46 protein-coding genes and 1 other RNA gene (1 of these 47 running past the window's edge) are annotated in these 57,671 nt (G+C 62.3%); 26 read left to right on the forward strand and 21 right to left on the reverse strand.

Features of this window, described 5'->3' with window-relative positions:
- Positions 1-161 precede the first annotated feature (161 nt).
- The 4 genes from dusB to BWR02_RS08380 all read left to right on the forward strand — a co-directional run bounded on the left by dusB (position 162) and on the right by BWR02_RS08380 (position 4,541).
- A complete protein-coding gene (dusB, locus tag BWR02_RS08365; RefSeq protein WP_139557307.1) occupies positions 162-1,145 on the forward strand; it encodes a tRNA dihydrouridine synthase DusB in 984 nt (327 codons plus the stop codon).
- Complete coding sequence (locus BWR02_RS08370; protein WP_139557308.1) at positions 1,142-1,429, forward strand: helix-turn-helix domain-containing protein; 288 nt, start codon at positions 1,142-1,144, stop codon at positions 1,427-1,429. Before dusB ends, BWR02_RS08370 begins: the two co-directional genes overlap by 4 nt.
- Before the next feature lie 39 nt (positions 1,430-1,468).
- Positions 1,469-3,025: a bifunctional phosphoribosylaminoimidazolecarboxamide formyltransferase/IMP cyclohydrolase gene (purH, locus tag BWR02_RS08375; protein ID WP_139557309.1), complete on the forward strand. Its 1,557-nt coding sequence runs from the start codon at positions 1,469-1,471 to the stop codon at positions 3,023-3,025.
- A gap of 676 nt (positions 3,026-3,701) precedes the next feature.
- Positions 3,702-4,541, forward strand: a complete 840-nt coding sequence (locus BWR02_RS08380) for a DUF8692 domain-containing protein (protein WP_139557310.1) — start codon at positions 3,702-3,704, stop codon at positions 4,539-4,541.
- Between the two features lie 195 nt (positions 4,542-4,736).
- Here the strand turns inward: BWR02_RS08380 and speD are convergent, their stop codons facing one another.
- Complete coding sequence (speD, locus tag BWR02_RS08385; RefSeq protein WP_129883582.1) at positions 4,737-5,531, reverse strand: adenosylmethionine decarboxylase; 795 nt, start codon at positions 5,529-5,531, stop codon at positions 4,737-4,739.
- A 125-nt stretch (positions 5,532-5,656) separates the two neighbouring features.
- Positions 5,657-6,073: an OsmC family protein gene (locus BWR02_RS08390; RefSeq protein ID WP_139557311.1), complete on the reverse strand. Its 417-nt coding sequence runs from the start codon at positions 6,071-6,073 to the stop codon at positions 5,657-5,659.
- A 130-nt stretch (positions 6,074-6,203) separates the two neighbouring features.
- On the opposite strand from BWR02_RS08390, the gene BWR02_RS08395 reads away from it, so the two are divergent.
- The gene (locus tag BWR02_RS08395; RefSeq protein WP_139557312.1) at positions 6,204-6,878 is read left to right on the forward strand and encodes a cyclic nucleotide-binding domain-containing protein; all 675 of its coding nucleotides are present in this window, start codon (positions 6,204-6,206) and stop codon (positions 6,876-6,878) included.
- A 94-nt stretch (positions 6,879-6,972) separates the two neighbouring features.
- On the opposite strand, the gene prlC is transcribed toward BWR02_RS08395, so the two are convergent.
- From prlC to BWR02_RS08410, 3 genes are all read right to left on the reverse strand, one after another.
- Positions 6,973-9,027, reverse strand: coding sequence for an oligopeptidase A (prlC, locus tag BWR02_RS08400; RefSeq protein ID WP_139557313.1), 2,055 nt, complete (start codon positions 9,025-9,027; stop codon positions 6,973-6,975).
- A 133-nt stretch (positions 9,028-9,160) separates the two neighbouring features.
- Entirely contained in the window at positions 9,161-10,246 is a 1,086-nt protein-coding gene (gene gcvT / locus BWR02_RS08405) for a glycine cleavage system aminomethyltransferase GcvT (RefSeq protein WP_139557314.1), read from the reverse strand.
- Positions 10,247-10,334: 88 nt separating this feature from the next.
- On the reverse strand, positions 10,335-12,464 hold the full coding sequence (locus BWR02_RS08410; RefSeq protein WP_236102046.1) for a sodium-translocating pyrophosphatase: 2,130 nt from the start codon (positions 12,462-12,464) through the stop codon (positions 10,335-10,337).
- Positions 12,465-13,063: 599 nt separating this feature from the next.
- Here BWR02_RS08410 and BWR02_RS08415 point away from each other — a divergent pair.
- The gene (locus BWR02_RS08415; RefSeq protein WP_139557315.1) at positions 13,064-14,365 is read left to right on the forward strand and encodes a hemolysin family protein; all 1,302 of its coding nucleotides are present in this window, start codon (positions 13,064-13,066) and stop codon (positions 14,363-14,365) included.
- A 178-nt stretch (positions 14,366-14,543) separates the two neighbouring features.
- Here the strand turns inward: BWR02_RS08415 and BWR02_RS08420 are convergent, their stop codons facing one another.
- A complete protein-coding gene (locus BWR02_RS08420) occupies positions 14,544-15,167 on the reverse strand; it encodes a histidine phosphatase family protein (RefSeq protein ID WP_236102048.1) in 624 nt (207 codons plus the stop codon).
- A gap of 2 nt (positions 15,168-15,169) precedes the next feature.
- Complete coding sequence (gene argH / locus BWR02_RS08425) at positions 15,170-16,558, reverse strand: argininosuccinate lyase (protein ID WP_139557316.1); 1,389 nt, start codon at positions 16,556-16,558, stop codon at positions 15,170-15,172.
- Positions 16,559-16,727: 169 nt separating this feature from the next.
- Between argH and pgi the strand changes: the two genes are divergently transcribed.
- From pgi to BWR02_RS08440, 3 genes are all read left to right on the forward strand, one after another.
- Positions 16,728-18,374, forward strand: a complete 1,647-nt coding sequence (pgi, locus tag BWR02_RS08430; protein WP_139557317.1) for a glucose-6-phosphate isomerase — start codon at positions 16,728-16,730, stop codon at positions 18,372-18,374.
- A gap of 125 nt (positions 18,375-18,499) precedes the next feature.
- Positions 18,500-19,225, forward strand: coding sequence for a carboxy-S-adenosyl-L-methionine synthase CmoA (gene cmoA / locus BWR02_RS08435; RefSeq protein ID WP_201276202.1), 726 nt, complete (start codon positions 18,500-18,502; stop codon positions 19,223-19,225).
- Between the two features lie 90 nt (positions 19,226-19,315).
- On the forward strand, positions 19,316-20,767 hold the full coding sequence (locus BWR02_RS08440; protein ID WP_139557319.1) for a helicase HerA-like domain-containing protein: 1,452 nt from the start codon (positions 19,316-19,318) through the stop codon (positions 20,765-20,767).
- Between the two features lie 142 nt (positions 20,768-20,909).
- Here BWR02_RS08440 and BWR02_RS08445 read toward each other — a convergent pair whose 3' ends face one another.
- The 6 genes from BWR02_RS08445 to trxB form a co-directional block, all read right to left on the reverse strand.
- Positions 20,910-22,292, reverse strand: a complete 1,383-nt coding sequence (locus BWR02_RS08445) for a porin family protein (RefSeq protein WP_139557320.1) — start codon at positions 22,290-22,292, stop codon at positions 20,910-20,912.
- Positions 22,293-22,326: 34 nt separating this feature from the next.
- On the reverse strand, positions 22,327-23,769 hold the full coding sequence (epsF, locus tag BWR02_RS08450; protein WP_139557321.1) for a chain length determinant protein EpsF: 1,443 nt from the start codon (positions 23,767-23,769) through the stop codon (positions 22,327-22,329).
- Positions 23,769-24,620, reverse strand: coding sequence for a polysaccharide export protein EpsE (epsE, locus tag BWR02_RS08455; protein WP_162560078.1), 852 nt, complete (start codon positions 24,618-24,620; stop codon positions 23,769-23,771). Before epsE ends, epsF begins: the two co-directional genes overlap by 1 nt.
- A gap of 74 nt (positions 24,621-24,694) precedes the next feature.
- Positions 24,695-25,714, reverse strand: coding sequence for an EpsD family peptidyl-prolyl cis-trans isomerase (locus BWR02_RS08460; protein ID WP_139557323.1), 1,020 nt, complete (start codon positions 25,712-25,714; stop codon positions 24,695-24,697).
- 49 nt (positions 25,715-25,763) lie between these two features.
- A complete protein-coding gene (locus tag BWR02_RS08465) occupies positions 25,764-27,248 on the reverse strand; it encodes an undecaprenyl-phosphate glucose phosphotransferase (protein WP_236102050.1) in 1,485 nt (494 codons plus the stop codon).
- Positions 27,249-27,924: 676 nt separating this feature from the next.
- A complete protein-coding gene (trxB, locus tag BWR02_RS08470) occupies positions 27,925-28,881 on the reverse strand; it encodes a thioredoxin-disulfide reductase (protein ID WP_139557324.1) in 957 nt (318 codons plus the stop codon).
- A gap of 149 nt (positions 28,882-29,030) precedes the next feature.
- Here trxB and BWR02_RS08475 point away from each other — a divergent pair, with 149 nt between their 5' ends.
- Positions 29,031-31,400 carry a DNA translocase FtsK gene (locus tag BWR02_RS08475; RefSeq protein WP_407941055.1) on the forward strand — a complete coding sequence of 790 codons (2,370 nt, stop codon included), beginning with the start codon at positions 29,031-29,033 and terminating at the stop codon, positions 31,398-31,400.
- A 33-nt stretch (positions 31,401-31,433) separates the two neighbouring features.
- Here the strand turns inward: BWR02_RS08475 and metA are convergent, their stop codons facing one another.
- The 3 genes from metA to BWR02_RS08490 are packed head-to-tail and all read right to left on the reverse strand — an operon-like array spanning position 31,434 to position 33,814.
- Complete coding sequence (metA, locus tag BWR02_RS08480) at positions 31,434-32,504, reverse strand: homoserine O-succinyltransferase MetA (RefSeq protein ID WP_139557326.1); 1,071 nt, start codon at positions 32,502-32,504, stop codon at positions 31,434-31,436.
- Positions 32,505-32,542: 38 nt separating this feature from the next.
- Positions 32,543-33,382, reverse strand: coding sequence for an ATPase (locus tag BWR02_RS08485; RefSeq protein ID WP_139557327.1), 840 nt, complete (start codon positions 33,380-33,382; stop codon positions 32,543-32,545).
- A gap of 15 nt (positions 33,383-33,397) precedes the next feature.
- Positions 33,398-33,814 (reverse strand): group II truncated hemoglobin, encoded by a 417-nt coding sequence (locus BWR02_RS08490; RefSeq protein ID WP_129883649.1) that lies wholly within the window; start codon positions 33,812-33,814, stop codon positions 33,398-33,400.
- 428 nt (positions 33,815-34,242) lie between these two features.
- Between BWR02_RS08490 and mfd the strand changes: the two genes are divergently transcribed.
- The 6 genes from mfd to BWR02_RS08520 all read left to right on the forward strand — a co-directional run bounded on the left by mfd (position 34,243) and on the right by BWR02_RS08520 (position 41,026).
- Positions 34,243-37,719: a transcription-repair coupling factor gene (mfd, locus tag BWR02_RS08495; RefSeq protein WP_139557468.1), complete on the forward strand. Its 3,477-nt coding sequence runs from the start codon at positions 34,243-34,245 to the stop codon at positions 37,717-37,719.
- 111 nt (positions 37,720-37,830) lie between these two features.
- Positions 37,831-37,927: signal recognition particle sRNA small type (gene ffs / locus BWR02_RS08500), an RNA gene on the forward strand.
- Positions 37,928-37,968: 41 nt separating this feature from the next.
- Entirely contained in the window at positions 37,969-39,615 is a 1,647-nt protein-coding gene (dnaX, locus tag BWR02_RS08505; RefSeq protein ID WP_139557328.1) for a DNA polymerase III subunit gamma/tau, read from the forward strand.
- A 16-nt stretch (positions 39,616-39,631) separates the two neighbouring features.
- Complete coding sequence (locus BWR02_RS08510) at positions 39,632-39,961, forward strand: YbaB/EbfC family nucleoid-associated protein (protein WP_139557329.1); 330 nt, start codon at positions 39,632-39,634, stop codon at positions 39,959-39,961.
- A 106-nt stretch (positions 39,962-40,067) separates the two neighbouring features.
- Positions 40,068-40,664: a recombination mediator RecR gene (recR, locus tag BWR02_RS08515; protein ID WP_139557330.1), complete on the forward strand. Its 597-nt coding sequence runs from the start codon at positions 40,068-40,070 to the stop codon at positions 40,662-40,664.
- A gap of 17 nt (positions 40,665-40,681) precedes the next feature.
- Positions 40,682-41,026, forward strand: a complete 345-nt coding sequence (locus BWR02_RS08520) for a histidine triad nucleotide-binding protein (protein ID WP_139557331.1) — start codon at positions 40,682-40,684, stop codon at positions 41,024-41,026.
- A gap of 50 nt (positions 41,027-41,076) precedes the next feature.
- On the opposite strand, the gene BWR02_RS08525 is transcribed toward BWR02_RS08520, so the two are convergent.
- A complete protein-coding gene (locus tag BWR02_RS08525) occupies positions 41,077-41,502 on the reverse strand; it encodes a hypothetical protein (RefSeq protein WP_139557332.1) in 426 nt (141 codons plus the stop codon).
- Positions 41,503-41,766: 264 nt separating this feature from the next.
- Here BWR02_RS08525 and BWR02_RS08530 point away from each other — a divergent pair, with 264 nt between their 5' ends.
- Positions 41,767-42,657 carry a 5'-nucleotidase gene (locus BWR02_RS08530; protein ID WP_139557333.1) on the forward strand — a complete coding sequence of 297 codons (891 nt, stop codon included), beginning with the start codon at positions 41,767-41,769 and terminating at the stop codon, positions 42,655-42,657.
- On the opposite strand, the gene epmB is transcribed toward BWR02_RS08530, so the two are convergent.
- Positions 42,658-43,635 (reverse strand): EF-P beta-lysylation protein EpmB, encoded by a 978-nt coding sequence (gene epmB, locus BWR02_RS08535; protein ID WP_139557334.1) that lies wholly within the window; start codon positions 43,633-43,635, stop codon positions 42,658-42,660.
- An 87-nt stretch (positions 43,636-43,722) separates the two neighbouring features.
- Between epmB and efp the strand changes: the two genes are divergently transcribed.
- A complete protein-coding gene (gene efp, locus BWR02_RS08540) occupies positions 43,723-44,289 on the forward strand; it encodes an elongation factor P (protein WP_139557335.1) in 567 nt (188 codons plus the stop codon).
- Positions 44,279-45,277 carry an EF-P lysine aminoacylase EpmA gene (gene epmA / locus BWR02_RS08545; protein ID WP_139557336.1) on the forward strand — a complete coding sequence of 333 codons (999 nt, stop codon included), beginning with the start codon at positions 44,279-44,281 and terminating at the stop codon, positions 45,275-45,277. The genes efp and epmA overlap by 11 nt, the downstream gene beginning before the upstream one ends.
- Before the next feature lie 29 nt (positions 45,278-45,306).
- Here the strand turns inward: epmA and BWR02_RS08550 are convergent, their stop codons facing one another.
- Positions 45,307-46,110 carry a UDP-2,3-diacylglucosamine diphosphatase gene (locus BWR02_RS08550; protein WP_328591510.1) on the reverse strand — a complete coding sequence of 268 codons (804 nt, stop codon included), beginning with the start codon at positions 46,108-46,110 and terminating at the stop codon, positions 45,307-45,309.
- A gap of 172 nt (positions 46,111-46,282) precedes the next feature.
- Between BWR02_RS08550 and rimP the strand changes: the two genes are divergently transcribed.
- The 7 genes from rimP (at position 46,283) to pnp (ending at position 54,768) form a co-directional block, all read left to right on the forward strand.
- On the forward strand, positions 46,283-46,756 hold the full coding sequence (gene rimP, locus BWR02_RS08555; RefSeq protein ID WP_129883611.1) for a ribosome maturation factor RimP: 474 nt from the start codon (positions 46,283-46,285) through the stop codon (positions 46,754-46,756).
- 4 nt (positions 46,757-46,760) lie between these two features.
- Positions 46,761-48,266, forward strand: coding sequence for a transcription termination factor NusA (gene nusA, locus BWR02_RS08560; RefSeq protein WP_139557337.1), 1,506 nt, complete (start codon positions 46,761-46,763; stop codon positions 48,264-48,266).
- 23 nt (positions 48,267-48,289) lie between these two features.
- Complete coding sequence (gene infB, locus BWR02_RS08565) at positions 48,290-50,908, forward strand: translation initiation factor IF-2 (protein WP_139557338.1); 2,619 nt, start codon at positions 48,290-48,292, stop codon at positions 50,906-50,908.
- Positions 50,909-50,919: 11 nt separating this feature from the next.
- Positions 50,920-51,291, forward strand: a complete 372-nt coding sequence (rbfA, locus tag BWR02_RS08570) for a 30S ribosome-binding factor RbfA (protein WP_139557339.1) — start codon at positions 50,920-50,922, stop codon at positions 51,289-51,291.
- 44 nt (positions 51,292-51,335) lie between these two features.
- Positions 51,336-52,325 (forward strand): tRNA pseudouridine(55) synthase TruB, encoded by a 990-nt coding sequence (gene truB / locus BWR02_RS08575; RefSeq protein ID WP_236102052.1) that lies wholly within the window; start codon positions 51,336-51,338, stop codon positions 52,323-52,325.
- A 23-nt stretch (positions 52,326-52,348) separates the two neighbouring features.
- The gene (gene rpsO, locus BWR02_RS08580; RefSeq protein ID WP_139557341.1) at positions 52,349-52,618 is read left to right on the forward strand and encodes a 30S ribosomal protein S15; all 270 of its coding nucleotides are present in this window, start codon (positions 52,349-52,351) and stop codon (positions 52,616-52,618) included.
- Between the two features lie 62 nt (positions 52,619-52,680).
- Positions 52,681-54,768: a polyribonucleotide nucleotidyltransferase gene (gene pnp, locus BWR02_RS08585; RefSeq protein ID WP_139557342.1), complete on the forward strand. Its 2,088-nt coding sequence runs from the start codon at positions 52,681-52,683 to the stop codon at positions 54,766-54,768.
- Positions 54,769-54,902: 134 nt separating this feature from the next.
- On the opposite strand, the gene BWR02_RS08590 is transcribed toward pnp, so the two are convergent.
- Positions 54,903-55,577: a Bax inhibitor-1/YccA family protein gene (locus BWR02_RS08590; protein ID WP_139557343.1), complete on the reverse strand. Its 675-nt coding sequence runs from the start codon at positions 55,575-55,577 to the stop codon at positions 54,903-54,905.
- Between the two features lie 110 nt (positions 55,578-55,687).
- Positions 55,688-57,671, reverse strand: partial view of an Hsp70 family protein gene (locus tag BWR02_RS08595; protein ID WP_139557344.1) — the 3' portion only. It continues 821 nt past the right edge of the window; only the last 1,984 of its 2,805 coding nucleotides appear in the window; the start codon falls outside the window, past its right edge — the gene reads right to left on this strand; its stop codon occupies positions 55,688-55,690.

The following is a 57,671-nucleotide window of genomic DNA, read 5'->3' on the forward strand; positions in this document are numbered from 1 at the left end:
GGGGAATAGCAATCCAACCTGCCCTCTCCACGTCCGCCTTACGCCGCCTTAAGGCGTTCCCTGATGCGCCTGCCAGAGCGCCGTCACCCCTGTTCCAACAGCCTTTGCCAAGGTTCCGGTTTGCAGTAAACTTCGCGACCTTTCCCCGCTCGCCCCAAGTCATGCAGATCGGACCGTACCGACTGGCCAACCGTCTGATCCTCGCGCCGATGGCGGGCATTACGGACTTGCCCTACCGAAACCTCTGCCGCCGCTGGGGCGCCGGCATGGCGGTGGCGGAAATGGCAACGAGCAACCCGGCCCTGCTCGACAGTCGGAAGACCCGGCAGAAAACGGATCACCGCGGTGAAACAGAACCGCGTGTGGCACAGATCCTGGGTGCCGAGCCCATGCAGATGGCTGAGGCGGCGCGCTTCAATGTGGAGCGCGGTGCACAAATTATTGACATCAACATGGGGTGCCCGGCGAAGAAGGTCTGTAACAAAGCCGCCGGTTCCGCGCTGCTTCGCGATGAGCGACTGGTGGCGCAGATTTTGGATGCCGTGGTCCAGGCAGTCGACGTCCCCGTGACGCTGAAGATTCGGACCGGATGGGATGCTGCCGAGCGCAACGCGGTAAGCGTTGCGAAACTGGCCGCAGCGGCCGGCGTGAGCGCCCTGTCGGTGCATGGCCGGACCCGCGCCTGCGGCTTCTCCGGGTCTGCGGAATACCATACAATCGCCATGGTCAAAGCGTCTGTCAACATCCCGGTCATCGCCAACGGCGACATCGACTCTGCCGAGAAAGCGCAGCAAGTGCTGGAGGCAACGCGGGCGGACGGGATCATGATCGGTCGCGCGGCCCTGGGCCGACCCTGGATCTTCCGCCAGATCGAGCGTTTCCTCGAATCAGGGATCGACTGCCCGCCCCCCGGACCCGATGCCATTCTGGCCACTGTTCGCGAACACCTGCAGGGGCTGTATGCGCACTATGGTGAATACGCGGGCGTGCGTATCGCTCGCAAGCATGTCGGCTGGTACCTTGGTCAGGCCGCCGCAACGTCCTCCGAACTCCTGCGGCGCTTCAATCAACAGGAGACAGCGACGCAGCAGTGGGCTCTGCTGCCGGCGTTGTTCGATAGTCAACGGCAGGGAGAATCCGAATGACAGCGGAATCACGCAGCGCCTCGATGGACATCGTCATTCCCTGCGCGCCTGAAGGTCGTGACTTGCTCTGCAATCACGTCCGCATCGCAGTGGACCACTATCTTCGCGCCCTGAACGGTAGCGCCCCGAACGGCCTGTACGAGATGGTGCTGCAGGAGATCGAGCGCCCCTTGCTTGAGGTCGTGCTGGAGCACTGCGGACACAATCAGAGCAAGGCGGCTCAGGTCCTGGGTCTGAGCCGCAGCACACTACGCAAGAAGATGGCGCAGCACGGGCTGGCCTGAATTTCTTTCCTCCTACTCACTGGACCCGTCTTGACTCCCATGTCCCAGCAGAAGGTCGCGCGCGCGCTGATCAGCGTTTCAGACAAAACCGGTATCGTCGATTTCGCACGCGATCTGCACGTGCTGGGGATCGAACTGATCTCTTCGGGCGGCACTGCGCGCCTGCTGGCCGATAACGGCATTCCCGTCACCGAGGTTTCCGACTACACGGGCTTTCCGGAAATGATGGATGGCAGGGTCAAGACCCTGCACCCGAAAGTCCATGGCGGGATCCTGGGCCGGCGCGGGCTGGACGAAGCCATCATGGCAGAGCACGGCATCCCGCCGATCGACCTGGTCGTCGTTAACCTGTATCCCTTCGAGGCAACGATTGCGCGTCCCGATTGCGACCTGGACACGGCGATCGAGAACATCGACATCGGCGGTCCCGCGTTGCTCCGCGCTGCCGCCAAGAATCATGCCTCGGTCGGCGTCATCGTCGATCCCGCGGACTACCCCGCTGTCCTGGACGAGCTGCGTCGGAATGACGGAGCGCTGACCGATTCGACCCGGTTCGCGTTCGCGGCCAAGACCTTTCGGCACACGTCGTGGTACGACTCGGCGATCGCCGAATACCTCGGCGGAGAGACTGCACTGCCGGAACGCTTGTTGCTGCGCTTCACCCGGGCGCAGCCCATGCGTTACGGGGAGAATCCTCACCAGCGGGCAGCCTTCTATACCGAGACGCACCCGAAACCCGGCAGCATCGCCGGCGCCAGCCAGCTGCAGGGCAAGGAGTTGTCGTTCAACAATATCGCCGACGCTGACGCCGCGCTGGAATGCGTCAAGACCTTTGTCGATGCGCCGGCCTGCGTGATCGTCAAGCACGCCAACCCGTGCGGGGTGGCCCAGGCTGCGACGACGCTCGAAGCCTATGATCGCGCGTACGCCACCGACCCCACTTCCGCGTTCGGCGGCATCATCGCCTTCAACCGCCCGCTCGACGCGACGACGGCGAAGACCATCGTCGAGCGGCAGTTCGTTGAAGTCATCATCGCGCCCGGGATCAGCGCCGACGCGCTCACGGCACTGGCCACCAAGCCGAATGTCAGGGTGCTCGATTGCGGCAGCACCGACCCGGCGGATGACGTCGAATGGGACTACCGGCGGGTAGCGGGGGGATTGTTGGTTCAGGATCGCGACATCGTCGCGGTCGACCGGTCGCACCTCAAGATCGTGACGCGCCGGCAGCCCGATCAGCGTGAGCTGGAAGACCTGCTCTTTGCCTGGAAGGTGGTTCGTTACGTGAAATCGAACGCGATCGTCTACTGTCGCGACCTGCGCACCATCGGCGTCGGCGCCGGACAGATGAGCCGTGTCTACTCCGCTCGCATCGCCGCGATCAAGGCCGAAGACGTGGGCTTGACCGTGCAGGGCTCGGTGGTGGCATCAGACGCCTTTTTTCCATTCCGCGACGGCGTCGATGCGGCAGCCGCCGCGGGCGTGACCGCCGTGATCCAGCCCGGCGGCTCGGTTCGGGACGATGAAGTGATCGCCGCGGCAGACGAACACGGCCTGGCGATGGTTTTCACCGGCATCCGCCACTTCCGCCACTGATCTGCCGCGACCGCTGCCGCGAGGCCATGCGGCGGCAGCGGCTTACCGCGTTGCCCCTCCCACGTTTTCCGGCTGGCCAGGCGTCTCTCCACCAAGGAAGGCATGCCGCCGACCGGTTCAGCCCGACTGAGCCAGTGATCCCAGGCTGCGCCCATCCAGGTCTTGAACCCGCCACACCTTGGCATCTCCCATCACGCGCTTTTCCTAATCGATATCCGCCGGGCATGGCAGTGATGCCAGGCAGAACTTGCCGCAGTTCCGATCGACGCCAAAGAGCCCCTGCGTCAGCCTAGGCCGCAGAGACGCTAGCGCCGCCCCCTTCGCAGGCCGTGCCGCCGAACGCCCGTTAGCCTGTCGAGCAGCTCCGCCGCTGCGTTCGCCGGGACGGGCGCGATGGTCCGGCGGGCGACCCGCTTGCGGCGGCGCCGTCCTGACCATTCCCTGTCAGGCCTACGACGCCGTTTTGATCTGCCCCACCGGGCCCGGCGCCACCGTGTCCTACACTCTTCTTCGCAATGGTTCTGCGGCGAGGCAACCGGAGCTGTCAGGATTTTTTTCAATCCCGCCCGAAATACCCCGAATTACATCCCTTTTTCCTTCAAGAACAGAACATTGAGAGATTGGCATTGCTCATGCTGCGCAACAGGCGCGAAACCCCAACCATAAGGCCAAAACGATGCAAACCCACCGAGCCTATCGGCATGACAACAAAGTCAGCCACCAGTTTTCCGTACATGCCTCCTGGGCGACGTTCTGGCTGAGTATGATCGCCGGGCTGTTGGTCGTTGCCAGTGTGGCTATCCAGGCCTACAAGATCCACACAGGGCATGAGCGCCTGTTCGGTCTGACCAGCCTCTTCAATCTCGATGCCGAGCAGAGTCTGCCGATGTTTTTCAGCGTCTGCCTGCATCTCATCGCCGCGACACTCCTACTGGGCATCACGGTAGCCGAGTCGCGCAGCAGCGGTCAGGATCTGATGCGCTGGCGGCTGCTGACCGTCGGGTTCGCCTTCATGGCGATCGATGAGGCCTGTTCTCTGCACGAGTCGCTCGCGGTACCCATACGCGCGATGATGGGACCGGGTCCGCGCGGCATCTTCTTTTTTGCCTGGGTGATTCCCGCGATGGGTCTCGTTGCCGTCCTGGCGTTCTACTTCGTCGGCTTTCTAAGACGCCTGCCTGCACCGACGGCCCTTGCCTTCATCGGCGGCGGCATCTTGTTCCTGGGAGGAGCGATCGGCGTGGAGATGATCGGCGGCTGGTATTCGGAACGTCACGGGGAAAACACGCAAACGTACAATCTGATCACCGCGATCGAAGAATCGCTGGAGATGGCTGGCGTGATCGTCTTCATCCGGGCACTGATCAATCATGCCGCCTACCGTATGCAGACCGTGGGAGTGCAATTCATCGGTACCTGGACCCTCGCGATGTCACCTCGCACCAGCAGCGCGTCACTGGCTGCCGCCCGACTGGCGCATGGCCGCGGGGAAGCGATGTCTCTTCACCCGAGATAGTCGGCTCGGGCCGGGGGTCGGAAAGCGTGTCCGAGACCCCCTTTCTGTCTCCAGAATGCGGTCCGGCGGCACTTTGAGCGTCACGAGGCGGGATCAAGACGGCGCTCCGGCCGCGCCAACAGGCCAGTTCCACCGGCCACTACAAACCAGGGCTTGGGCGTCCCCGCGGCGGCCGCGCGTTGCAGAGGCTTGGCTTCAGCGCCGCAGCTTGTAGTTCCGGCCGTAGAAGATCTCGGCCATCTCCTGCTTCAACTGCTTCTGGATCGCTGTGCGCTCTTCCGGGGTCAGCGCATCCTTTGCCGTTTCGAAAAGATAGTTGTCCAGCACGAAGTCCTTGAGGATCATCTTCGTGTGGAAGATCTGTTCCTGATAGACGTTCACGTCGATCATCTGATACCGCTCCGCCATACTGTCGGAGATGTAGTTCTGGATCGAGGTGATCTCGTGATCGATGTAATGCTTCTGGCCGCTGATGTCGCGGGTGAATCCCCGGACGCGATAGTCCATGATCACGATGTCCGACTGGAAGCTGTGAATCAGGTAATTCAGCGCCTTCAACGGTGAGATGCGTCCGCAGGTCGACACGTCGATATCGGCCCGGAATGTGCTGAGTCCGCCGTAGGGATGGCTCTCCGGGTAGGTGTGGACGGTGATGTGGCTCTTGTTCAGGTGACCGACCACGGATTCGGGGACCGGTCCCGGACCCTCGATATTGGTCACGCTGTTCGGCACATGCCCCTCCGAGATCAGCATCGTGACGCTCGCGCCCTGCGGCTCGTAGTCCTGACGGGCAATGTTCAGGATCTCAGCCCCGATGATCGCATTCACATCGGTCAGAATTTGCGTCAACCGCTCGGCGCTGTAGGCCTCGTCGATGTATTCGATGTAGCGGCGCTGCTGCTGCTCCGACTTGGCGTAGCAGATGTCGTAGATGTTGAAGCTGAGCGACTTCGTGAGGTTGTTGAAACCGTGCAGTTGCAACTTATCCATGGACTTCACGCCACCCCGGTGATCTAGATTTGGAGCTGATTAGCTAGCGACTGCGAAGCGGGACTCTTCGGCGGCTGGGTTTGGAATCGGTGCTGGATTGCCCGACAAAACCGCTCGAACCCGCATCAATCCGTCAGGATTTCGAAGTCATGGGTGATGGAGGCGGTAGCCCCCAGCATGATGGAAGCGGAACAATACTTCTCGGCAGACAAGTCGACTGCACGCCGCACGGCCGCATCTGTCAAACCAACGCCCTTCAGAACGAAGTGAGCATGTATCTTGGTGAACACTTTCGGATCCGCTTCGGCCCGCTCCGCGTCGAGGAGCACTTCGCAGTTTTCGACGACGTGCCGCCCCTTGCGCAGGATATGCACCACGTCGAAGGCGGTACACCCACCCATGCCGAGCAGCAGCATTTCCATCGGCCGAACCCCGAGATTGCGCCCACCGCTATCCGGTGGCCCATCCATCACGACGGCATGTCCGCTGCCGGACTCGCCGACGAACAGGACATCTTCAACCCACTTAACCCGCGCTTTCATGACTCTCGGTGCCACCAAAATAGCGCGCTAGAATACCATAATTTTCCGGCCCAAACGCAGGACCGCACTACTAGACTTAGGTCCGCATCCGCCACGAATAGGAAACCGTGCCACGGGGGATCAAGACGTCATGGTTGAACTACACACTCCTGCCATCAGCGCGCTGCTGAAGAACTCTCATCAGCGTCGCTATGCTTCGCGCGCCTATGTCTTCAGACCAGGCGACCGAATCGATACCCTGCATTTCGTCACCGAAGGCTCGATCGCCATCGTCATGCCCGAAAAGAGCCTGCGCGCCGCGGACAGCCAGACGACACTGGCCAGCGATCAAGACGTCGTGCTGTCTTACGTTTGTCGCGGCGAATTCCTTGGCGTGGCCGGCTTCTTTCTGGGCGAGGGGGCCTACGAGGTCAATGCCATCGCACGCGAACCGGCCGTGGTGGCCTCACTGAGCTATGCTCGCCTCCGCGAGCTGCTGCGGACGACTCTGGCACCCTACGCCACCGACATCCTGATCGAATTAGGCCGGCAAGTGGCACTCCGTCTGGTCAAGAGCGACCGCCGCAGCGCGTCTTTGGCGGTGCACGACGTATCGGAACGCATCGTTCATGCGCTGCACGAACTTTGCACTCAGCCCGATGCAATGACACACCCCGACGGCATGCAGATCCGCATTACGCGGCAGGAGATCGGGCGCCTCGTCGGTTGCTCGCGCGAGATGGCCGGGCGCGTGCTGAAACAGCTGGAGCGCGAACGGCGCATCAGCGCCCATGGCAAAACCATCGTAGTATTTGGGACTCGCTAGGGAAGCTCGAAGCTACGCGGGGCTTTCCACGCGGAACGCGCCGCGGCGAACAACGGTTCGCGGTCGCGCTCACGCACGCTTGCCAACTCCATCGTCAAGCCGTCGCCGGGAGGATGCCGTTGTGACGCAACAGGGCATCGATCTGCGGCGGGCGCCCGCGGAACGCGACGAAGGAGTCCATCGCCTTGCGGCTGCCCCCTTTCTCCAGCACGTTTTGCAGGAATGACCGCCCCGTTTCCGGGTTGAACACGCCCTCCTCCTCGAAACGTGAGAAGGCGTCGCTGGACAAGACCTCAGCCCATTTGTAGCTGTAGTAGCCGGCAGCGTAACCACCCGCAAAGATGTGCGAAAAACTGTGCTGAAAGCGGTTGAAGCGCGGCGGGATGACCGCGGCAACCTGCTCTCGCACCTCATCGAGAATGGCCTGTACCCGGCCGCCGACCGCCGGGTCGTATTCGCGATGCAGACGGAAGTCGAACAGGGCGAACTCGAGCTGTCGCACCATCTGCATTCCTGACTGGAAATTCCGCGCCGCCAGCATCTTGTCGAACAAGTCCGCCGGCAGAGGGGCTCCGGTCTGATAATGGCCGGACAGCAGGCTTAAAGCCTCTTTCTCCCAGCAGTAGTTTTCCATGAACTGGCTCGGCAGCTCGACGGCATCCCATTCCACCCCATGTATGCCCGACACGCTTCGGTGATCGATCTGCGTCAGCATGTGGTGCAGGCCATGCCCGAATTCATGGAACAGCGTGACCATTTCATCGTGCCGCAGCAATGCCGGCGTGTCGCCGGCCGGCGGCGTGAAATTGCACACCAGGTAAGCGACCGGGTACTGCACGCTGCCCTCTAAACGATGGCGGGCCGCGCATTCGTCCATCCAGGCGCCGCCGCGCTTGTTCGGGCGGGCATAGAGATCGAGATAGAACGACCCGCGTCGCTCACCGCGCCCGTCCAGCACGTCATAGAAGCGGACATCCCGATGCCAGACCTCGACGCCGTCGCGGACCCGGATCTGCAGGCCATAGAGCCGCTCGACGACCGCAAAGAGGCCGTCGAGCACGCGCGGCGCCGGGAAGTAAGCCCTGACCTCCTCCTGCGAAAACGCATAGCGGTGTTGACGCAGGCGCTCGGAACAATAGGCCATGTCCCAGACTTCGAGAGTGTCCAGCCCACAGTGCTCTCGGGCGAACGCACGGAGTTCGTCGAGATCACGCCGCGCCACGGGCAGCGACCGCTCGCCCAGGTCGACCAGGAAGGCCATGACCTGATCGGCCGATTCCGCCATTTTGGTGGCCAGCGACAAGTCGGCAAAACTCGCGTAGCCGAGCAGTTGCGCCTTCTCGTGTCGCAGCGCCAGAATCTCCTCCATGAGTCCGGAGTTGTCCCATTGCCCGGCGTTCGGCCCCTGGTCTGAGGCACGCGTCGCGAAGGCCGTATACATTTCCCGCCGCAATTCGCGATCGTCGGCGTAAGTCATCACCGCGATATAGGACGGGAATTCCAGCGTCAGCAACCAGCCTTCCTGGCCACGCTGTTCGGCAGCCTGCCGCGCACCCGCCAGCGCCGACTCCGGCAGACCGGCCAAAGCCGTGATTTCGCTGATTGGCTTGGTCCAGCCCTGCGTCGCATCGAGTACGTTGTCCTGAAAACGGCTCTGCCGCTGCGACAACTCTTGTGCGATGGCCTTGAAGCGTTCCCGCTGCGCAGGCTCCAGTTCGATGCCCGAAAGCCTGAAATCGCGCAGAGCGTCCTCGACGATCTTGCGCTGCGCCGGCTCGAACGTTGCGTAGGCCGGGCTTGCGGATAAGTCTCGGTAGGCGGCGTAAAGCCCTTCGTTCTGACCCAATTCGGTCCAGTAGGCGCTCAGCAGCGGCAGACAGGTGTTGTAGGCAACCCGCAGTTCGTCGCTGTTCATCACCGCGTTCAAATGGCCGACTGGCGACCAGGCCTTGGCGAGGCGGTCGTCGAGCACCTCCAGTCTTGCCACCAGCCCGCCCCAATCGAAGGGACCCGGCTGCGCCGCAATACGGGCGACCTCGGCACGATTCTCCTCGAGGATCTGCTGAATGGCGGGCACGACGTCGGAGGGCTTGATGGCGGTGAAGGCCGGAAGTTCGCGGTTCTCGAGCAGCGGATTCACGTTGGTCATGGCAGATGGGTTGGGATAGTCTGGAAATGCGGTTGTAGGCTGCGGGTAACCCTTTAGTCAGCGGATCGCGACAAGGGTTCGCACGCTGCCCCGCAAACGGGCCGGGGGCCACCCCAGCGCGCCGGCCGGCGGCTCAGAGGGCCACCAGCGGCTGGCCGTATTTCACGAAGCGAGGCGGCACGATGCGACAGTGCTTCCAGTGGCCACGAATCTCGACCCGGCAGCGATCTTCGTTGCCGGCCGGCAGGCGGGCAAAACCGATGGAGCGCTGCAGCGTCGGCGAATGGCCGCCGCTCGTCGTCACGCCCTCGCCGCCTCCCGGCAGTTGCACGCGCAGGTGGCCGCGCAATACCCCGGGTTCTTCGAGGATCAGACCGACGAAACGGGAGCCACCTTGCGCGCGTCGAGTGAGCAGCGCGGCGCGCCCGATGAAATCGCGATCGGCCGGCTCCAGCGCCACCGTCCAGGCGAGACCGCAATCGTAGGGTGTGACTGATTCGTCCATGTCGCTGCCATAGAGCCGAAGCCCGGCTTCGAGCCGCAGCGAATCGCGCGCGCCGAGGCCACAGGGCGCGACGCCGGCGTCCCGCAGGGCTTCCCAGGTCACAACGGCCTCGCTGCTGGGAACGATCAGCTCGTAGCCGTCCTCGCCGGTATAGCCGGTCCGCGCGGCCTGCGCATCGCCAATCGTGATGAAGTGCATGACGGGCAGTCCGGGCGCCCCGGCCGACAGCCAGGGCAGGGCCTGGTGCGCCAGATCCCGCGCCCGCGGGCCCTGGACGGCGATCATCGACAGGTCGGCACGGCAGCAGACGTCGACGCCGAAAGGCTCCGCCTGGCGGGTGATCCAGTCCAGATCGCGTTCCCGCGTCGCGGCATTGACCACGAGGCGGCAACGGCCGACGTCCCCGCGGTAGGCGATGACGTCGTCCAGGATGCCGCCAGCCGGATTCAGCATGCACGAATACAGCGCGGCGCCGGCCTCGCCGGCGCGGTTGATGTCATTCGCCAACAGGTGGCGTACGAACGCGTGCGACCGCGGTCCCGACAGATCGATGACCCCCATGTGCGACACGTCGAACATGCCGGCCGCCTTGCGCACCGCCATGTGCTCGCCAATCTGGGAACCGTAGTGCAGCGGCAGTTCCCAGCCGGCGAACTCCACCAGCTTGCCACCGGACTGTCGATGGACGGCATTCAGCGCGGTCTGATTTGGCACCGAAATCTCCCCGATCGTGGTCGCGCAGCAGCGCGACGGTCCTGCGCGTCGAGTCCCCCAGGGAGACTCTGCATGGAACAGAGCCTTCCTAGGACAGCAGCGGAACGATCAGCAACGCAACGATGTTGATGATCTTGATCATCGGATTGACGGCCGGGCCGGCGGTATCCTTGTACGGATCACCAACGGTGTCGCCCGTCACCGCGGCCTTGTGGGCTTCGGAGCCCTTGCCGCCGAAGGCGCCGTCCTCGATGTATTTCTTGGCATTGTCCCACGCGCCGCCTCCGGTGGTCATCGAAATCGCGACGAACAGGCCGGTGACGATCGTGCCGATCAGCACGCCGCCGAGTGCCTCCTTGCCCAGCAGCAGGCCGACCACCAGCGGGACCGCGACGGGCAACAGCGACGGGACGATCATTTCCTTGATCGCCGCCTTCGTCAACAAATCCACCGCCTTCGAATAATCGGGCTTGGCCTTGAAATCCATGATCCCGGGGATCTCCCGAAATTGGCGACGGACCTCCGTGACGATACCTGCGGCCGCCCGTCCGACCGCTTCCATGGCCATCGCGGCGAAAAGGTAGGGCACGAGTCCGCCGATGAACAAACCGATGATGATGCGATGGTTGGACAGATCGAATGCCACCTGCCCACCCAGAGCGTGGGTATAGTCCGCGAACAGCACCAGCGCAGCCAGTCCGGCCGAGCCGATCGCATACCCTTTGGTCACCGCCTTCGTCGTGTTGCCGACGGCGTCCAGTGCATCGGTAATATGACGGACTTCCTCGGGCAGATTCGCCATCTCCGCGATGCCGCCGGCGTTGTCCGTGATGGGGCCGTAGGCATCCAGGGCGACGATCATGCCGGTCATCGACAACATGGATGTCGCCGCGATGGCGATACCATAGAGACCGGCTAGCGAGTGCGCGGCCCAAATACTGGCACAGACCGCAATGACCGGAATCGCGGTGGACTTCATGGAGACCCCGAGACCGGCGATGATGTTGGTCGCATGACCGGTCGTCGAGGCTCCGGCGATGTGTCTGACGGGCTGATACTCGGTCGCCGTGTAATACTCGGTGACCGCCACCATCACGGCGGTCAGCACCAGACCGATCAGGGCCGTGCCGTAAATGCCCATGGCAGACAGGGTGGTGTCACCGGACGGGAGGCCACCCCAGAACATGAACACGGTCACGGGCAGGAAGGCCACCGCCGAAAGGCCGCCCGACACGATCACGCCCTTGTAGAGACCGCTCATGATGCGGCGGCCCGTGGTGATTCTTACGAAGAAGGTGCCGACAATCGAGGCCAGGATCGACACGCCGCCCAGTACCAGCGGATAGATCACGGCGTTGTCGCGTCCGTCGGTGATCAGGCCGCCCAGCAGCATCGTGGCGACGATCGTCACCGCATAGGTCTCGAACAGGTCGGCCGCCATGCCGGCACAGTCACCGACGTTGTCCCCGACGTTGTCGGCGATCACCGCCGGGTTGCGTGGGTCATCTTCCGGGATGCCGGCCTCCACCTTGCCGACCAGATCGGCCCCCACATCGGCCCCTTTCGTAAAGATACCGCCGCCGAGACGAGCGAAGATGGAGATCAGCGATCCGCCGAACGCCAGTCCCACCAGCGCATGCAGGGGATCGGCAACACCCAGGCTCTTCAGGATGGTGTAGTAACCGGCCACTCCGAGCAGCCCGAGGCCCACCACCAGCAGGCCCGTGATGGCACCGCCACGGAAGGCCATGGTAAAGGCCGCGTTCATCCCGCGCGACGCGGCCTGCGCCGTGCGCGAGTTGCTGCGCACGGAGATGTGCATACCGATGTAGCCGGCGGCGCCCGACAACGCGGCGCCCACGGCGAAACCGCCCGCCACGGCCCAGCCGAGCGCGAAACCGATCACGACGAAGAGCACGCCGCCGACCGCGGCGATGGTGCTGTACTGACGATTGAGGTAGGCCTGAGCGCCTTGCTGGATCGCCGCGGCGATCTCCTGCATACGCAGATTGCCGGGGGACTGGACATTGATCCAGGCGATGGACAGGATGCCGAAGACCAGGGCGGCAATGGACGACACGAAGGCGAAGGACACCCCCCAACCAACCGAGAAGCCAATCGTGAAGAAGGCCACCAGCGCACCGTAACTGATGGTTCTCGTGCGCCGGTCCGCCAGAATCAGCTGCAACCCCTCCTGGGCGCACGCGACAATCGACATGGCCATATTGCTCCCCTTCCCTACTCGCCGTTCAATGTTGGATTTGGAACGCGCAAGAGGCGTGTCCTGGCGGCTGCCGTCGGCCACCGCAACCGACGCCTGCACCCGCACGGCGACACGATATTCCCACGCACAAAATAAATGTCTGCTAGACGTACCGCCGGCCGGTGTTCACGGATGGCGCGGCAACGCTGGAAGATGACACGAAGAACGGGCAGCGGTAGTCGGCGCTCAGCTGTCCGGACTTCCGGATGCGGTACGTTAGACGAATTGACTCTCCCGCACAAGTTGGCCCCGAGCGCACCGGCGTGGCATTCAGCGCGGGCAAGTCTGGCCGATTCTCGGCGCCGTCCCCTATAATCGGGGCCGTATCACCAGCAGCGAGTCACCTCCGATTTTGCCATCATCGTCTCCCCATCCGGCTCCGCTAACTCAGCCGGGACGGCCGCGTCGTCCGGCGATCAACGCTTATCAGCCCGCCGCTTCGACCCCGAAGCCGGCATCTCATTGGCCGGGTTCCGTCATGGCAGCCGCGGCGCACGAGCCGGATCCGATCACCGTTGGCAGCGTTCTCGCGGCGCCTAAACCCGGACCATGCCATGTGGTTTGACATCGGGTTGATACTCTTCCTGATCGTGATGAACGGGCTGTTCGCGATGTCCGAGATCGCGATCGTGTCCGCGCGTCGCGTCCGGCTGCAACATGCGGCTGAGAAGGGCAGCAAGGGGGCGGCTCGCGCGCTGGAACTGGCCGAGCAACCCGGACGCTTCCTGTCGACGATACAGGTGGGCATCACCTCGATCGGCATCCTGAGCGGTGCGCTCGGCGAGCGGGTCATCGCCGATCAGCTCCACGATTACTTCCTGACGATACCGGAGCTAAGCGCTTACGCCCATGAACTGTCCCTGACGATCATGGTCGCCACGATCACTTATATCTCGCTGATCATCGGCGAGTTGGTCCCGAAACGCCTGGCCTTGCTGCGCCCCGAGGGAATCGCCGCCTTCTTCGCTCGACCCATGCACCTGCTGTCGGTTGTTGCGCTGCCGCTGGTCAAACTGTTAAGCGTTTCCACTGATCTCGTGCTGCGGGCGCTGGGCGTCCGGCCACCCGACGAGCCGTCCGTGACGGAAGAGGAGATCAAGGTGCTGCTGGAACAGGCCACGGTAGAAGGCGTGTTCGAGCGCAGCGAACAGCAGCTGGTCGAGAATATCCTGCGTCTCGACGACCGCAAGGTCGGCGCGATCATGACGCCCCGCAAGGACATCGTTTATCTGGACATCCAGAAACCGTTCGAACGCAACCGGCAAACGATCACCGAACACCCGCACTGGATACTCCCGCTGTGCAACGATGGGCTGGACAACCTGATTGGCTTCGTGAAGACGAAGGATCTGTTGAACCGGATGCTGGCCGGCGAGAAGGCGGATCTGATGGAACTGCTGACACCGGCGCTGTTCGTGCCGAATTCGCTGTCGCTGATGCAGGTGCTCGAACAGTTCAAGAAGTCACACCTGCACACCGCAATCGTGGTCGACGAATATGGCGAGTTGGACGGGCTGGTTTCGCTGAGCGACATTCTCGAGGCAATCGTCGGAGACATTCCTTCCGATGCGAGCGACGAGGAACCGCAGGTCGTCCGGCGTGAAGATGGTTCCTGGCTGATCGACGGCATGCTCGACATCGAGCGGTTCAAGGAACTGTTCGACCTGGCCCTCCTGCCCGAGGAGCAGATGGGCAACTTTCACACGGTCGGCGGATTCGTGATGCTGCGGCTGGGGAATGTACCGCGCGTCACCGACTGCTTTGAATTCGAGGGCCTGCGCTTCGAAGTCATCGACATGGATCGCAACCGGGTCGACAAGGTGCTCGTCACGGAGGTCGCAGTTCCGGCGGTGTGACGACGTAATCGGAGCGCGGCGACGGCGGGCGCGGCGCGCGCAAGCACGGTCCGTCGGGAACCGGGGGATCGGATCCTGCCTGTCGCGGTCAGCCGGCCCGTCCATTTCCCCTGAATCGACGCGAGAACCGGCTCGCCTGGCACCACCCCGGGATGGGACTAAAGGACGCCAAGGTTGGCTAGAGCGTGCGGCCGTGAAAAATCAGATGACCGAGAAACTCGTCGCCCTGTTCCAGGCACTCGATACGCGTGATCATCGCGTTATCGACCTTGATCCGGAACAGGTTCCGCAGCGGAACCTCGAGTATGTGTGCCAAGACCATCCGGATCACACCCGCATGACATACCATCAGGACGTGCTGGCCAACATGCTTGTCGACCGTCTCCTGCAACGCAGCGACGACACGCTCCCGAAAATCGCCCAGCCCCTCGCCATCCTTGGGCCGATTCGTCATCGGGTCTCGAAAGAAGCGCTGCAGCACGCCCGGGTCATATAGCGTCGCCAGCTCTTCGTGGGTCTTGCCCTGCCAGGCGCCGAATCCCAGTTCCTTGATGCGCGGCTCGGGCTCAACCGGGATCCCGTACCGTAGCCCGAGTTCTTCCGCAAATGCCTGGCAGCGCTGCAAGGGGGACGTAATGATGATGTCCCAAGGCGGAGCTTCGCGGCCGACGGCGGCCCACATTTGCTGCCAACCCTTGTCGCTGAGCGGATCATCGACCTGACCGCGGTAACGGCTCCCGCCGACGGGCTCGCCGTGGCGCATCAGGTCGATCAGCGTCGATACGCGCTCTTCGGTAATCAACGTCAGTCCGCCGGCAAGTGGCGCCGGGCCTCCGCGACCGCTTCGCGCACACGGATGGGAGCCGTACCGCCGAAATGATCGCGCGCCGAGACCGAGCCATCGAGCGTCAGTACGGCAAAGACGTCGTCATCGATGAGTTCGCAAAAGTGCTGCAGCTCTCCGAGCGAAAGCGCGGCCAGATCGCGCCGGGTTTCGACCCCAAGCCGCACGGCCTTGCCGACCACCTCGTGCGCATCGCGAAAGGCCAAGCCCTTGCGTACCAGATAATCCGCCAGATCGGTCGCGGTCGCATAACCGCGGCTTGCGGCCAGGCGCATTTCGTCGCGATTCGCGCGAATGTGGGGAACCATATCGGCGAAGGCGCGCAGACAGGCCCTCAGTGTGTCGACCGTGTCGAAGACGGGCTCCTTGTCTTCCTGGTTGTCCTTGTTGTATGCCAGCGGCTGGCTCTTCATCAGCGTCAGCAGGCCGAACAGGTGACCGAAGACGCGACCCGCCTTGCCCCGCACGAGTTCGGGGACGTCCGGGTTCTTCTTCTGCGGCATGATCGATGAGCCGGTGCAGAACTTGTCCGGGAGCTCGACGAAGGCAAACTGACTCGATGTCCACAAGACCAGTTCCTCGGCGATCCGGGTCAAATGCATCATCAGCAGGCTGGCGCAGGCAGCGAACTCGATTGCGAAGTCGCGGTCACTGACAGCGTCCAGCGAGTTGGCCGCAGGCCGGTCGAAGCCCAGTAATTGCGCCGTGCAGTGCCGATCCAGCGGGAAACTGGAGCCGGCCAGGGCGGCGGCGCCCAAGGGCATGACATTGATGCGCTTCCGGCAATCCTGCAGCCGCTCACGGTCGCGCGCCAACATTTCGTACCAGGCCAGCAGGTGGTGGCCGAAGGTAATTGGCTGCGCCGTCTGGAGGTGTGTGAACCCGGGCATGATGGTGTCGGCCTCCCTCTCCGCCAGGTCGACCAGCGCACGCTGCAGCCGCGCGAGGTCCCGGCAGATCAGATCGACTGCCTCGCGCAGGTAAAGACGCAGGTCGGTGGCGACCTGGTCATTTCGGGACCGGCCCGTGTGCAGCTTCTTTCCGGTCTCCCCGATGCGATCGACCAGCCGTGCCTCGATGTTCATGTGCACGTCTTCGAGTTGCAGCGACCAGTGGAAATCGCCCCGGTCGATGTCGCCGGCGATGTCCTCCAGACCGCGCACGATGGCGTGCATCTCCTTTTCCGTCAGCACGCCGATGCGCTGCAACATCTGCGCGTGGGCGATGGAACCCTGAATGTCATGCCGCGCCAGCCGTCGATCGAACTCGACCGAGGCCGTGAACGCTTCCACGAAGGCATCGGTGGCCTCGGAAAAACGCCCACCCCAAGGTTTCTGTTCGCTGCTCATCATCGATCCCGCATGTGTTCCAACAGGCGGGAATTATACCGAAAAGCAAGCTTCATTCCCGCGATCACGCGCTCCGCCTGGTTTGGGCGCGGGTGCGTACCAAGTCCCTTGCGTCTGTAGTAGCATTTCCAACACAACCAAAGCGAACCGCCGTCAGAGTGAGGCATCGATGACCCAACCCACCCGGCTCCCAGCATGGAACGCCTTGCAGGCCCACAAGGCGGAAATTGCCGGCTTGCATATGCGCGACCTGTTCAAAGAGGACCCTGAGCGCTACTCCCGCTTTTCCATCCACTGGGACGAGTTCGTTTTCGACTATTCGAAGAATCGCATCACGCCACGCACCGTCGACCTGTTGCTGCAACTCGCCAGACAGGCCGAGCTGGCGCCCCGTATCGAGGGCATGTTCCGAGGCGACAAAATCAACGTCACCGAGGAGCGAGCCGTGCTGCACGTCGCGCTCCGCAACCGGAGCAATCGGCCCATCTGCGTCGATGGGGTCGACGTGATGCCCGCAGTCAACCGTGTACTCGAACGCATGGCCCGCTTCACCGCCGCCGTCCGTTCCGGCGAATGGCGGGGTTACACCGGCAAGGCGATCACCGACATCGTCAACATCGGCATCGGCGGATCCGACCTCGGCCCCAGAACGGTGGTGGAAGCCCTGAAGCCGTACGGGTCCGACAAGCTGCGGGCCCACTTCGTTTCGAACGTCGACGATGCCGACCTGATCGAAACGGTCAAGCACCTCAGCCCCGAAACCACGCTCTTTTGTGTCGCCTCCAAGACGTTCGCGACACAGGAAACGATGACCAACGGCCTATCCGCCCGGGCCTGGCTACTCGATCACGCGCGGGACGATGCGGCGGTGGCCAAGCACTTCGTCGCGGTTTCGACGAATGCCGAGCGCGTGGCCGCATTCGGGATCGATGTGGCGAACATGTTCGAGTTCTGGGACTGGGTCGGCGGTCGCTACTCGCTGTGGTCGGCCATCGGGCTCCCGATCGCGCTGGCCGTCGGAATGGACCGCTTCGAAGAATTGCTGGAAGGCGCTCACCAGGTCGACGAGCACTTCCGGACAACGCCCTTTGAACGCAATATCCCGGTGCTGATGGGATTGCTCGGCATCTGGTACAACAACTTCTTCGACGCCCAGACCTACGCGATCCTGCCTTACGACCAGTATCTCGAGTATCTGCCGACGTATCTCCAGCAGGGAGACATGGAGAGCAATGGCAAAACCATCGACATCAACGGACAGCCGGTAGCTTATCCCACGGGTCCGGTGATCTTCGGGCAGCCCGGTACGAACGGACAACATGCCTTCTATCAGCTGATCCATCAGGGCAGCGAGCTGATTCCCTGCGACTTCATTGCCGCCGCGCAAGGGCATCATTCGCTGGGGCGTCACCACGAAATCCTGATCGCGAACTTTCTCGCCCAACCCGAGGCGTTGATGCGCGGCAAGACCTATGACGAGGCCCTGGCGGAACTTCGCGCCAGCGGCGTGGATGAGAACGATCTCGCCAAGCCCGCTGCAGCGAAGACCTTTCCCGGCAACAAACCAACCAACACCATCCTTTACCGGAAACTGACCCCGCGTGTGCTCGGTTCGCTGATCGCGCTTTACGAGCACAAGATCTTCACGCAGGGGGCGATATGGAACATCAATTCCTTCGACCAGATGGGGGTCGAGTTGGGGAAACAGCTCGCACAGACCATCCTGGCCGAGCTGAGCAACGATGAGCCGGCGTCGTCGCATGACTCCTCAACCAACGGCCTGATCAATGCCTACAAGCATTTGCGCCAGAAGTGAACTGCCCGCATCGACCTGCAGGGTGCTTCCTGGGAGGGCGCCGTGACCACTATGACCGGCGGCTGGCCTAGCGTGCCCTGCCATCGCCCCTGAGCCCCTCCCTTTCTGCGCCCCCTCTCCTCACCGTGACGACCGACACGCTCTTTCGCGAACGGCGCTCAACGCTCGAAGATTTCGATTTCGGCCCGGAGACAGCCGCGGTCTTCGACGACATGTTGGATCGCTCGATCCCCCTGTATCGCGAAATTCAGCGGATGATCGGCGAGATCGCCGCCGACTTTGCGACACCGGGGTCCCGGGTCGTCGATCTCGGGTGCTCCACCGGCAACACGCTGCTGACGGTGGACCGCGCCGTGACGGTGCCCGTCCGACTCGTCGGCGTCGACTCCTCCGCCGCCATGCTGCGTCAGGCCGAGGACAAATTCAGGCGCGAAGGCCTGCATAACGGCTATGAGGTCGTATGCCGGGATCTGGCCGACGAGACCCCCGTCCACGACGCGTCCGTGGTCATCATGGCCTGGACCCTTCAGTTCATCCGGCCACTGCACCGAGACCGGGTCATTCGCGACATCGCCCGCGGACTCCGGGACGACGGCTGCGTCCTGCTGATCGAGAAGATGTCGAGCGAAAATTCTCGTCTGAACCGTTTTTTCATCCGCAGCCATCTCGAATTCAAACGGCGGCATGGTTACAGCGACCTCGAAATCGCTCAAAAGCGCGAATCACTGGAGAACGTGTTGATTCCCTACCACGAAAATGAGAACCGCGAGCTCTTGCTCCGCAATGGCTTCACGGCGTGCGAGACTTTCTTTCGTTGGTACAACTTCTGCGGCATACTCGCTGTCAAGTGACTAGCGACAGCGGTACGGCTCCAGCTAAACCTGGGAATATTGAGCCCTCACTTAAACCCTCCGCACAACTCTGCAGATTCCCCCATCGTCATGCGTGAGCTGCTTTCAATCGCAAAAGCCGAAACGTTTCTGGGCGTGCTGCCGGCCATGGCCAATCGCCATGGCTTGATAACAGGTGCCACGGGAACCGGAAAAACCGTGACCTTGCGCGTCCTGGCCGAAGCGTTCAGCGAGATCGGCGTTCCGGTCGTCATGGCCGACGTCAAGGGCGACCTGTCCGGACTTGCCGCGGCGGGTTCCGATGACGCCAAGATCAACGAGCGGGCCCGGCAGCTCGGCGTCGATGAGTTCTCGTACCGCGGCTTTCCGGTCCTGTTCTGGGACTTGTATGGCGAGCGAGGGCATCCGATCCGAACCACCATCTCGGATATGGGACCCTTGCTGCTATCGCGTGTCCTGAACCTGAACGAAACGCAGAGCGGCGTCCTGAACCTCGCGTTTCGTGTCGCCGACGACAACGGGCTGTTGCTGCTGGACTTCAAGGATTTGCGAGCGATCGTGCAGTACGTGGGCGATCACGCGTCGGAACTGAAGACGCAGTACGGCAACGTGTCGAGCGCCAGCGTCGGCGCAATTCAACGCAATCTGCTCGCGCTGGAATCACAGGATGCCGAGCGGTTTTTTGGTGAACCCGCTCTGAATCTGGAGGACCTGATGCAGACCGACGCGAGTGGCGCCGGCTGCATCAATATCCTCGCGGCCGAGCGGCTGGTGCAGTCACCGACGCTATATGCCACCTTCCTGCTCTGGCTGCTGGCCGAATTGTTCGACCGCCTGCCGGAAGTGGGCGACGTCAGCAAGCCGAAACTGGTCTTCTTTTTCGATGAGGCTCACCTGCTGTTCGACGACGCACCGGACGCGCTGATGGACAAGATCGAACAGGTGGTCCGATTGATCCGTTCGAAGGGTGTGGGCGTGTATTTCGTCACGCAGAACCCAATCGATATCCCTGACCGGGTTTTGGGGCAACTCGGAAACCGGGTACAGCACGCGCTGCGCGCCTTTACTCCGAAGGATCAGAAGGCCATACGGGCAGCGGCCGAAACCTTCCGGATCAATCCGAAGCTCGATGTGTCCAGCGCGATCAGCGAATTGGCAGTCGGCGAGGCCCTCGTGTCTTTCCTGGACGATCTGGGCCAGCCCACGGTCGTGGAACGCGCCAAGATCCTGCCTCCCCGGAGCCGGCTGAAACCCTTGAGCGATGCCGAGCGCACGGAGGTCATCGGTGCTTCCGTTTTGGCGGGAACCTACGACGAACCGGTCGACCGTGAATCCGCCTATGAAATTCTACGGGCCCGCGCCACTGAGGCGGCGGTGCTGACAGCACAGGTCGGGCGACCGGCGGCGTCTCGAAGAACCGACACGGTACTTGAGGCCTTCGCCAAGACTGCAGCTCGCTCGATGGCGAAATCGATCAGCAACCAGTTGGTCCGAGGTGTGTTGGGCTCCCTGCTGGGCCAGGGCACGGGCCGGAGACGCTGAGGTAGAGGCATCTGCCGTTCGATCGTGGCACGGGAAATCCGCGTAACCGGAAATCCCAGTTTGCGGCAGTTTGCGATTACGAAGTGGCATCCAGCGCCAGAAGCGCCAGGTAATTCGGCGCACCGATCCCGTGTAGTCCCGTTCAAAAATAGAGACGCCCGATCGCAGAGATGCTGTCGAAGTTGTACTGGAAGAACTGAGAGTCGATGATGCCGCCATTCGCGCCGCGTCGTCCATACTCGTAAATCAGGCTGAAGTCGGCATAGTCGACGGGCGTATAGGTCGCTGCGACGCGGGCAGAAAACGCGTTATCGTGCCGATCCGGCGCCACAACCTCGTTTTGCCGATTTATCCCGCTCCGGGGATAATCACGGGTCTCATAATTCAGCGTCGCCGAGATCAGGGTTTTGTCGGTCGGGTACCAGCTTGGCTCGATCAAAACGCCCTCGGCCATGTAGAACAGGCCCTGCTCTTCGAAATAGGTTCCCAGCGTGTGGTAACCGGCTACAGTCAACCCTGTCTTGATCGTCGGCAACCACGTCATGCCCAATCGCCAGACCTCGCCGGAGAAGTCGCGGTCGGCGTTGTCGAAGTTGCGCCACAAATAGCCGACGTTTCCATCAAAGGTCAGTTTTTCACTGATCCGATAGCGCGTCACGAGAAGCGGCTTATCCTGGGACGTGCGCGTAAACCCATTCGCGACTTCAGCACCACGCCCCGGGTACTTGCCTTCCAAGCGCGTGTACTCCAAGCCGAAAGAGTTGCCCAGCGGGGTCGCGTACACTGTCTCGATGCGGGCCGTGGTATTTTCCACGTCCTGATTTTGACGTCGTTGCAGGCTGTGCGTCACCTCATTCCAGTCGCCACCCGCGGTGACCCGCAAACGCGGACTGATCCGGTAGGTGACGTTCCCGAAATAGTTGATAAACGTCAATAGATCCTTGCCGGGAAAACGGAAGTTGCCGAATCCACCGAGTTGACGCGCGTAACGCGCGCCCACTTTCCCAGACCAGGAGTCGGCCCACTCGAGATCGAACGCCGTGCTGGTATCCCACGAGAGGTTGTCGAGCGAGCTGTTGCGTACGAAGGAATTATTGGCACCCAATAGATTCAGTGTCCACAGCTGCCTGGAGAAAGGCACGAGGATCTTGCTGCCTATGGACAGCTGGTTGATGAAGTCGCTCTTGCTCGCACCGGGCGGCAGATAACAGGCCGTGGCACCACCGCGATCACAGTTCGGATCGACGATGGGCGGATCGTTGGGTGCGCGGTATATGTTGCTGTCGTAGCTGAAGGTATTCCAGATGAAAGGCTGGAAATACTCATTCAGATTATTCGGCAGCTTGGTCAGGGTTTTCGGTGGGACCGCCGATACCCCCGGAGACACGAGTGTCAGCGCAGTAACCCACAGCAGCAAGGCATGCAGTCTCGGCGCTGAACCCCTCTGGCGGCCTGTCTTCACCGCGGCATCTGCCGTTTCGCGCAGCACGCCTTGCCCGAGCATCAGGTCACGAAGTTTGGCCATGCGCCCGCTGAAGACTCCAATCCCCACACCGTGACTAATCGCCACCGGCTCGTCCCCAGGGTAACGCCGCCACGGTCGGTCCCTTGCTGCCGCCCAGTCGTCGTGCCCCGCCATTGCCAGGCAACAGGCCGAGCACCGGCAAATCGAGCGCGAACTCCAGATCGTCGATTCCACGCACCCGACGATCGAGCATCTCCAGGCCGAGGGCCGCGAGCAGCCCCAGCAACGAACCGAGAATTCCGGCCAGCGCGACGTTTAAGAGAGTCCGGGGGAACGAGGGTTCGAGCGGGGGCACCGCTGGATTCAGGACGGCGATGTTCGTCTGGCTGGCTTCGCCCTGGAGGCGGGTCTGGGAAAAACGCTGCATGGCTTCATCATAGGAGCGCTGCGCGCTCTCCACTTCATGCGTCAACACCGCCAGTTCGTCGCGCTTGTTCCCCAGTTCCAGGACCTTTTGTTTCTCGACTGCGATCGTGGCACGCAACTGCGCTTCGCGCTGCTTCGCAATGGTCACCCCCGAGTTGATTGCGTTGACGATCGTTGCAATTTCAAGTTTCAGTTTTTCCCGCAGGCTCGCCAGTTCCGCCTTGGCGCTGAGGTACTGGGGATGATTGCGCCCCTCGCGATCGGACAGGTCGGCCAGTTTGGCCTCGGCCTGCGCGATCTGGGTCTTGAGGTTGACGACCAGCGGGTGGGAGATGATCTCGGGCAACGATTCCAGGGATCGACCTGAGGTTCGTGCCGCCTGCAGTTCCTGTTGATGCGACAAGGCTTCTGAAAGGTCGGCCTGCGCCAGCACCAGCTTCGACGACAGTTCCGCCAGACGAGCGCTCTCCAGATCCCTCGTCTGGGAATCTGCCGCGAACACGCCTTTTTCCCGCTCCAGATCGGACAGTCTGCTGCGGGCCCTTTCCAGGTTTTCGCGCAACCCCTTCAACTGTTCCTCGAACCATGCCGCATTCTGTCGCGCCGGCACGGTCCGAAAGTTAAGGTTGGTCTCGACGAACGCCTTGCCGAAGGCATTGGCAATCATCGCGGCAAACTCCGGATCGGCAGCGGTGAAACTGATCCAGATCACGTTGCTCTGTTTGGAAGGCTCTACGGCAAGATCGTTCAAAAGCAGATCGGCCGTCCAGTCGCGGATGTTCCCACGACCCTCCGTGCTCAGCTGGTAGGACTCGCGCAGTTCGGGGCTTTCGGTCAGTTTGCTGGCATCGACCACCCGGACCGCGACCGCATGGCTCTTGATGATGTCGACCTGGGTCGCCATGTACGTGGGCAAGAGCTGCTGGGCATTGATCACGGCGCCGGTAATCGGATCCATGCCCTGGAAATCCACGATGAGGGTCGTGGCAGCGGTGTACTTCTTGGGCAGAAGCTTGCTGATTCCGTAGGCAGCGATTACGGTCACGAAAAATACGGCCGCCGCGATCTTCCACCGCGCCAGAAGAATCTGGAAAACCTGATTAAAATTCATCAGAACCAGCTCTCGTAAATGTACAGAACATCGTCGGGTTTGATCATGTCGGTCGGTTCGACCTCGATCGTTACCTGCTCACCGTTGGGCTGTGTTCGGCGAACTTCCATGCCTCGTTCGGTCCCCTTGGTCGTGAGCCCACCCCCCACCGAGATCGCCTGCTGGACGCTCATGTTGCGTTCGATCTTGTAGTGGCCTGGCTTGGTGACCTCGCCGTAGATGTAAAACTGCGCGGCCTTCGGGACGAAAATGATGTCACCCCCCTGGACCGGAAGGTCATGACTGGCGTCGGCATGCATCAGTGCGTGCAGGTCGATCTCGATTTTCTTGGTCGGATCGTCCTTGCGCGTCAAATAAGCCTTGTCGCCGCCAGTCTCCACGTTGACGCCTCCCGCAAGCGCAATGGCTTCCGTCACCCTCGTCGCTTCCTGTGTCGAATATTTGCCTGGTGACCTGACCTCTCCCAGCACCGACACTTTCTGGCTGACGAATTCCTGAACCTTTACGTGCACCTGGGCCTGTTTGATGAACCCCCCGCTGCTCAGGGCCCCGGTGATGAGCTTCTCGATCTCGGCCGGCGTCTTCCCAGAGACACTCACTTCGCCGATCAACGGAAAGGTAATCGAACCTGAATCGCTGACGCGCGTCTCGGTGAGCAGTTCCGGATAGTCGTACACGTTGATCGACACGACATCGCCAGGACCCAGGCGATAGTCTGCCGCGAGCGCGGCCGGTGCAAGGCACCAAGCCAGAACCAGCAGTATCAGCGAGTTGAGCCCGATGCCGGAACGCCATGGGCGTTGCGTGCCACCTGCCAACGCCATCGGCTTCGGTATTTTTCGAGGGTTCATAGTGTTTCCGTAGCCACGGTTCATACTCTTGTCCTGTTCCTTGGCAGCAAACTCGTTGGTGAGTCGCACGCCCGTTACTTTACCAAACCCGACAGCCCGCGTTCGACGTGCGACGGCAGAGTTTGCCCGGGGAGCGCTGGCTTGTCTTGAGGCTTCTCCGGCGAAGGATCGGCCACGGCAGCGCGTTCAAACTCGCCGAGATAGCGTATTTCAGCCTTCTCTCTCAGTTCCTTCACGAGCGCCGCGAGCACCGTCTGCCGCTCCAAATTGACCAGGTATTCCTTGATGTTGACGCGCGCCTGCTCGCTGTCGAGCGGCTCTTCGCGAAAATCTCGAATGAAGATCAGCTGCGCCTCGGGACCATCGCGGAAAATCACGATATCGCCTTTCGCCATCGGCAACAGTTTCCTGGCCAGCTCCATAGGCAACTGCTCGGCACCCCGACTGACGGCCGCGAGGGCGTAATCGACTTTTGCGGCATTGAGGGCCTGCTCGACCTCACGCTCACTGCGGGCGCCTTCAAGCTTCGCCAGCAACTCCTGCGGCAGGCCGTCACGCGCCACCGTGAATTGGCCGAGTTCGTACACACGACGTTTCGCGAACAATTCAGGGTGCGACAGTTGGAAGGCTTGCACTTGCTCTGCGGTCGGTTCCGGACGGCCGGCCGCCCGCCGCTCAAGAACGGCCTCTGCCAGAATGTTGGCGCGTGCCTGTTCGATCGCCCGCATGACTTGCGGATCACGGTCGAGCTTCATGTCGACCGCACGCTGCATCAGCAACTCACGATCGATGAGTTCATCGAGAATTTCCTGCTTGACCTTGGAGGCGAGCTCAGGCGCAGGGAGTTCCACATTCGCCAGGCGTTGGTTGAGTTCGTGGACGGTGACCTCTTGGCCGTTGACCTGCGCGGCAACCTGACCGCCGGCGTTCGGCTTCGGCTTGCAGCCAACTCCGGCCAAGATAATCGGCAGGCAACACACGGCGACCGCCCGGAGCCAAGTGGCTACCGCTACTCTGCGCGTTTCAGCGGAATCGACGGTCACGGCCGCTCCTGCCTCCATGTCATTCTTAATCATCAAGACCGGCAGATACATCCAACCAGTCTCTCCGCCCCCGGCGCAATGTTACCGTATCTGCCGCGCCTCAAAAAGCATCCTTGTCTCTGAAGACAAGCAATACCGTTTTGAAAATGATCCAGAGATCCAGAGCCAGTGACCAGTTTCGCAAATAGTCCAGGTCGTATTCCACCCGGGCCTTCATCTTGTCGACGCTTTCCGTCTCACCACGAAAACCGTTGACCTGAGCCCAACCTGTGATGCCCGGCTTCACTTTGTGACGAATCATGTAGCCCTTGATGACCTTTCGGTACATCTCGTTGTGCGCCACCGCGTGGGGCCTTGGACCAACGATGCTCATCTTGCCTTCAAGCACGTTTAGAAACTGAGGTAATTCATCCAGCGATGTCTTTCGCAGAATGCGTCCCAGTGGCGTGATTCGATCGTCGTCACGTCGTGCCTGAACGACGGTATCGCCATCCTCGCATACCCGCATCGTTCGAAACTTGTAGACGACGATCTCGTCTCCGTCCAAACCATACCGTCGCTGTTTGAAGATAATGGGACCTGGAGAAGTCAGCTTGACCCCCAGTCCCACTGCCAGCATGACTGGCCATATGAGCAACAGAATGAAAATTCCCAGCAGAATATCGCTAACCCTTTTCACCAGCCCGCGAAACCCATAAAAAGGCGTCTCGCAGATCGCCACGACCGGAATTCCTGTTATCCGGTCGATTCGCGCCTGGATAAGGTCGAACATGAAAATGTCCGGAACGAAATAGATCGAGGCCGTAGTATCTCTGAGCTCGTCCAGCAAGCGGATAATGCGCGGCTGCGACGCCATCGGCAGACACACGTATATCAGATTGATTCCGTTCTCTTTGACGTAATCCGGCAAATCCTTGAGTTCGCCGAGTTTTTGAGCATCGGACACGAGAGGCAGTCGCTGGATTCGCCGGTCGTCAAAAAAGCCCTTGACGTGTGTATGTAATAAACGGTCGTCGTTTATCTTCCGGCAAAGCTCATACCCGAGCTGATTAGCTCCGACGATGACGGCATTACGGGTTTGCTGCGTTGCGGTCAGTACATGGTAAATGGCGGAGCGTGCAGCGACCTGAGCGCCAAGCAGTACCACCGGTGTGATGACGAACCAACGGAGCAGCACTGGCTCCGAAAAATGGCCATGCAGCTCGGTTGCATAGCCAAGAAAAACGATGATCGCGACAATGATGACCCATCGCAAAAGGATATTGCTCAGCGCGACGAAGACCGGAAACCGCTGCAGGGCTCGGTAAAGGCTTATTTCTTCGAATACATGGGCTGAAATGAGGAAGGAGAGCAGTGCCAGGATCACGTAGTAACTGGTAAACACCTCGCCCTGCAAGCGGACCGCAAGTGCCAGCGTCGCAACGATCATTGTCGGGAACAAGAGCAGCTTGACGAGAGTCACTAACGGGAAGTCGACATTCGTCATGCTGCGCATGCTGCCGAGCGCCGACACGCGATACGCGTAAGTTGAAGGGCTTTCCTCCTCGACGTCCAAGGTTCTCGGCCTCGTTTGCACGATCTTCATCATTCAGGTCTAAATGGAAGCATCAGTTACTGTGATCAGCACCACTCCCGATCAGGCTGGGAGCCGTTCGCTGAGACCCCGCCATCGCTTTGGCCAGCGACGGCAACCAACAGGGGGGAATCCCGATCTCAACATGCCGTCTGAGCACAGCTCGAACGACCATGGGCTCGCCCGCCTTCTTTCGTCACATACCCCGCCCCAGGCCGAAGCTCCCCCCAAAGGACTCCGGTCCTTGACCGTGGCATGATCGCGCTTACGCGCTGGCAGGTTGTGCCGTGGAACTCGCCCTCCACCACGGCCCTCACCATGAAAAGCCCCTGCCACTCCGGAAAGGTCGTCCACGGCGACGGTGGGCACGGCCCCGATGATCCCTGCCGTGACATCTGACGACCCGACGCCGGCGATCGCGGCCGGACTGTCTCGCCGCCCGCGCTGCGCATGCCTCGCGCCGCGTCGTGTGAAGACCTCAGACGAATCACGTCCATTGCAATGGCGGTAGACAGGCCACAGGGCTATCGATCACCCCGTCACGCCGGGCCACTGACCGCATCTTACGCGCGCTATGCAACGGCACCAGCAATAAACCGCTAGCTTGGAATTAGAGCAAAAGCCCGCGAAAAAGACCACTCGCCCGCATCGGAACAAGCACTCGGTCCACGCCATGGACCTCGCGCCATCAACTCTCCAGGCCGTCAAGGTACTTTTCCGCATCGAGCGCTGCCATGCAGCCCGACCCCGCCGACGTCACGGCTTGACGGTAAACGGAATCGGCGACATCACCCGCCGCAAACACACCGGGCACACTGGTTGCCGTGGCATTGCCGCTCAAGCCACTGTTGACGACGATATAGCCGGACCGCATTTCCAATTGGTCGGCGAAAATATCCGTGTTCGGTTTATGACCGATGGCAATGAACACGCCATCGACACCTAACTCCTTCGTTGAATCATCGGCAACGCTCTGTATCCGGATGCCGGTAACGCCGCTGTCGTCTCCGAGGACTTCCTGCAGCACCTGATTCCATTCGATCGACACATTCCCGTTGCGGGCGCGGTCCAGTAGCTTTTCCGAGAGTATCTTTTCGGAGCGGAACCGGTCACGACGGTGGACTACCGTGACATGGGAGGCGATGTTGGAGAGGTAAAGCGCTTCTTCAACTGCGGTGTTGCCACCACCGATCACCGCGACCGGTTTGCCCTTGTAAAAAAAACCGTCGCAGGTCGCGCAGGCGGATACACCACGTCCCTTGTAGGCCTCCTCAGAGGGCAATCCCAGGTAGCGAGCCGATGCGCCGGTCGCGACGATCAGCGCATCGCAGGTGTAGGTTGCCGCATCGCCAGTCAGTCGGAACGGCCGTTCCGACAGTACCGCCGTGTGGATGTGATCGAAGACGATGTCGGCATTGAAGCGTTCGGCGTGCCGTCGCATGCGTTCCATCAACTCAGGCCCCTGCACTCCGGCATCGTCGCCGGGCCAGTTGTCGACATCGGTCGTCGTCGTCAGTTGCCCGCCCATCTCGATCCCGGTCACCAACACGGGACTGAGGTTGGCCCGGGCCGCGTAGACGGCGGCCGTGTATCCCGCCGGCCCGGAACCGAGGATCAGCAGTTTGGAATGTCTCTCTTGTGCCATGTGCGCGCGCGTTTTTCCCGATGATTACATGATTTTGAGGCGATTAGTATGACCGGGGGCGAAACGTCCGTAAACTCCGCGCTTGAAGTTCGACTGCCAAGTCTGAAACAATACCGGGGCTTTGCTACACGTTTGATTCGGTGACGATTTTGGCACGACCACAGAAAAAGCAACCCGAACCGAAGCCGGTTATCGAAAGGGACATTGGGTCCAGTTTGGTCAGGGCCATCCGCGAAGCGGGCTTCTTCACCTACTCGGCGCTCGGCCTGTTCCTGTTGATTGCGCTGCTGACGTTCAGCACCGAAGATCCGGGCTGGACACACACCGGCATCGGCAAAACGATCGCCAATGGCGGAGGTGCGGTAGGCGCCTGGCTGTCCGACATTCTTCTGTCGCTCTTCGGAGTGATGGCGTTCGTCTTTCCCTTTCTCCTTGGCGCCAACGGCTATGCCGTGTTCAAGGCCGCACCGGCCCGGGAAGCATTTCAGCCCCTGCACGGCCTCCTGCGCTGGTCCGGCCTTTTGCTGGCGATGATTTCAGGTGCAGGCCTGACCCACCTTTACCTCGCACAACTGCCAATCGATCTGCCGGAGTCCGGTGGGGGTTATGGCGGCATCGTCGGTAACGAAATAGTCAATCTCTCCTCTTTTGCGTTCGGCACGACGGGGGCAACCGTGCTTTTGACGGCCGCATTCCTGGCCGGCGTATCGCTCTTCACCGGACTGTCATGGCTCGGTCTGGTCGATCGGATCGGCAAGGCCGCATTGTTGATCGGGCAAGGTTTCGGCACCGTCTTGGCCGGACTCGCGCGTCCCTCTACGGCACCCGCCGACGACCCGGTGGCCGAACGCGAGAGCGCAGCGCGAGAGGCTGCCGCGCCCAGTCGCGGCAAAAAGCCGATCACACCGGCTGTCACGGTCGCCCCGGTACGCAAGTCCCCGGCAGCGGAGCCGGCGGTACCGGCGCCACAGGCTCCACCCAAGCACTTGCCGCCGCAGCGTCCGGCAGCGGCCGCCAGCCCCGGCGCCCTGCCGCCCCTGGAACTGCTGAATGCCCATGCGCCCCAGGTCAAGGGCTATTCCCGGGCGGCACTGGACGAGATGTCCCGACAGCTGGAGGCCATCCTGGGCGATTTCGGCGTCGAGGCGGAGGTCGTCGAGGTACACCCGGGACCGGTGATTACCCGTTTCGAACTGCAGCCGGCGGCTGGAGTCAAGGTCAGCCGAATCACGGGACTCGCCAAGGATCTGGCGCGTGCGCTGTCAGTCACCAGCGTCCGCGTCGTCGAGGTCATTCCGGGAAAGTCGGTGGTCGGACTGGAAATACCGAATCAGGAGCGGGAGATCGTGCTGCTGCACTCGGTGATTTCTTCGTCACAGTATCGCGATAATGCCTCGCCGCTCACACTGGTGCTCGGGAAGGACATCGGCGGACAGCCGGTCGTCGCCAACCTCGGAAAGATGCCGCACCTGCTCGTCGCAGGCACGACCGGGTCGGGAAAATCGGTCGCAATCAACGTGATGATTCTGAGCATCCTGTACAAGGCGCGGCCCGAGGATGTGCGCCTGATCATGATCGATCCCAAGATGCTCGAATTGTCGATCTACGAAGGAATTCCGCACCTGCTGACGCCGGTTGTGACCGACATGAAGGAAGCGGCCAACGCCCTGCGATGGTGCGTGGCCGAAATGGAGCGCCGCTACAAGCTGATGTCTCTGGTGGGCGTCCGCAATCTGGCGGGCTTTAACCAGAAGGTAGCGGACGCCAGCGCCGCCGGTGCCGGTCTGCGCGATCCGCTGTGGAAGCCCGGGCTCGACGAAGACGCCGAAGCGCCGTTACTTTCACCCTTGCCGACGATCGTGATCGTCATCGACGAATTGGCCGACCTGATGATGATCGTCGGCAAGAAAGTTGAGGAGTTGATTGCGCGACTGGCACAGAAGGCGCGCGCCGCCGGCCTGCATCTGATCCTCGCGACGCAGCGACCGTCGGTCGATGTCATCACGGGCCTGATCAAGGCCAATATCCCGACTCGGTTGTCCTTCCAGGTTTCCTCCCGCATCGACTCCCGGACCATCATCGACCAGGGTGGCGCCGAGGCCTTGCTAGGCAACGGCGACATGCTGTATTTGCCGCCAGGCACGGGATTCCCGCTGCGCGCCCACGGCGCTTTCGTCTCGGACCAGGAAGTGCACGCGATCGTGGACTTCCTGAAAGCGTCGGGGCAGCCGCAATACCTTGAAGACATTACGCGCTTCAGCGAAGACGCTGCCGACTTCGGCGGTGGCCGGACCGGCGCGAGCGAGTCAGGTGACGAATTGGACCCGCTTTACGACGAAGCAGTACGCTTTGTGACGGAAAGCCGCAAAGCGTCGATTTCCAGCGTGCAGCGACGCTTCAAGGTCGGCTACAACCGGGCCGCGCGAATGGTTGAGGACATGGAGAGCGCCGGCATCGTCGGTCCCGCTGAAACGAACGGCAGCCGCGAAGTCCTGGCCCCGCCGCCGCCGGAGGCATAAACGGCGAAGCGGAACCGCCGGAATCCCGCGAGACTAGAGATCCAGTCCCAGCGGATTGTCCGGATCGACATTCGGCATGAAGGGAACGCGGCGGTTCTTGTCGGTCACCTGGTAAATGCGGCCCAGCCAGTTATTGAACAGCGCACCGGCGGAATCCCGCCAGGTGTTGTCGAGATGGGACACGACATAGGCTTCCGGAAAGTCGGGGATCGTTCGACCCGCGCGCTTCGCGCTGCGTAAGTGCCGGCCGTATTCGTTCAGAACCCCGGCGACCTCGAGATTGAAGTAGTGCTCGGGAAACGGCGGATAATCCTCCCGTTCGCCCTGTACATAGCGCGCAATCTCACGCTTGTATTCCTTCAGCAGGCTGATCGTGTCGTACTCCGGGTGGCCCTGGAAAAACACGACGCGAAACAGGTCCGGACTCACCGCCAGGTGAACTCCCGCTTCCTCGCTCTCGACCAGAACCTTTAAGCCGACACTTTCCATATCCTCGCGAAAAATCTCGTTAAACCGGGAGTGTGGCACGTCGAAACGGGTATTGATGTTGGAAACCAACGGATGGCGGCGTTCCACCACGCGGTGGGAATAGACGCCCCAGCGCTTCCCGCCCAAATGCGTCCGCTGGATTCCGTAACAGTACTGAAACAGCGCATGCGTCGCGAGACATGAGCACAGGATCGATGTCACATTCTCCCGCGCCCAGTCGAATACTTCGGTCAGCGGCTCCCAGAATGTCTCCTCGGGCAAGCTCGGCTGAGACACGTTGGCGCCGCTGACGATCAAGCCGTCGAGTCCTTCTTCGCGGAGTTGCTCGAAGCTCTCATAGTGCCGCGCGATGTGCTCCCGGGCCGCCTCACCGCGCGGGAGTCCCTCGATCGTGAACGGATGCATGTGAAACTGGACGATCGGGTTCGCAGCCCCTACCAGTCGGAAGAACTGGCGCTCGGTCGCTTCCAGCGCGGCATCAGGCATCATGTTCAGCAACCCGATATGCATCTCCCGGATGTCCTGATGCTCCGCCACATCAACGGAGAGGACGGGCTGTCCCTCGTCGATAAGACGCTGAAACGTAGGCAGCGCGGTGTGGGCAACCAATGGCATGGGGTCAGGATCCTCCGCAAGGGCTCAGGCCCGTCACACTAGCGACCCAGAGCGGCCGCGACCAGTTCCAAAAAATCGCTCTCGTCGCGAACCTGCGCGGCATCGGCCACATCCAGCGTGTAGCCGTAGTGATCGGCGATCGCCTGGTACCGCGGCAGTCGGGCGTGGAACAGTCGCGGAAACACCCAGGTCACGAATTCGTCCGGAGGAATCTCGTCGACGCTGCCGTAGCCCCGCTCAGCCACGAAAACCGGCAGTTCCTGGTCGAGGAATTCGGGCCGGTAGTACAAGGGTTTGGGATCCAGGCGGGCGCGTTCGATCAGCACCTGCTCCAGTTCAGGGGTGGTCCGGAGGTACACGATGAGCGTATTCTCGGCCAGCAGTGCCAGCGTCTCGGGATCGTCGAGCTCACAAACACTCCCACCGGCATCGTTGATGAAATGCTGATAGCCATAAATCTCCCGCGCCTTTTCACGGAACGCCGGCACGTCCCGCATCGCCATGATCTCGGCCTGACGGTGCAGGGCCTGGCGTCGCTTGAATTCAACCAGCGACAGTCCTCCGGCTGCGGGATTACCGAGTTTGCCGAGAAACGTCGAAATCGGCGCCAGATTCCCGACGGTGATGTTGCTGCCAATGTAGATCGAGTCGGACAGCAGCAGATCCCGGAGGAAGGGCACATCCATCGCCCGTCGCTTGATGTTGTCCAGGATTGGCTCTTCCAGATATTTGGTGCCGATCCGGTAATCGCCTGAGTAGTGAAACCAGCGATCTTTGGGCAATTTGTCGGCCAGGGTGGTCTTGCCCACGCCGGACATGCCGAGCAGCGTGATCGCTTTGCGCTCACAATCCAGGAATTCCCGTGGGGTCATGCGCATCGTCTGAAATCCGCCTCAGGGCCCTTGGACCGTGGGTTCATCGGGGGTGTTGATCATGTGGTAAGCGGTTCGCGCCAGCGCTTCGAACAGGCGCTGTTTGAGGACCGGATCGACATCGGTCTCATCCAGCGCCCGGCCCATGCACTGCAACCACTGATCGGCTTCCGCAGGGCCGATCGCAAACGGGAAATGGCGCATGCGCAACCGCGGATGGCCGAATTCCTCGATATAGAGATTGGGGCCGCCCAGCCACCCTGACAAAAACTTGAACAGCTTGTCCCTGGATCCGGAGAGGTCCGCCGGGTGCATCGCCCGAATCGGCGCCGCCGCGGGCAGCGCGTCCATGTAGCCGTAGAACCGCTCGACGACATCACGCAGTACAGCTTCACCGCCCAGCAGCGCGTAAGGGCTGGGCGCAGGGGTTCCGTTCATTATCTCGGCCAGTGGTTCGTCCAGCGCGTATTTTATCGCACGCGGGCCGCTCGGGCGCGCCCGGAAAAGCCGAGCGTGCGCCTGTCGGGGTGACCCACTCTCGTCAAGGTGTAACCGTTCACACCCCCTCGGAGCGGTAACGGGAGTGGGACCGGGGAGACGGGACCGTCTGCGGGACGGACCCCGCAGCCGAGCCGACAGGGACGTCTTCACCGTGTGTCTCGTCTCCCCGGCCCCTGCCGCGACAGGATGGGTGTGAACGCTTACGCCACGGTACGTGATTGCCGCTGGCAATCCCGCCTGACACAATAAGGAACCACGCGCCGTATCCCTTGCGACCCGCGAAGTCGGTGCCTTGCCGCGGATTCATCCGCGCCCTCCAACCCGATACGGCGATCCGGAACTTCCCAACCTGCCTGTTCGTGTTCATGTCCGACGACCCGACGCCTCCCTCCTCAGCATCGCCACTGGCCCCTCCCCTGCCCACCCGACAGCGGCGCTCGCTGACCTGGAGCGGCCTGCACGGCTGCGCAGACGCGCTGGCCCTCGCCGCGGCCGTCGCACACAGCGAGGAACTCCTTTTATTGGTGACGACCGACACGCAGACTGCGCTTCGGCTCGAGCACGAGATCGCTTTCTTCGCCGGCCCGAAGTGCACCATCCTGCCGTTCCCTGACTGGGAAACGCTGCCCTACGATGTGTTCTCGCCGCTGCCGGAGATCGTGTCACAGCGTCTGAAGACCTTGGCCGAACTCGGCGACCATCGCAAGGGAATACTGATTACGTCCGCCGGCACCTTGATGCAACGGCTGGCGCCCCGCAATCACATCGTCGGCAAGACGTTTGCGATCAAGCCCGGTAGCCGGATCGATCTGGCGGAGATTCGTCAGCGCCTGGAGAGTGTGGGCTATCAATGCGTGTCACAGGTGCTCCAGCACGGCGATTTCGCCGTACGCGGCTCCATCCTCGACCTGTTTCCGATGGGCAGCCACCACCCCTATCGGATCGAACTGTTCGACGACACCGTGGAATCGATCCGCACCTTCGATACGGAGACTCAGCGATCCATCGAACGCGTGCCGGCGATCAATCTGTTTCCGGCGCGGGAGTTTCCATTCGACGACGCGGCCATCAAGCACTTCCGACGCCAGTTCCGGGAACGCTTTCCGGAGGCTGCGCACCACAGCGACATCTACCAGGATGTCACCAAAGGCCTGGCACCTGGGGGCATAGAGTATTACCTGCCGTTGTTCGTCGAACAGACCGAGACGCTGTTCGATTACCTGCCGCCAGGCACCACAATCGTCCTGCATGGTGACGTCGCCGGCGCTGCCGCCGCCTTTCACGAGGAGGCGGTTGAACGCCACCGTCAGCGCGAAGGTCATCTGGACCGCCCTCCGCTGCTGCCTGAGCAGCTCTTTCTCGATGCTGCCGAACTCGATGCGCGCATTACGCGCTTCAGGCAAATCGGGATCGATCCCGCGAATGGGTCGACGCCGACCAGTGACACGATTGCATTCGATACGCCCCCGCTGCCGGTCGTCGCTCTCGATGCCAAGTCGGGGGAAGCCGCGGCCGCTTTGAAGGCTTTTCTGCAGCAGCTGTCGGGGCGTGTGCTGTTCGTTGCGGAAACGGCCGGTCATCGCGAAGCGTTGCGGGAAACGCTTGCGAAGTATGCGCTGCGCCCACGACTGTTCGATGGCTGGGGAGCGTTCCACGCCGCGGACGCGCCGCTCGGTCTCGTCATAGCGCCCGTCGAGCACGGGCTGTGGTGCCGGAGCCAGGGGCTGGCCGTCATCACCGAGACGCAACTCAGCGGTGAGCGGGCCCAGCAGCGCCGGCGCCGCCGACGCAGCAGCGAGCGCACCTTCGACCAGTTGCTGCGCGATCTCGAGGACCTCGAGATCGGCGGACCGGTGGTCCACCAGGATTACGGTGTCGGACGCTATCAGGGGCTGCAGCGGCTGACCGTCGGCGGCATCGACGGGGAGTTCCTGACGCTGGAATATGCCAATCAGGAAAAGGTCTACGTACCGGTCGCATCGCTGCACCTGATCGGTCGCTATAGCGGCGCCGCACCCGAAAGCGCACCGCTCCACAAGCTGGGCGGCGACCAGTGGCAGAAGGCCAAACGGCGCGCACTGGAGCGCGCCAAGGACGTGGCCGCCGAGTTGCTGGACATTTACGCCCGGCGCGCCGCTAAGGCGGGCCGCGGGTGCACCTTGGCGGCCGACGAATACGCAGCCTTCGCCGCGGGCTTTCCGTTCGAAGAGACGCCGGACCAGGAACAGGCCATCCAGGACGTCTTGCGCGGCATGTGCTCCGCGGAGCCGATGGATCGGGTCATCTGCGGAGATGTGGGCTTCGGCAAAACCGAGGTCGCGATGCGCGCTGCCTTCGTCGCCGCGCAAAACGGGCTGCAGACAGCCGTGCTGGTGCCGACGACCCTGCTCGCTCAGCAGCATTTCCAGAATTTCCGCGACCGCTTTGCCGATACTCCGGTGCGGGTCGAATTGCTATCGCGCTTCGTCGGGCGCAAGCAGCAGCAGGAGACGATCGACGCCGTGAAAGACGGCAAGGTGGACATTCTGATCGGCACCCACAAGCTGATGCAGAAGGGCATCGAATTCAAGCAGCTCGGCCTCGCCATCATCGACGAGGAGCATCGTTTCGGGGTTGCGCACAAGGAGCACTTCAAGAAACTCCGAACGGAACTCGATTTCCTGACGCTGACCGCGACACCGATCCCGCGCACTTTAAACATGGCGTTGTCGGGACTTCGGGACATTTCGATCATCGCGACCCCGCCGCCGAACCGGCATGCGATCAAGACCTTCGTCAGCGAATGGGAGGACGCGCTGGTCCAGGAAGCCATCCTGCGCGAGATCAAGCGCGGGGGTCAGGTCTACTTCCTGCACAACAAGATCGAAACGATGGAAAAGACCGCGGCCCGGCTGGAAGCGCTGGTCCCGGCCATTCGCCTGCGCATCGCCCACGGCCAGATGCCGGAGCGGGAACTCGAAAAGATCATGCTGGACTTCTATCACCAGCGCTTCAACGTACTGATGTGCACGACCATCATCGAGAGCGGCATCGACGTGCCTTCGGCCAACACGATCATCATCGATCGGGCGGACCTGCTCGGGCTGGCCCAGCTGCACCAGTTGCGCGGCCGCGTCGGCCGCTCGCATCACCGGGCCTACGCCTATCTGATCACGCCGCCGAAAAGTGCCATCACCGCAGATGCGCTGAAGCGCCTCGAAGCAATCGAAGCCTCGGGCGAGCTCGGCGCGGGCTTCGTACTGTCAACCCACGACCTTGAGATCCGCGGCGCCGGCGAACTGCTCGGCGACGAGCAAAGCGGGCAGATTCAGGAAATCGGCTTCGGACTGTACACCGAACTGCTGGAACGGGCGGTGGCCGCGTTGAAGTCGGGCAAGCAGCCGGAACTCGAACTTTCGCACGAGGCCGGTCCCGAGATCGATCTGCAGAGCCCCGCCCTGATCCCGGACGACTATCTGCCCGATGTACATAATCGGCTGGTGTTGTACAAGCGGATCGCAGGCGCCGGCAGCGCCGGAGAACTGCGCGATCTGCAGATCGAGATGATCGACCGCTTCGGACTCCTTCCGCCTGCCGCGAAGACACTGTTCAGCGTCGCCGAATTGAAGCTCCGCGCGCGGGAGCTGGGTATACAGAAGATCGAGGTTGGCCCGACCGGGGGTCGCATTCTGTTTGCGCCGAATCCGAACATCGACCCGGTCAAGATCATTCTCTTGATCCAGCAACCGGCCGGCAAGTACCGACTCGATGGCCCCGACAAACTCCGGTTCAATCAGAGCTTCGAAGGCCCGGAGGAAAAGGCCGCCTACCTCGAAGAACTGCTTGCCAAACTCGCCGCCTGACCCGATGCGCATGTCATCGACTGCCGCCCCTCTTGTAACGGCCTCCGGCCTGCGACATAATGGCTATCCTTTGCAAGGGCGCTCGATTCGGATGCCCTCGACAACGAATTGCGTCGGTCCCCTCGCAACGATACGTCGCAAACCCCGCCAGGCCCGGAAGGGAGCAACGGTAGCAACGAACTCGTGTGCCGAGGTGTGGCTGACGCTCCCCTCTCGCCGCTCTCTCCGTCCGCTGGTGGATCGCCGCCCATGGCTTATCTAGCCCTCGCGCGCAAGTGGCGTCCGCGAAACTTCGACGAAGTCGTCGGGCAAGAGCACGTCATCAAGGCGCTGAAGCACGCGCTGCAATTCGACCGAACCCATCACGCCTACCTGTTCGCCGGTACCCGCGGCGTCGGCAAGACCACGATTGCCCGGATTCTGGCCAAGGCACTGAACTGCCAGGCCCGCGACGGCTATAACCCCTGCGGATCCTGTGCCACCTGTCAGGAACTCGACGGCGGCCGTTTCGTCGATCTGATCGAGGTCGACGCCGCATCGCGCACCAAGGTGGAGGACACGCGCGACCTGCTGGAGAACGTCCAGTACGCCCCGAGCTACGGCCGCTACAAGGTGTACCTGATCGACGAAGTGCACATGCTCTCGGCGCATAGCTTCAACGCCCTGTTGAAGACCCTGGAGGAGCCGCCCCCCCATGTGCAATTCCTGCTGGCCACGACAGATCCGCAACGAATCCCGGTCACGGTCCTGTCGCGGTGCCTCCAGTTCAACCTGAAGCATCTCAGCGCCGAGCAGATCCGCGGCCAGTTGGAGCACATCGCGCAACAGGAGCACATCGACCACGACGCCAGCGCGTTGCGCGCCCTGTCGCGAGCCGCCGCCGGCAGCATGCGGGATGCACTGAGCCTGATGGATCAGGCGATCGTGCACGGCGGCGGCAGCTTGCGGGAAGCCGAGCTGAGTTCGATGCTCGGCACCGTTGCCCGAGAACCCGTATTCGGCTTGCTGACGGCCATCGCTGCGCAGGACGCTGAGGCCGTGCTGCAGCTGACCGCCGAGATTGCGCAGTACACACCTGATTTCACCGACGTACTGCAGCATCTTCTGGCGATCCTTCATCATGCCGCACTCGCGCAGTGGGCACCCGACATCCTGAAACGTGACGAGGACGCAGAACGCATCAAGGCTCTTGCCGAACAACTCAGTGCCGAAGACCTCCAGTTGTTCTACCAGATCGCCCTGATCGGACAACGCGACCTGCCGCTGGCCACGGATCCCCAGAGCGGATTCGAGATGGTTCTGCTGCGAATGCTGGCGTTCCGCCCCACCGTAAACTCGGTTCGAACTCCATTGCAAAGCGAGGCGCCAGTCCGGACGCCTAGTGCTGGTGCCGCTCCGCGCGTCAGGCATGAGCCGCCGGTCGCCCACGCGAACCCCGTTGTCGTCGATTCCGTCAGGCCGGTGCCGGGAGTGGCCGCACCGCCCGCCTCACCGGTGCGCGCCACCCCGGGCTCACCCAACAGCGAATGGGCGGGACTGATCGAAGCCACCGGGCTGGGTGGCATGGCGCGCGAGCTGGCCAGCCATTGCCTGCTGCGGACACTGACGCCCGAAGCCTGCCACCTGATTCTGGGCCGCCCTCAGGCGCATCTCCGAACACCCCAGGTCGAGAGCACGATCGAGGCAGCGCTGCGGAAACATCTGGCCACCCCGGTGAAGCTGACGATCAGTGTCGAAGGCGAAGTTGACGACACCCCGGCCATCCAGCAGCAGCGCGCGCGCGCGGAGCGGCAGCGCCGCGCTGAACTGACGATCGAGCAGGACGACAACGTGAAGGCCTTCAAAGAGTTGTTCGATGCCGAGATCGTCTCTGGCTCGATCCGTCCCTTGGACTGAACTGAGGAAAACGACCATGAAGAATCCCTTGGGCGCCTTGATGCAGCAGGCGCAGAAGATGCAGGAAAACTTTCAGAAGGCCCAGGAAGAACTGGCCAGTACCGAAGTACACGGCGAAGCCGGCGGCGGCTTGGTCAAGATCAACATGAACGGCAAGAAGGAGGTCCTGCGGGTCAGCATCGATGACAGTTTGCTGGCCAACGACCGGGACATGCTCGAAGACCTCGTCGCCGCGGCAGTGAACGATGCCGTCCGCCGTGTCAACAAGCTCAAGCAGGAGAAACTCTCCGGCCTGACCGGCGGCCTCGGCCTGGATCTGCCGGGCGATTTCAAGCTGCCTTTCTGATGCGCCGCGAGACCGGACTCTACCGGTTACACCACTGCGTGGCGCCCTCCGCTAGCCGCCGGGCAGCGCGAACCGAGCCAGCAGCGAGCATGATCCCCGACCCAGCATGAGAAAAAGCGGCGCTATTGTCGAACTCGTCAATGCCCTCCGATGCCTGCCTGGCGTGGGGCCGAAGTCGGCACAGCGGATGATGTTCCATCTGTTGCAGCGGGAGCGGGATGGTGCCGCGCGCCTTGCGACGGCACTCCAGAATGCCTTGGGCCAGGTCTCGCAGTGCCGCGAATGCCGTACCCTGACCGAATCGCCATTGTGCGACCTCTGCGCGAGCCCGACCCGCGACCGGACGCTGCTGTGCGTGGTGGAAACCCCGGCCGACGTGTATGCCATCGACGATGCAGCGAACTACGGAGGCCTGTTCTTCGTGCTGAATGGACGGCTGTCGCCGCTGGACGGCATCGGCCCGCAGGAACTGCGCCTCGATCACCTGGAGAACCGACTCCGCTCGGGGGAGGTGCGCGAAGTGATACTTGCGACGAATGCCACTGTTGAGGGCGAAGCGACCGCCCACTATGTCGCCGAAATGGCGCGCCATTTCGGTGTCCGGCCAAGCAGAATCGCCCATGGCGTGCCGTTCGGGGGCGAATTGGAGTACGTTGACGTGAATACCTTGTCCCACGCCTTCAAGGGCCGGCAGGAACTGTGACCCCGGAGGATCCAGCGATGTCCGAGTGTTTGTTTTGCAAGATGGTTGCCGGGGAAATCGCACCCGACATTGTTTACGAGACGTCGGAGGTACTCGCGTTTCGCGACATCCATCCGCAGGCGCCGGTCCACATCCTCGTCATCCCGAAGCGCCACATCGCCACCCTGGACGATTTCCCGGACGATCAGCCAGGTCTGGCCGCAGAATTGCTGACCGCGGCGCAGCGGGTCGCCGCCCAGTCAGGACTGGCGGAAAGCGGCTACCGAACCGTCATCAATTGTCGCGCAGACGCCGGGCAGGCAGTCTATCATCTGCATCTGCACGTGCTCGGCGGCCGCCGACTGCACTGGCCGCCCGGCTGAGCAATCCCGCCGCGCCAGCCTCCGAGGCTGCCGCAAACAGGGAAAAACGCCTACTCGTTGAAGTCGATACCGCCGACCGTCCAACTGGCCGCATTACCTTCCTCAGTGCCTGTGTACTGGATCTTGCAGGCGTACTTTTTTTCCACCAGTTTCTGATTCTCGTCCGGCGCACGGACCGTGGATCGAATCAGATAGGTCCGGTTGCCCAGCGCCCAAGCTTCATAGTCACTGCTATTCAGGTCGGCGCCGTCCCCCAGTTCGAATTCGTCCTTGAACGCGCTCTTGCAGTGGGTAAACGCGAAATCGGTGCGGGCATTACGAATGTTCCCGAGTTCCTCGTCCTCCTCGACACTGTCCTCGAAAAACATATCCGACTCAGCCACTTTGGTGACAAAGGGAATGACCCCCTTATTCTGGAAGAAATAGAGGCCAATGATGAATAAAATCAGCAAAATGGCCGAATGCTTTCTCCTCATCTGATCCCTCCTCGAAACGTCTAGCTTTGTCGACCGACTAAGCGACCCGCGGTGTGCCGCCGCCGAATGGTTCTTCAAACTCCGCAGCCATCGTGGCCGGTACGGCATCGGCGAAGGGTCGCGTCGCGCCTTGAAGCGCCACGCTGACAAGTACCCCGACCTCTGTGAGAATAAAGAAGGGCGCGATGATACCAAAGCACTGCGCGCCGGGAAATTCGGCCGCCACCCCCGATCGTGAAACAGCCACCGTTAAGACCCGCGACCATGCCGAATGACAGCAAGTTGGTCATCGCAATCTCATCGCGCGCCTTGTTCGACCTGGACGAGTCACACCGCGTCTTCGAAACCAGCGGCAAAGAGGCCTACTGCCGCTACCAGATCGAGCACGAAGACGAGGCCCTGGCGCCGGGCGTCGCGTTCCCCCTGGTCAGCAAGCTGCTGGCGCTCAATAATGAGCGCCCCTCACCTCTGGTCGAGGTGATCCTGATGTCGCGCAACAGCGCCGATACCGGCCTCAGGATCTTCAACTCGATCCGGCACCACGGACTGTCGATCAGCCGGGCAGCCTTCACGGGCGGTCAGACACCCTTCCAATACATCTCGGCGTTCGGGGCTCATCTGTTTCTTTCGGCGCATGCCGAGGATGTCGTCGCAGCGCTGGACGCCGGTCTAGCCGCTGCGACCATCATCGGGTCCAGCCCGCTCGGCAGCGCATCGGCCCAGTTGCGCATCGCGTTCGACGGGGATGCCGTGTTGTTCTCGGATGAGTCTGAACGGATCTACCAGGCGCAGGGCCTGGCTGCCTTCACCGAGAACGAAGCGGCGGCGGCCCGCACGCCCTTGTCGGGAGGGCCCTTCAAGGACTTTCTGGCGGCGCTGCACCATATCCAGACTCAGTTTGAAGCCGATCAGGCGCCGATCCGAACGGCATTGGTCACCGCCCGAGCGGCGCCAGCTCACGAGCGGGTGGTGCGTACCCTGCGCGCCTGGAATATCCGGATCGACGAGGCCCTATTCCTGGGGGGGATGGACAAGGGTTTGTTTCTACGCGCTTTCGGCGCGGATATCTTCTTCGATGATCAGCGCGGACACTGCGAATCCGCAAGCCGCCACGTGGCGACCGGCCACGTGCCTCACGGCATCACTAACCGCTGATCACAGCAGCGTCTTGTAGGGCTCGCCGGCGATCTCCCTGGCCAGCCGCGGCACCAGATACCCGGGCAGCCGGCGGCGCAGGGATTCGTGGATGGCCCGCGCGCGTTGGTCGCTCACGAGGAAATGCGCGGTGCCCGACGCCCGATCCAGTTGATGCAGGTAATACGGCAGCACCCCGGCCAGCGCGAGCCGGCGGTTCAGCGACGCCAGCACTTCGGCCTCATCGTTGATCCCGCGCAGCAATACGGCCTGATTCAGTAGCATGAAGCCTTTGTCCCGCAGTTGCTGCAGCCCGGCCAGAACCGCGCCGTCCACCTCGTTCGGATGATTCGCGTGGATCACCATCACCGTCACCAGCCGGCTGGAAGCCAAAGCATCAGTCAGGCCGTGCGTGACTCGTGACGGCAGCACGACCGGCAAGCGCGTATGGACCCGCAACGTCTGGAGATGCGGGATGGCCGCCAGCCGCCCGACCAGGTCGGACAACCGGGTATCGGACAGCACCAAGGGATCGCCGCCGCTCAGGATGACTTCACCGATCGATGGATCGGCGGCCAGGTAGCCCAAGGCCTCCGATTCCGCTTGCCGGCCGAGTTGGTATGCGCCGTAGGGGAAGCCGCGGCGGAAACAATAACGGCAGTTGATCGCGCAGGCACCGGTGGTCACCAACAAGGCCCGGCCTTGGTATTTGTGCAACACGCCGGGCACTACCGCAGCAGCCTGATCGCCGACCGGATCGGCGGTGAACCCGGGGGCGCCGAACAGTTCCTCCCGGGCTGGCAGGACCTGCAACAGCAGGGGATCGCGCGGATCGCCGCGGCGCATGCGGTCGGCATAGCTGCGGGTGACGCGGAACCCAAAGGCCTGCGCAGCGGTCGCATCGGCGAGCTCTGAATCCTCGAGGCCCAGATGGGCGAGCAAGGCCCCAGGGTCGGTGAAGCACTCGGCCAGGTCGGCCTGCCAGCGAAAGGTAGTCACCTGCGAATGGGTATCGGCTTGTCGTCAGGGGAAAGGCCGGCATTATAATGGCCGGCTTTATCGAAAACTCCGAACGACGAGGAAAAGATGGCTCTTATCAGCACCAGTGAATTCAAGGGCGGACTCAAGGTCATGCTTGACGGCGACCCGTGCACGATACTCGAGAACGAGTTCGTCAAGCCGGGTAAGGGCCAGGCTTTCAATCGCGTCCGGCTGCGCAACCTGAAAACGGGCCGTGTGGTCGAGCGAACCTTCAAGTCGGGTGACACGCTCGAAGGCGCCGACGTGGTCGATACGGACATGCAGTACCTCTATAGCGACGGCGAGCAGTGGCACTTCATGGCACCGGAAACGTTCGAGCAGCATGGTGCTGACGCCAACGCCGTCAGCGACGCCGTGAAGTGGCTCAAGGAACAGGACATGTGTACGGTCACACTGTTCAACGGCTCGCCGATCGCCGTCAGCCCGCCGAACTTCGTCGAACTGACGATCACCGAGACCGATCCGGGCATCCGCGGCGACACCTCGGGCGGCGGCGGCAAGCCGGCGACGCTCGAAACCGGTGCGGTGGTGCGCGTCCCGCTGTTCGTCCAGACCGGCGAAGTCATCAAGGTCGACACCCGCACCGGCGAATACGTCTCGCGTGTCAAGTAGTCGCGACTGGGCACCCGCAGCGTCGCCCGACGCGCTGCGGGCACGCGCGGCCATGCTCCGTGCCATCCGCGCCTTCTTTGCCGATCGAGAGGTCCTCGAAGTCGAAACCCCGCTGCTGGCGGCCCGCAGCGCGACCGAACCGCACCTGGTTCCCTTCGAAACACTGTTTCGCCCCGCCGGGGGTGGAGCAGGTTTGCAGCAACGGTTATTCCTGCAGACCTCCCCCGAATTCGCGATGAAGCGACTGCTGGCCAGCGGCCTCGGCTCGATCTACCAGATCTGTAAAGCTTTTCGGAACGAGGAGCGCGGTCGGTTGCACAACCCCGAGTTCACCCTGCTTGAATGGTATCGCGTAGGCTTCAGCCTGAACGAACTGATTCGGGAAACGGAAAGCCTGCTCCGCGGCCTGTTGACTCCGTCGCGCCCAACCATCCGTTCCTTTTGCTGCGACTACCGCTCACTGTTCGAACAAGAGGTCGGCACCGATCCGATCAACGCTGATTTTCCTGCCCTGGCGCGGGCCGCCGAACGCCTGGGTTATCCCGAGGCCGCGGTCCTGTGCGCCGAGGCGCGTCCCGTCTGGCTGGATTTTCTATTCAGCCAGGGCGTGCAGCCAAAGCTTGCGGACTGGGATCTGGTGTTCGTGACGGATTTTCCGGCATGCCTGCCGTCGCTGGCCCGCAACCATCCGGACAATCCGGCCATCGTCGAGCGCGTCGAAGTCTTCATCGACGGCATCGAACTCGGCAACGGCTTTCACGAGCTTGCGGATCCAGTCGAACAGGCGCGCCGTTTCGAGGAGGACATGGCCGCGCGCCGGGCACTCGGCCTGCACGAACCGGAAAAAGACGTGCGCCTGCTGGCGGCGCTGGCGGCGGGTTTGCCGGACTGTTCCGGGATCGCTATCGGGCTGGACCGGCTCCTCATGGGGATCCTGGGTGCCTCACATATCGAAGACGTGCTTGCCTTTCCGGTCGAACGCGCCTGACCGCCGGCAGCATGTTCCCGACTCACGGCTCAGGGTCCGGCGTCAACCGCCTCGAAATGGTAGCCGTCGGGGCCCCACGCCAGAACGGGCCGTCCCGTTATCCATTCCGCCAGCACGATGCGCTGCGCGATCCGTTCGCCGAGCGTTGTCTCATGCACCGCCGGTCGGTGCGTATGACCGTGAATGAGCCGTTCGACACCGAACTTCTGCAGGGTCTGGACCACGGTACCGGGGTTGACATCCATGATCTCCGCCGTCGTGGCCCCCTTGTGCCGACTGCTGCGGAAGCGGTACCAGCGCGCGTATAGGCGCCGCGCGAACAAGGGCTTTCCGAGAGCATTGGCCTTCCACTCCTCGGTCCTGACACGCTGCCGCGCGGCCTGGTAGCGCACGTCGTCGGTACACAGCAGGTCACCGTGGGTCAGCAGGGTCGGCGTACCGTAGAGGTCGATGACGGCGTAGTCGCCCAGCAGTTCGATTCCGGCGGCCGCGCCAAAGCGCGGACCGAGCAGAAAATCGCGGTTGCCGTGCTGAAAGTGGACGCGTGTGCCGCGGTCAGCCAGGGCTCGGAGCGCACGACGAACCACACCGTTGGGGAATCGGTCATCGTCGTCGCCGATGTAGGCATCGAACAGATCTCCGAGAATAAAGAGCGCCTCCGCACGGGGCGCTCGCCACTCCAGAAAATCCAGAAAAGCCCGAACGATCTCCGGACGCACCGCTGCCAGGTGCAGGTCGGAGATGAATAGGGTCTCACGTTGCATACCGTCAGCCTCGGCGGCACTGACCGGCACCGGCCGGCTGGCGCAGCGGCAGGTCACCTCGGCCTTCATTCAAAACATCGAAACAACGTGGTATCATACTCGTTGTGGTAGGCCACCCGGTGCTTGACCGGGACGGGGTGGCAGGAACAACCCCTTCGGGGGTTTTTTAGTTTCTGTGCGACAGATAACCATGGGCCTTGAGCCCATTTTTTGTTTGGCAGCGAGCAAATTTAGATCCGTGATGGTTGGCAAAGAGTCCGATCGCCTGACTCAGCTCATCGAGCCGATTGTGGCACAACTCGGTTACGAGTTGGTCGGCATTGAATTCGACGGGCGAAGCCGCGTGCTGCGCGTCTACATCGACCGCGCAGAGGGCATCGTCGTTGACGATTGTTCCCGGGTCAGCTACCAGGTCAGCGGCATGCTGGATGTCGAAGACCCGATCCCCGGTCAATACCAGCTAGAAGTGTCGTCGCCAGGGCTCGACCGACCCCTGTTCACGCTGAGTCACTTCGAACGCTTCATCGGGTCTATCGCCAACATCCGGCTCCGGATGCCCGTCGACAACCGCCGGCGAGTCAAGGGCCGGATTGTCGGCGTGGAAGGCGAAGAGATCCTGGTGGAAGAGGATACGGGCACACTGCGACTGCCCTACGGCGCGATCGACCGGGCGCGGCTGGTACCCGAATTCCAGAAGACAACGAATAAAGGATGACGCCATGGCCAATAAAGAGATACTGCTTGTCGTCGATGTGGTCTCGAACGAGAAGGACATCGAGAAGGAAGTCATTTTTGGTGCCATAGAGGACGCCTTGAAGACGGCGACCATCCGGCGCCATGAGAACCGTATCGATGCCCGGGTTTCCATCGACCGCAAGACCGGCGACTATGAGACGTTCCGGCGTTGGGAAGTGATCGAACCCACCGAGGAGTTCCCGGATGCGCCGGAATTCCCCGAGAAGCAGATCTTTCTGGACGAAGCGCGCCAGCGCGATCCCGCACTCTTGCCCGGTGACTTCATCGAGGAACCGATCGAGTCCATCGAGTTTGGACGCATCGCCGCCCAGACCGCCAAACAGGTCATCGTGCAGAAAGTGCGCGAGGCTGAACGGCGCAAGATCCATCAGGAATGGGAAGGCCGGATCGGCGAACTCGTCACGGGCATCGTCAAGCGCGTCGAACGCGGGAACGTCATCCTGGACCTCGGCGGTAACGTCGAGGCGCTGATTCCTCGCGACGAGATGATTCCCCGCGAAGCGGTGCGCTCCGGCGACCGACTGCGTGGGCTGCTGCGCGCGGTCCGTAACGAGCCCCGCGGCCCTCAGCTTTTCCTCAGCCGCAGCGCGCCGGAATTGCTGATCGCCCTGTTTCGACTGGAGGTCCCGGAGGTCGGCGAGAACGTCATTGAAATCAAGGGCGCGGCTCGCGACCCGGGCATCCGGGCCAAAGTCGCGGTGAAGAGCAACGATCCCCGGCTCGACCCCGTCGGCGCCTGCGTCGGCATGCGCGGTTCCCGCGTGCAGGCCGTGTCGAACGAACTCGCCGGCGAACGCGTCGACATCATCTTGTGGAACGAGAACGAAGCCCAGTTCGTGATCAATTCGATGTCGCCGGCCGAAATCGTGTCGATCGTCGTCGACGAGGACCGCCATTCCATGGACATCGCCGTTGCCGACGAGAACCTGTCCCAGGCCATCGGACGCAATGGACAGAACGTGCGGCTAGCCAGCCAGCTGACCGGCTGGGAGCTCAACGTCATGAGCGCGACCCAGGCGGAAGCAAAGAATGAGGAAGAGGCCCTGAAGCTGATCGCCTCGTTCATGACTCAGCTCGAAGTGGATGAAGACGTCGCACAGATCCTGGTTCGAGAGGGCTTTTCGAGCATCGAAGAGCTCGTCTACGTGCCGACCAAGGAGATGCTGGAGATCGAAGAGTTCGATGAGGAACTGGTCGAGGAACTGCGTAATCGCGCCCGCGACGCACTGCTGATCAAGGCCATCGCGACCGAAGAGAAAATCGAAACCACGCAGCCGGCTCAGGACCTTCGCGACCTGGAAGGAATGGACGACGAAACCGCCGAGCGATTGGCCGCAGCCGGCATCCATACCGTTTCCGACCTGGCGGACCTGGCCGTGGATGAGTTGATGGAAATCGACGGGATGAGCGAGGAGCGCGCCGCGGATTTGATCATGCAGGCGCGTTCCCCGCTGTTTGCTGAGGGTTAGGCTACAACGACAGAGGCCGAGAAATGAGCGACGTAACCGTACGACAATTAGCAGAAGTCGTTGGCATCCCCCTGGATCGACTGTTGACGCAGCTCGGCGAAGCCGGGCTGGCGGTGGCGGAACCCGACGATGTCCTCAGCGACAGCGAAAAACTGAAGCTACTCGCCCACCTGCGCCAGAGTCATGGCAAGGAAAAAGGCGACGCGGTCGAGCCGACCCGAGTGACGTTGCAACGCCGCACCGTCAGCGAGTTGAAGCAGGGCAAGATTCCCGGTAAGGGCGTCAAGACCATCAGCGTCGAGGTGCGTAAGCGCAAGACCTATGTCAAGAAGAGCGAGCTGCCCGAGTCGAGCGAGCGCAAGACCGAAGCGGAGAAGGCGCGCCAGGCTTTAGACGAGCAACAGCGCGAGATCGAAGCGCAGGAAGCCCAGCGCCGCGAGCTCGAGGAGGCACGCCGTCAGCGCGCACTGGAAGAGGAAGAACGCCGCCGCGCGGCCGAAGAGGCCCGGCAGGCGGAGCTGGCAAAGCGGGCCGAGGCCGAGAAGGCAGTCGAGGTTATCCAGCCGGAGGCGGAAGTAACGGCAGCACCCGAACCGGTTATTCCCATCGAGGTTCCTGTCGAGAAGCCCGCCGCGCGTCCGTCCGTACCCACGCCGCCCCCCGCGTCGCCGATCCCACCGGCAGCGCCCCGCCCGCCTTCCGAGGCGGATATCCGCCGCGCGAAAAAGAAGGGGAGCGCCGGCAAAGGCCAAGTTGGTGAATACCAGGAGGAGACCACTGAAACCGAAAGCTCTGGCAAATTCAACAAGCGCCGCAAGTTCAAGCCCAGTCGCCCGGTCGTGCTACCGGAACAGCGGCACGGTTTCGAACGCCCGACCGCGCCGATGATCAGGGAAGTTCAGGTTCCGGAGATGATCACCGTCTCCGACCTGGCGATGCGCATGTCGGTGAAGGCTACGGAGGTCATCAAGAACCTCATGCGTCTGGGCGTCATGGCTACGATCAATCAACCCCTCGATCAGGAGACAGCCATGCTCGTGGTCGAAGAAATGGGCCACAAACCGATCGCGCAAGCCGAGGACAATCTCGAGGCAGAGTTGGTTCATGCGATGGCCGGTGAAGCGGAAAGCGAACATCGCGCCCGGCCGCCAGTGGTCACCATCATGGGCCATGTCGACCACGGCAAGACGTCGCTGCTCGACCACATCCGCAAGAGCCGCGTCGCGGCCGGTGAGGCAGGCGGCATCACCCAGCACATTGGTGCCTACCAGGTCCGCACCGACCGGGGCTCGGTGACCTTCCTGGATACCCCCGGCCACGCCGCATTCACCGCCATGCGTGCCCGCGGCGCGCGGGTCACCGACATCGTCGTGCTGGTCGTCGCGGCCGACGATGGCGTGATGCCCCAGACGAAGGAGGCGGTCGAGCACAGCCGAGCCGCCGGCGTCCCGCTGGTCGTCGCCATCAACAAGATCGACAAACCCGACTCCGACCCCGATCGCGTCAAGCAGGAATTGGTGGTTCTGAACGTGGTGCCCGAGGAATGGGGCGGCGACACGCAGTTCGTGAGCGTCTCGGCGAAAACCGGGGTCGGTATCGACGACCTGCTGGAAGCCATCCTGTTGCAGGCCGAAGTCCTCGAACTCAGCGCCCCCTACGAGTTGCCGGCCAGCGGTGTGGTACTGGAATCCAAGCTGGAAAAAGGCCGTGGCCCCGTGGCCGACCTGCTGATCCAGAAGGGCACACTGCACAAGGGGGACTTCATCCTCTGCGGCCGCGAATTCGGCCGCGTGCGAGCGATGTTCAACGAGAACGGCAAGCCCCTCAAGGAAGGCGGACCGTCGAGCCCGGTCGAGATCCTCGGTTTATCCGGCGCCCCCGAGGCCGGCGACGAATTCATCGTCGTAGCCGACGAACGCAAGGCACGCGAGATCGCGATGCACCGCGAAGAGAAGCTCCGCAGCACGAAGCTGGCGGCCCAGGCGGCCACCAAGCTCGAGGACGTATTCTCGAGGATGGGAACCGAAGAAGCCGTCGAGCTTGCGCTCGTCATCAAGACAGATGTTCAGGGCAGCCTCGAGGCGCTGCGCGGCGCGCTGACCGAACTGACCACCGATAAGGTCCGCGTTCGCGTGATTTCCGGCGGCGTCGGCGGCATCACCGAAACGGATGCCAATCTTGCCCTTGCGTCCAACGCGATCATCATCGGCTTCAACGTCCGGGCTGACGCCACCGCACGCAAACTGATCGAAGAGCGCGGTATCGACCTGCATTATTACAGTGTGATCTACGAGGCCATCGACGAGGTCAAGAAGTCGATCACCGGTATGCTGGAGCCCGAGTACAAGGAACAGATCGTCGGCATTGCCGAGGTCCGCGAGGTGTTCCGTTCGTCGAAATTCGGCACGATCGCGGGCTGCATGGTCATTGACGGTCATGTGAAGCGGAACCTGCCGATTCGCGTACTCCGCGACAACGTCGTGATATTCGAGGGGCAATTGGAATCTCTGCGCCGTTTCAAGGATGACGCCAGCGAAGTCAAGGCCGGTATGGAATGCGGCATCGGCGTCAAGAACTATAACGACGTCAAGGTCGGCGACCAGATCGAAGCTTACGAGCGAGTGCTGGTTCAACCGCGCTAGAGCCGACACCGATGCCCAGAGAGTTCAGCCGGAATGTGCGGGTCGCTTCCCAGTTGCAGCGGGAACTGGCTGAGCTGCTGCGCAGCGAAGTCAGGGATCCGCGCCTGGGGATGGTGACGGTCAGCGACGTCGAGGTCACACGCGACCTGTCGGTCGCCAAAGTCTATGTGAGTTTTCTCGGTGCCCAGCAGACGAACAACGAGTCGCTGAAATTGCTGGCCGGGCTCGCCCCATTGCTGCGGCACGAGGTCGCCCGTCGGATGCGGATGCGGGTGATTCCGGAGCTGCGGTTCATTTTCGACGATTCGGTCGAGCGCGGGCTACACATGGATGCGGTGATCGACAGTCTGCATCTTCCCAAATCCGACCCGCACGACACGTGATGGCTCAGCGGCCACGGCGCCCGCAGTTCAAGCTACACGGCGTATTGCTGCTCGACAAGCCCACCGGCCTGACGTCGAACGCTGCAGTGCAGCGTGTGCGACATCTCCTCTGTGCCCATAAAGCCGGGCACACCGGCAGCCTCGATCCACTGGCCTCCGGTGTGCTGCCGATCTGTTTGGGCGAAGCCACCAAGCTGGCAGGCTACCTGCTGGATACCGACAAGCGCTACCGAACCACGATCCGTCTTGGCGTGACCACCGATACCGCCGATGCCACCGGTCAGGTCATCGCCACAGCCCCGATCCCGCCGCTCGACGCCGCGCTTCTGGAAAGTGTGCTCGCCGGCTTCCGCGGCACGATCGACCAGGTACCGCCCATGTATTCAGCGCTCAAACAGGGTGGCGTCCGGCTTTATGAACTTGCACGACGCGGCATCCACGTCGAACGTCAGAGTCGCCGTCTCGATATCCATGAGTTGCGGCTCGTGAACTTTACGGCTGATAGTCTGGAGCTGGATGTCCATTGCTCCAAGGGCACCTACATCCGCGTTCTGGCCGAGGATATCGGGCACGCGCTGAGCTCCGGCGCCCACATGGAAACACTGCGCCGGACCGCTGTCGGCCCATGGACGCTGAGCCAGGCCTGCCCTCTTCAGGCGCTCGAAGCACTGACCCCGGACGAGCGCCTATCCCGCATCGCGCCGATGGACCTGCTGGTCCCCGACTTCCCGCGCGTCGATTGCGACGACCCGCTCCGCACCCGGCTCCAGCAGGGCCAGGTCATGCCGGCACCGGCCGTCCTTACCGACGGACTGGTCCGGCTGTACGACAGCAAGGGAAGCTTTTTCGGGATCGGCACCGCAGCAGAGGGCAAACTGGCCCCGCAGCGCATGTTCAACCTCGACTCACCGTCCGCCGTGACCTCCGTCACTGTCGGCACCGACGGTGCTGCCCGTGCGGCTGCCGAGCCGACGCTCGGCTCAGCACCTTGTTCGTCGGCGACAGGTCACGTTAAAATACCCAATTGTTTTTAGAACAGGTCCTTCAGGAGTTCGCCGTGGCATATACCGCCGTTGAGAAGCACGCCGTCATGGAGCAATACCAGCGCTCCGCCAACGACACCGGATCACCCGAGGTTCAGGTCGCTCTGCTGACCGCCCGGATCAACCATTTGAGCCCGCACTTCGCGGCTCACAAGAAAGATTTCCACTCCCGTCGCGGCCTGTTGCGGCTTGTGAATCAGCGCCGGAAGCTGCTGGATTATCTGAAGAACAAAGACGTCGACCGCTATCGCTCGCTGATCGAAAGCCTCGGCCTGCGGAAGTAAGACCGGGCTCGTCCTGGTCCATCGCGCCTGATTCAGATATCACTCCAGCATAAGGAAACGTCGTGAACCCCTTTCGAAAGCAATTTCAGTTCGGACCGCACACCGTCACCTTCGAGACCGGGGAAATCGCGCGTCAGGCTGACGCCGCCGTCATGGTGGAAATGGCCGGAACCGTCGTGCTGGTCACTGCGGTGGGAAGAAAAGAGGCGTCAGCGCATGGCGATTTCTTCCCGCTGACGGTCAACTACCAGGAAAAAACCTACGCCGCAGGGCGCATCCCCGGAGGGTTTTTCAAGCGCGAGGGCCGTCCGAGCGAAAAGGAAACGCTGACCGCGCGCCTGATCGATCGTCCGATTCGGCCACTGTTCCCCGATGGGTTTACGAACGAGGTCCAGGTCGTCGCGACCGTGATGTCGCTGAACCCCGAGATCGACCCCGACATCCCTTCCCTGCTCGGTGCCTCAGCTGCACTGTCCCTGAGTGGCCTACCCTTCCAGGGTCCGATCGGGGCCGCGCGCGTCGGCTATATCAACGGCGAATACGTACTCAATCCGAGCGCCACGCTCTTGGAGGACTCCCAGCTCGATCTGGTCGTCGCCGGCACCGAACATGCCGTGCTGATGGTCGAGTCCGAGGCCGATGTCCTGTCCGAGCAGACGATGCTCGGCGCTGTGCTGTTTGGGCATCGCGAGTTGCAGGCAGCGGTCAAGGCCATCCAGGAACTGGTCGCCGAAGTCGGACCCAAGACATGGCCATGGACGCCGCCAGCGGTCGATGAAGGATTGCGCAGCGCCCTCGCCTCCGTCGCCAAGGCGGCGCTGGCAGAAGCCTATCAGATCCCCGAGAAGCTCGTCCGCCAGCAGCAGGTCCGCGCCGCCCGGGATGCGGCCGTGCAGGCTTTGACCCAGGATGGGCAATATGGCGAAAAGGCGGTGATCCGCGAGTTCGAGAAACTCGAGGAACACATCGTCCGGAGCAACATCCTCGATCACAAGCGCCGTATCGACGGTCGGGATCTGGCCACGGTGCGCCCGATCTACATTCGTACCGGCGTTCTCCCCCGTACCCATGGCTCGGCCCTGTTCACGCGTGGCGAAACGCAGGCGTTGGTGGTAGCCACGCTGGGATCGGGTCGCGACGCTCAGTTGATCGACGCGATCGAAGGCGAGTATCGCGAGTCGTTCATGCTGCATTACAACTTCCCGCCGTATTGCGTGGGCGAGACAGGTGCGATTGGCTCGCCGAAACGGCGAGAGATCGGCCATGGGCGTTTGGCCAAGCGCGGTGTGCAGGCCATCATGCCTGACACCGATGAGTTTCCCTACGTAATCCGGGTGGTCTCGGAAATCACCGAGTCCAACGGTTCCAGCTCGATGGCATCGGTTTGCGGTGCCAGCCTGGCCTTGATGGACGCCGGCGTCCCGACAAAGGCACCCGTGGCCGGCATCGCCATGGGCCTGATCAAGGAAGACAGCGGCTTCGCCGTCCTGTCCGACATCATGGGTGACGAGGATCACCTGGGCGACATGGACTTTAAGGTTGCCGGGACCAGCGAGGGTGTCACGGCGCTGCAAATGGACATCAAGATCGACGGCATCACGCCCGAGATCATGGAAGTCGCGCTGGAGCAGGCCAAAGCCGGCCGACTGCACATCCTGGAGAAGATGGCGGCAGTCCTCCCCACGCCGCGCCACGAAATGTCCGACTACGCTCCACGGATCATGAGCTTCACGATCGATCCCAGCAAGATCCGTGAAGTGATCGGTAAGGGAGGCAGCACCATTCGCGCCATCACCGAGGAAACCGGTGCCCAGATCGACATATCGGACGAGGGTGTGATCAAGATTGCGTCGGTCGACAAGCAGGCCGGGATGGAAGCGCGGCGCCGCATCGAGGAAATCACCGCTGAAGTCGAGGTCGGGAAGATCTACGAAGGTAAGGTTGCCCGCCTGATGGATTTCGGAGCATTCGTAACCATCCTGCCGGGCAAGGATGGGTTGGTGCATATTTCCCAGATCTCCGACGAGCACGTCGAACGGGTCAGCGACAAGCTCTCCGAAGGCGACATGGTCAAGGTCAAAGTGCTTGAAATCGACCGTCAGGGGCGTGTACGCCTCAGCATGAAGGCGGTGCCGACCGACGGCGAGTAAGATCTTGTGAAAGTCTAGGGGATGGGGGTGCAGGCGTCGTTTGGCGCTTCTGACATCGCCCCGTCCAAAAAAAAACCCAGGTCGCAAAACTGGGTTTTTTATTTCTACTGCCGGGAAGGCTGCGGCCGACGATCTCAGTCGTCGCCGCTGAAAACGCCGAGAATTTGCAGCAGGCTGGTGAACAGATTGAATATCGTCACATACAGCGAGACTGTTGCAAGAATGTAATTGGTCTCGCCGCCATGCACGATCTGACTGGTCTGAAAGAGGATCATGCCCGACATCAGCACGATGAACATCGCCGAGACCGCGATACTCAGACCCGGCATCGCCGGCAGAAAGATCGCCGCCAACCCCGCCAGGAACGCGACCAGAATCCCGGTCATCAGGAAACCCGCGAGAAAGCTGAAATCCTTGCGCGTCGTGAGCGCGTAGGCGGACAGGCCGAGGAAGATTACGGCCGTTCCGCCCATTGCCGTCATGACGAGCTGACTGCCATTGGCGAAGTGCGACACATACATGTTGAGGATCGGACCCAGTGTCAGACCCATGAACCCCGTCAGGGCAAACACACAAACAAGACCCCAGGCATTGTGGCTGAACTTGTTCGTCAACCACAAAAGGCCGAAATAACCCACCAGTGTCACCAGAATGCCCGGGTGCGGGATGTTCAGTGTCATCGCGACACCGGCGGTGAACGCGCTGAAAAGCAACGTCAACGCCAACAGTGCATAGGTGTTGCGCAAAACCTTGTGAGTGGCGAGCAGGCCGACCTGTGCGCGGCGAACTTGGGTATAGCTTTGACTCATCAGCGACTCCTAAATTAATTAACTCAACGCCCCCTTCGACAAGGAGGCTTACGCTTAGTTTCGAGCGGCTCCCGCCGTGCTCCCGACACCATTCCGACACGCCGCCCCGATCACTCTATCAGTGCCAGCCCGGGCGGCAGGGCCTCACCGAAAATCCGCTTCTCCTCAGCCGCGGTCAAGTCCTGGACGCTGTCAACCAGCTGCACCCAGGCCTCCGGCGCGCGCACGGCCTTCAGCCGCGCCGTGACACGGTTCCTAAGTTCTGGCCCGATGTCGCGCTCCCGATCACCACTCATGCGCCCGATCAGCACCGCTGAAAACGCCAGCGCCGGTTGCTTGCGCCAGTCCATGCCGACGAGTACCCCCAACCAGCCCTCTGCCGTCGCGACGGGAATCACACCATGACTGCTCCCGTGGAATGGCACCCGGGCACCGACCCGCCCGAGAGCCCACGCCGTTTCGGCCGGCTCCCCGGGCTTCCTGACACGTTCGAGCAGCCATCCCCCCAACTGCGCCTTGAGCTCGCAAGAAAGGCGCTCCAGCGAACCCGCCAACCGTACCATGTCCTCATAGCTGCGCTTCTTCGCAAGCACTGCCAGATTACCGCGACGCGCGGCCGTCGGATCAATGAAATTGCGGATGTCGCCAAACACCTGAGTCTGTGCGGCCTCGTCGAGCCCCGCTGCGATACGCCGCCACAGCGTCCACCATTCCGCCCAGTTCTGAGCCTCCTTCGGGAACTGCAGCCCCTGGCGATAAACGCCCCAGAGCTGGGATACGCGCCAGTCGTCCAGGGGATATCCCACTCCAGGTCGCAACGTATAGCCCGCCAGATTAAGCCACACCCGTTCATGATCCGTACTGCGCCGCCGATGGGGCAAGCCTTCGAGCAGGCCGCCGAAAACAGCACGGCAGGTGCCAGTGTCCCAGTCCTCGCGGCTGCCGAGCAATTTCTCCAGTGTACCGCGCAGCGTCCGGACCGAACCCGTCTCGATCGTGCGGGACTTTCGGCCAAACACCCGCCCGATCGCGGCTTCCGCTTCACCGAGCCGTGGGTGCAGTCCACTCTCCGGCAGCCGTTTCCCGCTCCCGGATCTGAGCAGAAACTCTACGTTCCAGAAGCGCTCGTCGTCATCCACATCGACGCAGCGTAGCTCGAGCGTACCGACCTCGGTCATCGCCGCACCCAACCGGACGATACGAGCGCCCCCTTCCATTTCCCCTCCGCCTTCGAACGCGACCGCGAGCGGGGGCAGTTCCACGAAGCGCTCGTCCTCCAGATCGACCAACTCCCCGGGAAGCAGCGGTCGGTCATCCGTGGACGAATAGATCTGGAAGCGAACCGGCTGGCCTAGCCGCAGCGAAAAACGACGATCCGCAAGGAATACCGTCTCTTCCTCACGCGTTCCCTTCGGCAGGAGACAGACGCCCTTCCGCCGCTGCGAGTCGTCACCCTCGGTGCCAACCAGAAGGACAAAGCTCCGCGCCGAACCGCCTTCGATCCTTTGCACTGTCGACCCGGCCCGGGCCAGCGCATAGGCGACCGCACCGAAGGCCACCGCGAGTTCCGGGCGATCATTGCGCAACTCGAGCGGCGCTCGGCCAGCCCAGGCAGCCAGTACCTGGACGAGGCGCCGCCCGATCAATGGACTTCGAAAGGCACCGCCATTCAGTAGCAGCGCATCCGGGACAGCAGGGACGCCGGGACCCAGCGCCTCGGCCAGCAAGTCGCGATGCTGCGCGAGGAAGGCCGCCAGATGCCGCGTGACGGCCGGATCCGCGGCATAAGGCAAGCCGAACTCGACCACGCCGCTGCGTCGCCGCAGCGGTTGATCATCGGCCGCGACGACCGGGAAGAAACCGTCCAGCACCAATTCGTGGGTTTCCTTCCGCGCCAGGGGCAGCGAACGTGCCCCACCGATCACGCGCGACCCCGCACCGAGCAGCGTCACCGGCACTTCTTCCGGCGCCCCATCGACCAGCAGACGCTCTTTCGCATCGCGACACTGATCGATCAGTTGCGACAGCGCGCTCCCCGACAGGCGCGGCCCGTCCTCGATGAGCGCGGCCTCCATCCGCTGGGCCAACATCAGA

The sequence above is a fragment of the Methylotetracoccus oryzae genome (genome assembly GCF_006175985.1).
In the GTDB taxonomy this organism is placed as follows: domain Bacteria; phylum Pseudomonadota; class Gammaproteobacteria; order Methylococcales; family Methylococcaceae; genus Methylotetracoccus; species Methylotetracoccus oryzae.

What these genes read in the sequence shown, in the direction of transcription:
- BWR02_RS08465 (WP_236102050.1), bottom strand. Translation starts at nt 27,248, where the DNA reads ATGAAGATCGTGCAAACGAGGCCGAGAACCTTGGACGTCGAGGAGGAA.
- prlC (WP_139557313.1), bottom strand. Translation starts at nt 9,027, where the DNA reads ATGACCAACGTGAATCCGCTGCTCGAGAACCGCGAACTTCCGGCCTTC.
- recR (WP_139557330.1), top strand. Translation starts at nt 40,068, where the DNA reads ATGAGAAAAAGCGGCGCTATTGTCGAACTCGTCAATGCCCTCCGATGC.
- BWR02_RS08370 (WP_139557308.1), top strand. Translation starts at nt 1,142, where the DNA reads ATGACAGCGGAATCACGCAGCGCCTCGATGGACATCGTCATTCCCTGC.
- BWR02_RS08485 (WP_139557327.1), bottom strand. Translation starts at nt 33,382, where the DNA reads ATGCGCATGACCCCACGGGAATTCCTGGATTGTGAGCGCAAAGCGATC.
- nusA (WP_139557337.1), top strand. Translation starts at nt 46,761, where the DNA reads ATGGCCAATAAAGAGATACTGCTTGTCGTCGATGTGGTCTCGAACGAG.
- efp (WP_139557335.1), top strand. Translation starts at nt 43,723, where the DNA reads ATGGCTCTTATCAGCACCAGTGAATTCAAGGGCGGACTCAAGGTCATG.
- BWR02_RS08550 (WP_328591510.1), bottom strand. Translation starts at nt 46,110, where the DNA reads ATGAAGGCCGAGGTGACCTGCCGCTGCGCCAGCCGGCCGGTGCCGGTC.
- argH (WP_139557316.1), bottom strand. Translation starts at nt 16,558, where the DNA reads ATGAGCAGCGAACAGAAACCTTGGGGTGGGCGTTTTTCCGAGGCCACC.
- BWR02_RS08490 (WP_129883649.1), bottom strand. Translation starts at nt 33,814, where the DNA reads ATGAACGGAACCCCTGCGCCCAGCCCTTACGCGCTGCTGGGCGGTGAA.
- mfd (WP_139557468.1), top strand. Translation starts at nt 34,243, where the DNA reads ATGTCCGACGACCCGACGCCTCCCTCCTCAGCATCGCCACTGGCCCCT.
- BWR02_RS08395 (WP_139557312.1), top strand. Translation starts at nt 6,204, where the DNA reads ATGGTTGAACTACACACTCCTGCCATCAGCGCGCTGCTGAAGAACTCT.
- trxB (WP_139557324.1), bottom strand. Translation starts at nt 28,881, where the DNA reads ATGGCACAAGAGAGACATTCCAAACTGCTGATCCTCGGTTCCGGGCCG.
- dusB (WP_139557307.1), top strand. Translation starts at nt 162, where the DNA reads ATGCAGATCGGACCGTACCGACTGGCCAACCGTCTGATCCTCGCGCCG.
- rimP (WP_129883611.1), top strand. Translation starts at nt 46,283, where the DNA reads ATGGTTGGCAAAGAGTCCGATCGCCTGACTCAGCTCATCGAGCCGATT.
- BWR02_RS08525 (WP_139557332.1), bottom strand. Translation starts at nt 41,502, where the DNA reads ATGAGGAGAAAGCATTCGGCCATTTTGCTGATTTTATTCATCATTGGC.
- BWR02_RS08530 (WP_139557333.1), top strand. Translation starts at nt 41,767, where the DNA reads ATGCCGAATGACAGCAAGTTGGTCATCGCAATCTCATCGCGCGCCTTG.
- speD (WP_129883582.1), bottom strand. Translation starts at nt 5,531, where the DNA reads ATGGATAAGTTGCAACTGCACGGTTTCAACAACCTCACGAAGTCGCTC.
- BWR02_RS08390 (WP_139557311.1), bottom strand. Translation starts at nt 6,073, where the DNA reads ATGAAAGCGCGGGTTAAGTGGGTTGAAGATGTCCTGTTCGTCGGCGAG.
- BWR02_RS08460 (WP_139557323.1), bottom strand. Translation starts at nt 25,714, where the DNA reads ATGTATCTGCCGGTCTTGATGATTAAGAATGACATGGAGGCAGGAGCG.
- metA (WP_139557326.1), bottom strand. Translation starts at nt 32,504, where the DNA reads ATGCCATTGGTTGCCCACACCGCGCTGCCTACGTTTCAGCGTCTTATC.
- BWR02_RS08380 (WP_139557310.1), top strand. Translation starts at nt 3,702, where the DNA reads ATGCAAACCCACCGAGCCTATCGGCATGACAACAAAGTCAGCCACCAG.
- BWR02_RS08590 (WP_139557343.1), bottom strand. Translation starts at nt 55,577, where the DNA reads ATGAGTCAAAGCTATACCCAAGTTCGCCGCGCACAGGTCGGCCTGCTC.
- purH (WP_139557309.1), top strand. Translation starts at nt 1,469, where the DNA reads ATGTCCCAGCAGAAGGTCGCGCGCGCGCTGATCAGCGTTTCAGACAAA.
- BWR02_RS08415 (WP_139557315.1), top strand. Translation starts at nt 13,064, where the DNA reads ATGTGGTTTGACATCGGGTTGATACTCTTCCTGATCGTGATGAACGGG.
- epsE (WP_162560078.1), bottom strand. Translation starts at nt 24,620, where the DNA reads ATGAACCCTCGAAAAATACCGAAGCCGATGGCGTTGGCAGGTGGCACG.
- BWR02_RS08520 (WP_139557331.1), top strand. Translation starts at nt 40,682, where the DNA reads ATGTCCGAGTGTTTGTTTTGCAAGATGGTTGCCGGGGAAATCGCACCC.
- BWR02_RS08510 (WP_139557329.1), top strand. Translation starts at nt 39,632, where the DNA reads ATGAAGAATCCCTTGGGCGCCTTGATGCAGCAGGCGCAGAAGATGCAG.
- BWR02_RS08440 (WP_139557319.1), top strand. Translation starts at nt 19,316, where the DNA reads ATGCGTGAGCTGCTTTCAATCGCAAAAGCCGAAACGTTTCTGGGCGTG.
- BWR02_RS08445 (WP_139557320.1), bottom strand. Translation starts at nt 22,292, where the DNA reads ATGGCCAAACTTCGTGACCTGATGCTCGGGCAAGGCGTGCTGCGCGAA.
- dnaX (WP_139557328.1), top strand. Translation starts at nt 37,969, where the DNA reads ATGGCTTATCTAGCCCTCGCGCGCAAGTGGCGTCCGCGAAACTTCGAC.
- pgi (WP_139557317.1), top strand. Translation starts at nt 16,728, where the DNA reads ATGACCCAACCCACCCGGCTCCCAGCATGGAACGCCTTGCAGGCCCAC.
- epsF (WP_139557321.1), bottom strand. Translation starts at nt 23,769, where the DNA reads ATGAATTTTAATCAGGTTTTCCAGATTCTTCTGGCGCGGTGGAAGATC.
- BWR02_RS08410 (WP_236102046.1), bottom strand. Translation starts at nt 12,464, where the DNA reads ATGTCGATTGTCGCGTGCGCCCAGGAGGGGTTGCAGCTGATTCTGGCG.
- rbfA (WP_139557339.1), top strand. Translation starts at nt 50,920, where the DNA reads ATGCCCAGAGAGTTCAGCCGGAATGTGCGGGTCGCTTCCCAGTTGCAG.
- infB (WP_139557338.1), top strand. Translation starts at nt 48,290, where the DNA reads ATGAGCGACGTAACCGTACGACAATTAGCAGAAGTCGTTGGCATCCCC.